The sequence below is a fragment of the Streptomyces sp. NPDC006384 genome, from assembly GCF_042870695.1.
GTDB lineage: Bacteria > Actinomycetota > Actinomycetes > Streptomycetales > Streptomycetaceae > Streptomyces.
Genome location: NZ_JBIAHR010000010.1, coordinates 234178 through 288933, shown reverse-complemented (window position 1 = coordinate 288933; position 54756 = coordinate 234178). Strand labels below are relative to the sequence as shown.

General features: G+C 74.5%; 55 protein-coding genes and 1 riboswitch (1 of these 56 only partly in view). Of the genes, 38 read left to right on the top strand and 17 right to left on the bottom strand.

The window, feature by feature from the left end:
- A protein-coding gene (locus tag ACFYOJ_RS16755) for a peptidoglycan bridge formation glycyltransferase FemA/FemB family protein (RefSeq protein ID WP_356557951.1) crosses the window boundary here: on the top strand, positions 1-554 show its final stretch. 568 nt of this gene lie to the left of the window's left edge; 554 of the gene's 1122 nt are visible here — the last part of the coding sequence; its start codon lies beyond the left edge, outside the window; its stop codon occupies positions 552-554.
- Positions 555-620: 66 nt separating this feature from the next.
- Here the strand turns inward: ACFYOJ_RS16755 and ACFYOJ_RS16750 are convergent, their stop codons facing one another.
- The gene (locus tag ACFYOJ_RS16750) at positions 621-2072 is read right to left on the bottom strand and encodes a cytosine permease (RefSeq protein WP_356557952.1); all 1452 of its coding nucleotides are present in this window, start codon (positions 2070-2072) and stop codon (positions 621-623) included.
- 176 nt (positions 2073-2248) lie between these two features.
- Between ACFYOJ_RS16750 and ACFYOJ_RS16745 the strand changes: the two genes are divergently transcribed.
- The 4 genes from ACFYOJ_RS16745 (at position 2249) to ACFYOJ_RS16730 (ending at position 6777) form a co-directional block, all read left to right on the top strand.
- Positions 2249-3874: an amidohydrolase gene (locus tag ACFYOJ_RS16745; protein ID WP_356557953.1), complete on the top strand. Its 1626-nt coding sequence runs from the start codon at positions 2249-2251 to the stop codon at positions 3872-3874.
- Positions 3875-3995: 121 nt separating this feature from the next.
- A complete protein-coding gene (locus tag ACFYOJ_RS16740) occupies positions 3996-4565 on the top strand; it encodes a DUF488 domain-containing protein (RefSeq protein ID WP_356557954.1) in 570 nt (189 codons plus the stop codon).
- Between the two features lie 459 nt (positions 4566-5024).
- Positions 5025-5846, top strand: a complete 822-nt coding sequence (locus ACFYOJ_RS16735; RefSeq protein ID WP_356557955.1) for a hypothetical protein — start codon at positions 5025-5027, stop codon at positions 5844-5846.
- A gap of 67 nt (positions 5847-5913) precedes the next feature.
- Positions 5914-6777: a DMT family transporter gene (locus tag ACFYOJ_RS16730; protein ID WP_356557956.1), complete on the top strand. Its 864-nt coding sequence runs from the start codon at positions 5914-5916 to the stop codon at positions 6775-6777.
- A 28-nt stretch (positions 6778-6805) separates the two neighbouring features.
- Here the strand turns inward: ACFYOJ_RS16730 and ACFYOJ_RS16725 are convergent, their stop codons facing one another.
- The gene (locus ACFYOJ_RS16725; protein ID WP_356557957.1) at positions 6806-7090 is read right to left on the bottom strand and encodes a hypothetical protein; all 285 of its coding nucleotides are present in this window, start codon (positions 7088-7090) and stop codon (positions 6806-6808) included.
- Between the two features lie 272 nt (positions 7091-7362).
- On the opposite strand from ACFYOJ_RS16725, the gene ACFYOJ_RS16720 reads away from it, so the two are divergent.
- A complete protein-coding gene (locus tag ACFYOJ_RS16720) occupies positions 7363-7818 on the top strand; it encodes a hypothetical protein (protein WP_356557958.1) in 456 nt (151 codons plus the stop codon).
- Positions 7819-7854: 36 nt separating this feature from the next.
- Here ACFYOJ_RS16720 and ACFYOJ_RS16715 read toward each other — a convergent pair whose 3' ends face one another.
- Positions 7855-10248 carry a glycosyl hydrolase family 65 protein gene (locus tag ACFYOJ_RS16715; protein ID WP_356557959.1) on the bottom strand — a complete coding sequence of 798 codons (2394 nt, stop codon included), beginning with the start codon at positions 10246-10248 and terminating at the stop codon, positions 7855-7857.
- Positions 10249-10284: 36 nt separating this feature from the next.
- Positions 10285-12669, bottom strand: coding sequence for a phosphoketolase family protein (locus ACFYOJ_RS16710; protein ID WP_356557960.1), 2385 nt, complete (start codon positions 12667-12669; stop codon positions 10285-10287).
- Between the two features lie 537 nt (positions 12670-13206).
- On the opposite strand from ACFYOJ_RS16710, the gene ACFYOJ_RS16705 reads away from it, so the two are divergent.
- Both ACFYOJ_RS16705 and ACFYOJ_RS16700 read left to right on the top strand, forming a co-directional pair.
- Positions 13207-13878 (top strand): helix-turn-helix domain-containing protein, encoded by a 672-nt coding sequence (locus ACFYOJ_RS16705; protein ID WP_356557961.1) that lies wholly within the window; start codon positions 13207-13209, stop codon positions 13876-13878.
- A gap of 95 nt (positions 13879-13973) precedes the next feature.
- Complete coding sequence (locus ACFYOJ_RS16700) at positions 13974-15548, top strand: MDR family MFS transporter (protein WP_356558002.1); 1575 nt, start codon at positions 13974-13976, stop codon at positions 15546-15548.
- A gap of 4 nt (positions 15549-15552) precedes the next feature.
- Here the strand turns inward: ACFYOJ_RS16700 and ACFYOJ_RS16695 are convergent, their stop codons facing one another.
- Genes ACFYOJ_RS16695 through ACFYOJ_RS16685 form a run of 3 tightly spaced genes read right to left on the bottom strand, consistent with a single transcriptional unit; the run spans position 15553 to position 18508 of the window.
- The gene (locus tag ACFYOJ_RS16695; protein ID WP_356557962.1) at positions 15553-16410 is read right to left on the bottom strand and encodes an ABC transporter ATP-binding protein; all 858 of its coding nucleotides are present in this window, start codon (positions 16408-16410) and stop codon (positions 15553-15555) included.
- Positions 16407-17444: a FecCD family ABC transporter permease gene (locus tag ACFYOJ_RS16690; protein WP_388597130.1), complete on the bottom strand. Its 1038-nt coding sequence runs from the start codon at positions 17442-17444 to the stop codon at positions 16407-16409. The genes ACFYOJ_RS16695 and ACFYOJ_RS16690 overlap by 4 nt, the downstream gene beginning before the upstream one ends.
- Positions 17441-18508, bottom strand: coding sequence for an ABC transporter substrate-binding protein (locus ACFYOJ_RS16685; protein ID WP_388597127.1), 1068 nt, complete (start codon positions 18506-18508; stop codon positions 17441-17443). The genes ACFYOJ_RS16690 and ACFYOJ_RS16685 overlap by 4 nt, the downstream gene beginning before the upstream one ends.
- Positions 18509-18572: 64 nt before the next feature.
- Positions 18573-18757, bottom strand: a riboswitch (cobalamin riboswitch).
- A gap of 218 nt (positions 18758-18975) precedes the next feature.
- On the opposite strand from ACFYOJ_RS16685, the gene ACFYOJ_RS16680 reads away from it, so the two are divergent.
- Positions 18976-20271: a phytase gene (locus ACFYOJ_RS16680; protein WP_356557963.1), complete on the top strand. Its 1296-nt coding sequence runs from the start codon at positions 18976-18978 to the stop codon at positions 20269-20271.
- Between the two features lie 133 nt (positions 20272-20404).
- Here ACFYOJ_RS16680 and ACFYOJ_RS16675 read toward each other — a convergent pair whose 3' ends face one another.
- Positions 20405-21418, bottom strand: coding sequence for a zinc-binding dehydrogenase (locus ACFYOJ_RS16675; protein ID WP_356557964.1), 1014 nt, complete (start codon positions 21416-21418; stop codon positions 20405-20407).
- A 209-nt stretch (positions 21419-21627) separates the two neighbouring features.
- Here ACFYOJ_RS16675 and ACFYOJ_RS16670 point away from each other — a divergent pair, with 209 nt between their 5' ends.
- The 21 genes from ACFYOJ_RS16670 to ACFYOJ_RS16570 all read left to right on the top strand — a co-directional run bounded on the left by ACFYOJ_RS16670 (position 21628) and on the right by ACFYOJ_RS16570 (position 39042).
- On the top strand, positions 21628-22167 hold the full coding sequence (locus tag ACFYOJ_RS16670) for a TetR/AcrR family transcriptional regulator (RefSeq protein ID WP_356558005.1): 540 nt from the start codon (positions 21628-21630) through the stop codon (positions 22165-22167).
- A gap of 105 nt (positions 22168-22272) precedes the next feature.
- Positions 22273-22725, top strand: coding sequence for a hypothetical protein (locus ACFYOJ_RS16665; protein WP_356557965.1), 453 nt, complete (start codon positions 22273-22275; stop codon positions 22723-22725).
- 68 nt (positions 22726-22793) lie between these two features.
- Complete coding sequence (locus tag ACFYOJ_RS16660; protein WP_356557966.1) at positions 22794-23486, top strand: methyltransferase domain-containing protein; 693 nt, start codon at positions 22794-22796, stop codon at positions 23484-23486.
- Between the two features lie 86 nt (positions 23487-23572).
- On the top strand, positions 23573-23890 hold the full coding sequence (locus ACFYOJ_RS16655) for a gas vesicle protein (protein WP_356557967.1): 318 nt from the start codon (positions 23573-23575) through the stop codon (positions 23888-23890).
- A gap of 36 nt (positions 23891-23926) precedes the next feature.
- A complete protein-coding gene (locus ACFYOJ_RS16650; RefSeq protein WP_356557968.1) occupies positions 23927-24460 on the top strand; it encodes a gas vesicle structural protein GvpA in 534 nt (177 codons plus the stop codon).
- A complete protein-coding gene (locus ACFYOJ_RS16645) occupies positions 24457-25245 on the top strand; it encodes a GvpL/GvpF family gas vesicle protein (RefSeq protein ID WP_356557969.1) in 789 nt (262 codons plus the stop codon). The genes ACFYOJ_RS16650 and ACFYOJ_RS16645 overlap by 4 nt, the downstream gene beginning before the upstream one ends.
- Positions 25246-25251: 6 nt before the next feature.
- A complete protein-coding gene (locus tag ACFYOJ_RS16640) occupies positions 25252-25530 on the top strand; it encodes a gas vesicle protein GvpG (protein ID WP_356557970.1) in 279 nt (92 codons plus the stop codon).
- Positions 25527-26102: a hypothetical protein gene (locus ACFYOJ_RS16635; RefSeq protein WP_356557971.1), complete on the top strand. Its 576-nt coding sequence runs from the start codon at positions 25527-25529 to the stop codon at positions 26100-26102. The genes ACFYOJ_RS16640 and ACFYOJ_RS16635 overlap by 4 nt, the downstream gene beginning before the upstream one ends.
- Positions 26099-26986 (top strand): SRPBCC family protein, encoded by an 888-nt coding sequence (locus ACFYOJ_RS16630; protein ID WP_356557972.1) that lies wholly within the window; start codon positions 26099-26101, stop codon positions 26984-26986. Before ACFYOJ_RS16635 ends, ACFYOJ_RS16630 begins: the two co-directional genes overlap by 4 nt.
- 18 nt (positions 26987-27004) lie before the next feature.
- Positions 27005-27349, top strand: a complete 345-nt coding sequence (locus ACFYOJ_RS16625; RefSeq protein ID WP_356557973.1) for a gas vesicle protein — start codon at positions 27005-27007, stop codon at positions 27347-27349.
- Positions 27346-28224, top strand: coding sequence for a GvpL/GvpF family gas vesicle protein (locus tag ACFYOJ_RS16620; protein WP_356557974.1), 879 nt, complete (start codon positions 27346-27348; stop codon positions 28222-28224). The genes ACFYOJ_RS16625 and ACFYOJ_RS16620 overlap by 4 nt, the downstream gene beginning before the upstream one ends.
- The gene (locus tag ACFYOJ_RS16615) at positions 28221-28469 is read left to right on the top strand and encodes a gas vesicle protein (protein ID WP_356557975.1); all 249 of its coding nucleotides are present in this window, start codon (positions 28221-28223) and stop codon (positions 28467-28469) included. The genes ACFYOJ_RS16620 and ACFYOJ_RS16615 overlap by 4 nt, the downstream gene beginning before the upstream one ends.
- On the top strand, positions 28466-28759 hold the full coding sequence (locus tag ACFYOJ_RS16610; RefSeq protein WP_356557976.1) for a gas vesicle protein K: 294 nt from the start codon (positions 28466-28468) through the stop codon (positions 28757-28759). The genes ACFYOJ_RS16615 and ACFYOJ_RS16610 overlap by 4 nt, the downstream gene beginning before the upstream one ends.
- Positions 28760-28853: 94 nt before the next feature.
- Positions 28854-29957 carry a substrate-binding domain-containing protein gene (locus ACFYOJ_RS16605; RefSeq protein ID WP_356557977.1) on the top strand — a complete coding sequence of 368 codons (1104 nt, stop codon included), beginning with the start codon at positions 28854-28856 and terminating at the stop codon, positions 29955-29957.
- 126 nt (positions 29958-30083) lie between these two features.
- Positions 30084-31415, top strand: a complete 1332-nt coding sequence (locus ACFYOJ_RS16600; RefSeq protein WP_356557978.1) for a sugar ABC transporter substrate-binding protein — start codon at positions 30084-30086, stop codon at positions 31413-31415.
- Positions 31416-31440: 25 nt separating this feature from the next.
- Entirely contained in the window at positions 31441-32430 is a 990-nt protein-coding gene (locus ACFYOJ_RS16595) for a sugar ABC transporter permease (RefSeq protein WP_356557979.1), read from the top strand.
- Positions 32427-33290 (top strand): carbohydrate ABC transporter permease, encoded by an 864-nt coding sequence (locus ACFYOJ_RS16590; protein WP_356557980.1) that lies wholly within the window; start codon positions 32427-32429, stop codon positions 33288-33290. Before ACFYOJ_RS16595 ends, ACFYOJ_RS16590 begins: the two co-directional genes overlap by 4 nt.
- 59 nt (positions 33291-33349) lie before the next feature.
- A complete protein-coding gene (locus tag ACFYOJ_RS16585; RefSeq protein ID WP_356557981.1) occupies positions 33350-34330 on the top strand; it encodes a hydroxyacid dehydrogenase in 981 nt (326 codons plus the stop codon).
- Positions 34327-36216, top strand: coding sequence for a DUF2264 domain-containing protein (locus ACFYOJ_RS16580; protein ID WP_356557982.1), 1890 nt, complete (start codon positions 34327-34329; stop codon positions 36214-36216). The genes ACFYOJ_RS16585 and ACFYOJ_RS16580 overlap by 4 nt, the downstream gene beginning before the upstream one ends.
- Positions 36217-36343: 127 nt before the next feature.
- Positions 36344-36604, top strand: coding sequence for a hypothetical protein (locus tag ACFYOJ_RS16575; RefSeq protein ID WP_356557983.1), 261 nt, complete (start codon positions 36344-36346; stop codon positions 36602-36604).
- A gap of 158 nt (positions 36605-36762) precedes the next feature.
- A complete protein-coding gene (locus tag ACFYOJ_RS16570; protein WP_356557984.1) occupies positions 36763-39042 on the top strand; it encodes a catalase in 2280 nt (759 codons plus the stop codon).
- Positions 39043-39117: 75 nt separating this feature from the next.
- Here the strand turns inward: ACFYOJ_RS16570 and ACFYOJ_RS16565 are convergent, their stop codons facing one another.
- Both ACFYOJ_RS16565 and ACFYOJ_RS16560 read right to left on the bottom strand, forming a co-directional pair.
- A complete protein-coding gene (locus ACFYOJ_RS16565) occupies positions 39118-39999 on the bottom strand; it encodes a YegS/Rv2252/BmrU family lipid kinase (protein WP_356557985.1) in 882 nt (293 codons plus the stop codon).
- 132 nt (positions 40000-40131) lie between these two features.
- Positions 40132-41730: an FAD-binding oxidoreductase gene (locus ACFYOJ_RS16560; protein WP_356557986.1), complete on the bottom strand. Its 1599-nt coding sequence runs from the start codon at positions 41728-41730 to the stop codon at positions 40132-40134.
- 70 nt (positions 41731-41800) lie between these two features.
- Here ACFYOJ_RS16560 and ACFYOJ_RS16555 point away from each other — a divergent pair, with 70 nt between their 5' ends.
- Together ACFYOJ_RS16555 and ACFYOJ_RS16550 are read left to right on the top strand one after the other, a co-directional pair.
- Positions 41801-42418 carry a TetR/AcrR family transcriptional regulator gene (locus tag ACFYOJ_RS16555; RefSeq protein WP_356557987.1) on the top strand — a complete coding sequence of 206 codons (618 nt, stop codon included), beginning with the start codon at positions 41801-41803 and terminating at the stop codon, positions 42416-42418.
- Positions 42415-44010, top strand: coding sequence for a glycerol-3-phosphate dehydrogenase/oxidase (locus tag ACFYOJ_RS16550; RefSeq protein WP_356557988.1), 1596 nt, complete (start codon positions 42415-42417; stop codon positions 44008-44010). Before ACFYOJ_RS16555 ends, ACFYOJ_RS16550 begins: the two co-directional genes overlap by 4 nt.
- A 104-nt stretch (positions 44011-44114) precedes the next feature.
- On the opposite strand, the gene ACFYOJ_RS16545 is transcribed toward ACFYOJ_RS16550, so the two are convergent.
- Positions 44115-44360, bottom strand: coding sequence for a hypothetical protein (locus ACFYOJ_RS16545; RefSeq protein WP_356557989.1), 246 nt, complete (start codon positions 44358-44360; stop codon positions 44115-44117).
- Positions 44361-44545: 185 nt separating this feature from the next.
- On the opposite strand from ACFYOJ_RS16545, the gene ACFYOJ_RS16540 reads away from it, so the two are divergent.
- Complete coding sequence (locus ACFYOJ_RS16540; protein ID WP_356557990.1) at positions 44546-44911, top strand: STAS domain-containing protein; 366 nt, start codon at positions 44546-44548, stop codon at positions 44909-44911.
- A 30-nt stretch (positions 44912-44941) separates the two neighbouring features.
- Here ACFYOJ_RS16540 and ACFYOJ_RS16535 read toward each other — a convergent pair whose 3' ends face one another.
- A complete protein-coding gene (locus ACFYOJ_RS16535; protein WP_356557991.1) occupies positions 44942-45370 on the bottom strand; it encodes an ATP-binding protein in 429 nt (142 codons plus the stop codon).
- A 268-nt stretch (positions 45371-45638) separates the two neighbouring features.
- Between ACFYOJ_RS16535 and ACFYOJ_RS16530 the strand changes: the two genes are divergently transcribed.
- Positions 45639-48389 carry a SpoIIE family protein phosphatase gene (locus ACFYOJ_RS16530; RefSeq protein ID WP_388597115.1) on the top strand — a complete coding sequence of 917 codons (2751 nt, stop codon included), beginning with the start codon at positions 45639-45641 and terminating at the stop codon, positions 48387-48389.
- A gap of 216 nt (positions 48390-48605) precedes the next feature.
- Here ACFYOJ_RS16530 and ACFYOJ_RS16525 read toward each other — a convergent pair whose 3' ends face one another.
- The gene (locus tag ACFYOJ_RS16525; protein WP_356557993.1) at positions 48606-48779 is read right to left on the bottom strand and encodes a CsbD family protein; all 174 of its coding nucleotides are present in this window, start codon (positions 48777-48779) and stop codon (positions 48606-48608) included.
- A gap of 153 nt (positions 48780-48932) precedes the next feature.
- Between ACFYOJ_RS16525 and ACFYOJ_RS16520 the strand changes: the two genes are divergently transcribed.
- On the top strand, positions 48933-49079 hold the full coding sequence (locus ACFYOJ_RS16520; protein WP_356557994.1) for a hypothetical protein: 147 nt from the start codon (positions 48933-48935) through the stop codon (positions 49077-49079).
- Positions 49080-49322: 243 nt separating this feature from the next.
- Positions 49323-50687 carry an FAD-dependent oxidoreductase gene (locus ACFYOJ_RS16515; protein ID WP_356557995.1) on the top strand — a complete coding sequence of 455 codons (1365 nt, stop codon included), beginning with the start codon at positions 49323-49325 and terminating at the stop codon, positions 50685-50687.
- 84 nt (positions 50688-50771) lie between these two features.
- Here the strand turns inward: ACFYOJ_RS16515 and ACFYOJ_RS16510 are convergent, their stop codons facing one another.
- The 4 genes from ACFYOJ_RS16510 to ACFYOJ_RS16495 are packed head-to-tail and all read right to left on the bottom strand — an operon-like array spanning position 50772 to position 52939.
- Positions 50772-51146 (bottom strand): hypothetical protein, encoded by a 375-nt coding sequence (locus tag ACFYOJ_RS16510; protein WP_356557996.1) that lies wholly within the window; start codon positions 51144-51146, stop codon positions 50772-50774.
- A 43-nt stretch (positions 51147-51189) separates the two neighbouring features.
- Positions 51190-51720 carry a roadblock/LC7 domain-containing protein gene (locus ACFYOJ_RS16505; RefSeq protein WP_356557997.1) on the bottom strand — a complete coding sequence of 177 codons (531 nt, stop codon included), beginning with the start codon at positions 51718-51720 and terminating at the stop codon, positions 51190-51192.
- A 41-nt stretch (positions 51721-51761) separates the two neighbouring features.
- Positions 51762-52547, bottom strand: coding sequence for a hypothetical protein (locus ACFYOJ_RS16500; RefSeq protein WP_356557998.1), 786 nt, complete (start codon positions 52545-52547; stop codon positions 51762-51764).
- Positions 52544-52939: a hypothetical protein gene (locus tag ACFYOJ_RS16495; protein WP_356557999.1), complete on the bottom strand. Its 396-nt coding sequence runs from the start codon at positions 52937-52939 to the stop codon at positions 52544-52546. Before ACFYOJ_RS16495 ends, ACFYOJ_RS16500 begins: the two co-directional genes overlap by 4 nt.
- A 219-nt stretch (positions 52940-53158) precedes the next feature.
- Here ACFYOJ_RS16495 and ACFYOJ_RS16490 point away from each other — a divergent pair, with 219 nt between their 5' ends.
- Positions 53159-54226 (top strand): YihY/virulence factor BrkB family protein, encoded by a 1068-nt coding sequence (locus ACFYOJ_RS16490; RefSeq protein WP_356558000.1) that lies wholly within the window; start codon positions 53159-53161, stop codon positions 54224-54226.
- A 38-nt stretch (positions 54227-54264) separates the two neighbouring features.
- Complete coding sequence (locus tag ACFYOJ_RS16485) at positions 54265-54636, top strand: hypothetical protein (RefSeq protein ID WP_356558001.1); 372 nt, start codon at positions 54265-54267, stop codon at positions 54634-54636.
- Positions 54637-54756 lie beyond the last annotated feature (120 nt).

The following is a 54756-nucleotide window of genomic DNA, read 5'->3' as shown; positions in this document are numbered from 1 at the left end:
AGAACGGCCTCAACCAGCAGTGGCGCCGCAACATCAAGAAGGCGGAGAAGGCCGGCGTCAAGGTCGTCCAGGGCGACTACGACGATCTGCGGGCCTTCCACGAGCTGTACACCGAGACCGCCGAGCGGGACCGGTTCGTGCCGCGCCCGCTGGACTACTTCCAGCGCATGTGGACCGCGCTGACGGCCGAGGACCCGGACCGGATGCGTCTCTACCTCGCCCACCACGACGGCGAGGTGCTCGCCGCGGCCGTCATGCTGACGGTCGGCGACCACGTCTGGTACTCGTACGGCGCCTCCACCGCCCGCAAACGCGAGGTGCAGCCCAGCACCGCTCTCCAGTGGCGCATGATGTGCGACGCCCACGAACGCGGCGCACGCGTCTACGACTTCCGGGGCATCACCGACACGCTGGAGGAGGACGACCACCTGCTGGGACTGCTCCGGTTCAAGGTCGGGGCCGGCGGTGAGGCCGTGGAGTACCTCGGGGAGTGGGACCGCCCGCTGAACACGGTGCTGTACAAGGCGTTCCGGCTGTATCTGGCACGGCGCTGACCGGAACCGGCACGGCGCCGGCCGGGGCGGCCGGGCCGGGACCGGCCGCCGGGTCCGGGGGCCCGGTCAGGCCGCGGACGCCTGTGGTTCTCCGCCGCGGGTCAGGAGGGCGTAGAGCAGCGCGGCGACGACGAGGCCCACGGGCAGGGAGAGGTCGACGCCGTCGAGGGCCCGGGCGACCGGGCCGGTGTAGAGGGTGTTGACGCACAGGGCGGACGCGGCGACGCCTCCCGCCAGGGCCAGTGCGCCCGCCGGGCGGAACCCGGCGGTGAACCAGTAGGGGCCGCCGGCCGACTCGTCCATCAGCGCGGAGCCGTCGTAGCGGTTGCGGCGCAGCAGGATGTCCGTGGCGTAGACGGCCATGGCGGGGCCGAGGAGGACGACGGTGAGCTGGAGGACGTTGCTGACGGTGTCCAGGAAGTCGGAGATCAGGAGTCCGTACAGGGTGAGGGCGACGGCGGCCGTGCCGTCCGCGAGGACGCTGCGGGCGCGGGGGATGCGCAGGCCGACGGCCTGGAGGGCGAGGCCCGCGCTGTAGGCGGTCAGGGCGTTGATGGCGATGGTGCCGAGGACGAGGGCGAGCAGGAAGACCGGCTCGAACCAGCCGGGCAGGAGGAGGGCGAGTCCGGCCTGGGGGTCGGTCATGTCGACGGCGGTCGCGGCGAAGGCGCCGATGGAGCAGACGACGGCGCCGGGCAGGATGCCGCCGAGCGCGGTCCAGCCGACGACCGCTTTGGCGGACGTCGTGCGGGGCAGGTAGCGGGAGAAGTCGGCGCTGGTGGTGTAGGAGAGCGGGCCGGCGCCGACGAGGGTGACCCCGGCGATGAGCACGGCCCACAGGTCGACGCCGGTGAGCGGCTCGGCCGGGGCGTAGGAGAAGTCGGTGTCCCCGGCCACGTAGAAGGCGACGACGGCGAACACGGCGGTGAGCGCCAGCGTGATGGGGAGGTACAGCTTCATGATCATGGCGTGGCCGTAGACGCCGATGACCAGGGTGAGTGCCGCGATGACGACGATGACGGCGGCCTTGACGCCGGTGCCGGCCGTGACGCCGGCCTTCTCCACGAGGGCGAAGGCGGCGGTCGCGGCGGCGGCCAGGTTGAGGGCGAAGTAGCAGACGGAGACCAGCCAGCCGACGACGGCGTTGTTCACGCGGTTGCCGCGCACCCCGTACATCGCCCGGGTGATCACCTCGCTCGGCGCGCCGGCGGCCGGGCCGGATATCGACAGCAGGCCGGTGAGGAACCAGAACAGGCTGCCCGCCACGATGACCGCCAGGGCCTGCCACAGGGTCAGGCCCATGAGGATCAGGGCGCCGCCGACCACGAGGCTCAGGTAGTTGACGTTCGCCGCCGCCCAGACGAAGAACAGCTGCCGCGGGTGGCCGTGGCGTTCCTCGTCGGGGATGTGGTCGATGCCGTGGGCCTCGATGCGGACGGCCCGCTCCGGTTCGGACGTCCCTTCCTTCTTCCGTGGGGCCGGGGCTCCGTGCTGCGGGTCGGGGATCGTGGACGCCATGGGGCTCCTCCGGATGCTGGTACCCACCTGCTTGTTTGTTGGGCGCACACTCAATAGCATCGTTTTCATGCCGTCAAGCGTTCCGGACAAACGAATCCGCAAGAGTCCAGCGGTCAGACATACGGAAATCGTTGCCGCAGCCGCCGACACCGACTGACCCGCCCCAAGGAGCCTTCGTGCGCACCTCCCTCATCCTGCTCTCGGCCCGTCTGCTGGACCCGGTCACCGGCGGGTTCCTGCCGCAGACCGCGCTGGCCGCCGCCGGCGGACGCATCACCGCCCTCGGCGACGACCGGGAGATCCGCGCCCTGGCGGACGCCTCGACCACGGTGATCGACCTCGGGGGCGCCGTGGTGACGCCCGGTCTGGTCGACGGGCACACCCATCCCGTCTCCGGCGCCGAACTGACCCACGGCCTCGACCTGTCGGGCTGCACCGGCCTGGAGCAGGTGCGCGAGGCGCTGGCCGGCGCGGTGCGGGACCTCGCCCCCGGCGCGTGGCTGCAGGCCTGGGGTCTGGACCCCAACGTCTTCGCGGACCGCCCCGTGGAGACGGCCCCCTTCGACGCCGTGCTCGACGGCGTGCCTGCGTTCCTGCTGCTCTTCGACGCGCACTCCGCGCTGGCCAGCCGGCGCGCGCTGGAGCTCGCCGGGGTGGACGGGCCGCGCGCCTTCGCGCAGGCCACCGCCGAGGTGGTGTGCGACGCCGACGGCAGGCCCACCGGGCTGCTGCTGGAGGACGCCGCCTGCGAGCTGGTGGAACGGGTGATGCCGCAGCCCACGCGCGAGGAGCGCCGCGAGCGCCTCGCCGCCGCGCTGGGTGCCATGGCCGCCGCCGGTCTGACCGGCGGGCACGTCATGGACGCGAACGGCGACAGTCTCGCCTTCTACTCCGAGCTCGACGCGGCCGGACGGCTTCCGGTACGGCTGCGGGTGGCGCCCTGGTGCCAGCCCGGCACCGACGCCGACGGCGTGCGGGCGCTCATCGAGCAGCAGGGCACGGGCGGCAGGCTCTGGCGGACCGCGGGTGTCAAGATCTTCATGGACGGCACCGTGGACAACGGCACCGCCTGGCTGGAGCAGCCGGACTGCCACGGCGAGTCCCGGCACGCCTTCTGGCCGGATCCCGAGGAGTACACGCGCGTCGTCGGCGAGCTGCACCGGGCCGGTGTGCCCACGGCCACGCACGCCATCGGCGACGCGGCGGTACGTCATGTCCTCGACGCGGTGGAGAAGGCCCGGGCGGGCGGCGGGCACGGCGTACGCCACCGGGTGGAGCACATCGAGACGGTGCCCGACGACACCGTGCGCCGGTTCGCCGGGCTCGGGGTGGCCGCTTCCATGCAGCCCACCCACTGCTGCGACTTCACCCGGGCCGACCACACCGACAACTGGTCGCGCCGCCTGGGCGAGGAGCGTGCCTCGCGTGCGTGGCGCTGCCGTGACCTGCACGACGCCGGTGCCGTCGTGGTCCTCGGCTCCGACTGGCCCATCGCGCCCTACCCGCCGCTGGGTGTGATGGCCGGCGCCCGCCACCGCAGGCCCACCCGTGACCTGACCGGGGCCCCGCACGGCCCGGAGCAGGCGCTCACGGCGCTGGAGGCGCTGCGGGGCATGACCGTCAACGCGGCCTGGGCGGCGGGCGAGGAGCACGAGGCCGGCCGGATCGCCGTCGGCCACCGCGCCGACCTGACCGTCCTGGCCGCCGATCCGCTGGCCGTCGCGGCCACCGAACTGGCCGATGTCCCGGTGCTGTTGACCGTGCTGGACGGCGAACCGACCCATCGCGCCGCGAGTCTGTAGACACGGGCGGGGCCGGCACCCGGCCGGGCGCGGGCGGGTGCCGGCGTGCGCTGCGCGCCCGGCGCGCCCGGGCCGTCGGGGCAGGAGGCATGAGCGTGGGCGGCGTGGGGACTCCGAGGGCATGTCCCAGCCTCCTCTGGTCACGTTCGGGCACGGCACCGCGGGCCGGGCGGCGCTGGCCGCACTGCTGCGGGACGCCGGCGTCGCCTCCGTCGTCGACGTCAGGACGGCCCCCGGCAGCCGCCGCGTCCCCGATCTGCTGCGCGAGCGGCTCGAGCGGTGGCTGCCCGAGGAGGGCCTCGCCTACCGGTGGGAGCGCGACCTGGGCGGATTCCGCAGGCCGGCCCCCGACTCGCCGGACGTCGTGTGGCGCAACGCCTCCTTCCGCGGGTACGCCGGACACACGCGCAGCCCCGAGTTCGTCGCCGCGATGGACGCGCTCCTGGAGCAGGCGGCGCGGGAACGGACCGCGGTGATGTGCAGCGAGGCGGTGTGGTGGCGGTGCCACCGCCGGCTCGTCGCCGACTTCGCCGTCCTGGCCCGCGCCACCCCCGTCGAACACCTCATGCACGACGGCCGCCTGACCCCCCACTCCCCCACCCCGGGTGCCCGGCTGCGGGCCGACGGGCTCCTCGTCTACGACGACGAGGACGCCGCGGGACCGGCCCCGGCAAAGCCGCGACAGCCGTAGCCGTACAGGCGGGGTCCCGGGAACGGGGGGGGCATGGCCGCGCGGGGTACGGGCGGCGGCAACCGTGTTGCTGCTGTGGGGGGTTCGAGCGGCTCGGGAGGAAGAACGAGGGCCGTCCGGCCGCCGGTGAGGCGGTCGCGGCGAGCGGGGCGTCTGGTGTCTGTGGGCCGAACACCCGCCCGACGAACCGGTGCCGGGCATGACTCGCAAGAGTCACCGGCGCCTCGTCGTACCGGCGGCGCGTACCACCGTGGCGGCCACCCGTGGTATACCGGCCCGGCAGCGAACAGAGGAACACCGGGGTCGCCCGTCCGTACCGTCAGTGGGCCGGCACGGGCGGCGCCGGGCGCCGGGTCGTCGCTGCCCGGTGCCGACGGGACGTGGTCCGCATGTCCCGCGACTCGTGTCCCACCGCCCCTCCCGTGCCTTCACGGCCGCGAACCGAGGAGAGTCAACACCATGCCCGAGAGCAGTACGCAGGCCGCAACCGAACTGGCTTCGCAGTACAGCGTCCAGGTGACCGCCGACCTGGAGCGCAACATCAAGGAGCAGGAACGAATCAGCGGGGAGATCGCCGACCTGCAGCGGCAGCTCGCCGCGCTGCAGCACGACCACGCCCTGCTGGTGAACATGCAGCAGGCGCTCGGCATCACCACGCCGTCGGCCGGCTCCCCGGCCGAGGCCCGGCCGGCCGCGTCGGACACGGTGCCGGTGCCCGCCCCCCGCGACAGCGCCGCGACGAGGGCGGCCGCCCCGGGCGGCCGGAAGCGGAGCGCGAAGGCCGGCACCTCCGCCAAGCGCGCCGCGGCCTCGAAGCCCGCGTCCGGACGGACGTCGAAGGCGTCCTCGAAGCCGGCGTCCGCGTCCGCCTCTCCCGCCGAGTCCGCGTCCAAGTCCGTGTCCACGTCGGCGTCCGAGCCCGCGTCCGGGCCGGCCGCGAAGGCCGCCGGGAAGCCTTCGGCGAAGAAGGCGGCGGTGAAGGCCGCCCAGCCCACGCTGGTCGAACTCGTCCGCGGTCACCTGGCCGAGCAGCAGGAGCCGCGCTCCGCCGCCGAGGTCGCCGCCGCGCTCGCCGAGGCCCACACCGGGCGCACCGTCAAGACCACGGTCGTGCGCACCACGCTCGAGGGACTCGTCGCCAGGAACCAGGCCCAGCGCACCAAGCAGGGCACGTCCGTCTACTACTCCGCGCCCGACGCGCCGGAGCCGGAGCAGTCGAAGCAGCCGGAGCAGAAGCAGGAGGCCGGCAGCGGCTCTTCCACCGGCGGGGCCACCGGCTGACGGGGGATCCCGCACCCGGTGCCCCCGCCGACGGGCGGCCGGGGCGGATGGGGGTGAGGATCGGTGGATGGGTGTTGTCCTGCCGGTGCTCTTCGCACTCGTCGCCGCGTTCAGCAATGCGCTGGCCACCGTGCTGCAACGGCGGGCCGCGCTGAGTGTGCCGCAGTCCCCGGGTTTCCGTCCGGGTCTCGTCCTCGACCTGCTGCAGCGGCCGGTCTGGCTCGGCGGCATGCTGGCCGTCGTCGTCGCCGGGGTGGGGCAGGCGGCCGCCCTGGCGACCGGGCCGATGTCGCTCGTCCAGCCGCTGTTCGTGCTGGAGCTGCCGCTGGCGTTGCTGCTGGCCTCGCTGACGACCGGCCGGCGCATGCCGGACGCGATGTGGCTCGCCGTGGGCGGTGTGGTCGTCGGGCTCGGTCTGGCGCTGGTCTCGGCCGCGCCCGGCGGCGGTATCGAGGACGTCCCCCTGGACCGCTGGGCGCCGGCGCTCGGGGCCTGTGCCGGGGCCGCCGTCCTGCTGGCCGCGGCCGGGCTGAAGCGGCCCGTCGGCAAGGCCCGCGCGGCCTGCCTCGGCGCGGCCACCGCGGTCTGCTACGCCCTGACCGCCGGGCTGATGAAGGACTCCATGCGCGTCCTGGACACGGACGGCCTGACCGGTTTCCTGACCGTGTGGCAGACGTACGCGTTCGCCGCGGCCGGGGTGAGCGCCGTGCTCCTGCTGGAACACGCCATGCAGGGCGGCCCGCTGGTCGCCTCGCAGCCGGCCCTCACCCTCGGGGACGCGGCGGTGAGCCTGCTGCTCGGCGTCGTCCTGTACCGGGAGGACGTACGCACCGGCTGGTGGGTGCTGCCCCAGCTGGCCGGTGTCGCCCTGATCGTCGCCGGTGTCCTCACGCTGGCCCGGCGCGGGGTGGATCTGCGCACCGGCCGGTGAGCGGCGGCCCGGCAGCGGCGTCCACGGCTCACCGGCAGAAACCGTAGGCCTGTTCCAGCCAGCGGCGCAGCGCCACGTGCACACTGCCGGGGAGTTCGCTGAGCTGTTCGATGGCCGCCCGGTCCCCGGCGGAGGGCGCGATGCCCGCCGCGGTCAGGAGGGCGAGCAGGTCCAGGCGGCGCAGGTCGACGGGGTCGATGCGGCAGGGCACGCGTTCGGCGGGGTTCGGCGGCCGGAGCAGGAAGTCGCCCTCGGTCTCGTCGGGGTGCGGGCGCGTCAGGTCGGCGGCAGCCGGGGCGGTCATCGTGTGCATACCGCGGTCCTCCTCGTGACGGGGCGCCCCGGTGGGGCGCCGTTCTCGACGGCATGAGACACCCGGGCGGCGACGCCGGTTGCGGGCCGCCGTGACGACCACACGGAGGATGCAATCGGCACCTTGTCGCACGAACCGGCCCGGCGCGGACGCCGGCCGGCGGCGGGGCGCGCGGGCGCTGCTCCGTACGAGTGGTGCGTTCGCGGACTCGGTCGTACCGTCGGTACGGGGAAGAGCGGAGGCAAGCGACCCCGAGACGGCCGGGAGCAGACATGGGCAGACACCCGATGAGGGCAGCGGTCACACTCTGTGCCGCCGCCGCGCTCGCAGTACCCCTCGGCATCGCTTCCGCCGCGCCGTCGGCGGGGCAGGCCGGGAAGCAGCAGGTCCAGGACCCGGTGCTGGTCGGCTGCTCGATGCAGGGCGAGATCGGCCCCGCGGAGTACGTGCTCGCCTGCGGTGACGGCAACAGCCGCCTCACCTCGCTGTCCTGGACCCGCTGGGACGCGACCGCGGCGGTCGGGCAGGGCTACAACGCGGTCAACGACTGCGACCCCTACTGCGCGGCGGGCACGTTCCGCTCGTACCCCGTGACCGTGCGGCTCGACCAGCCGCGCGCCTCCGAGAAGGACCCGGGGCAGCGGTACTACACCCGGATGACGCTCGTCTACACCGACGGCCGGCCGGACGGAGCGCCGCGCGTGGTGACCTATCCCTTGCAGGGCTGAGCCGGAACGGGGGCGGGAGGAGCGGCGCCGGGGCGGTCACCGTCCCGGCGCCGGCCCGTCCGGCAGGACGAGGCGGCAGGTGTCGCCCGGCCGGAGCCGGACGCGGCGGTCGGGCAGCCGGACGTCGATCGGCGACAGGTCGGACGCCGGCACCGCGATCTCCAGGCGCCCGTGCTCCAGCCGGATGCGTACGCCCCAGTGGCCCTGGTACCGGATGGAGAAGCCGTACGACGACAGCTCCGGCACCGGCACCGGGTCCAGCCACAGCGCGCCGGACCGGGTCTCCAGTCCGGTCAGGCCGCGCTGCACCAGGTCCAGGGTGCCCGCCATGGCACCGAGGTGGATGCCCTCGCCGGTGGTGCCGCCCTGCAGGTCGGCGACGTCGCCCTTGAGGGCCTCCTGGCAGTAGGCCCACGCGTCGGCGCGGCGGGCGCGGGCCAGGACCCAGCCGTGGACCAGTCCGCTGAGGGTGGAGCCGTGGCTGGTGCGGGCCAGGTAGTGGTCGACGGTGCGCCGCCAGGTGCCGTCGTCCAGGTCGTAGCCCAGCCGGCCGAAGAGCGCGCGGAGTTCGGCCGGGGAGAAGAGATAGCCGAGCATCAGCACGTCGGCCTGTTTGGACGCCCGGTAGTTGTTGACGCTGTCTCCCTCGGCCTCCAGGATCCGGTCCAGGCGCCGGATGTCGCCGTAGCGCCGCCGGTAGCCCTCCCAGTCGAGTTCGGCGAGGTCGCCGTAGCCCTCGAACTGGCTGATGACGCCCTCGTGGAAGGGCACGTGCAGGGTGCGGGAGACGTTCTCCCACTGTTCGAGTTCGCCGGCGTCCAGGGCGGTGCGCTCCACGAGTTCGCGCCGGCGCGGTTCGGGCAGGGAGCGCAGCACCTCCAGCGTGCGGGTGAGGACCCAGGCGGCGGTGACGTTGGTGTAGGCGTTGTCGTCGAGGCCCGGTTCGGTGGCCCCGGGGTAGGCGTCGTGGTACTCGTCGGGGCCGACGACGCCCCGGATGCGGTGCCGTCCGAGACGCTCGTCCCAGGTGGCGGCGTCCGCCCAGAAACGCGCGATCTGCAGCAGCATCTCGGCGCCCTCGGTGTGCAGGAAGTCGGCGTCGCCGCCGGCCTCGCAGTACTGCCACACGTTGTAGGCGATGGCCGAACCGACGTGCCACTGCAGGTGCGAGTGGTCGGGCAGCCAGCGGCCCGAGCGGGGGTTGAGGTGCAGCCGCTGGGTCTCCTCGCGGCCGTCGCTGCCGCTCTGCCACGGGTACAGGGCGCCCTTTCTGCCGATCGCGCGGGCCGCGGCGCGGGCCCTCTCCAGGCGGCGGTAGCGGTAGTGCAGCAGGGCCCGGGAGACCTCGGGGAAGTGGAGGTCGAGGTAGGGCAGGACGAACAGCTCGTCCCAGAAGACGTGTCCCCGGTAGGCCTCGCCGTGCAGTCCCCGGGCCGGTACGCCCACGTCGAGGTCGGCGGTGTGCGGGGAGAGGGTCTGCAGGACGTGGAAGAGGTGCAGGCGCAGGATGGCGCCCGCCTCGCCGGGGACCTCCAGTTCGGCGCGGCGCCACAGCTGGCCCCAGGCCGTCCGGTGGGTGACCAGCAGGCCGTCGAAGCCGGGGGCGTCGGCGACCCGGTCCACGGCGGCCTGCAGCGGGTCGCTGATCGCGGGGTCGTGCGAGGTGTGCAGGGCGACGACCTTGTCGACGGTCGCGGTGCGGCCCGGCTCCAGCCCGAGGGTCGTGCGCTGGACGGCCCGCAGGCGGTCCCGGACCGGGACGACCGGTGCGCCGGCGGTCGTCCGGGCGGCCATGCCGATCCGGATGTCGGAGGTGCGGGTGCGGCAGCGCAGCCACACCGTGCCGTCGCCCGCGGTGCCGGTGTGCACGTGGGTCAGGTGGCGGCCCGCCAGGTCGCGGTAGCGCGGTACGCCCGCGTTGGTGACGTCGCCGTCGAGAGCCGCCTCCACGTCGAGGACCGCGCCGGCGCCCTCCACGGTGAACTCCGTGCGCAGGGCGGCGAGGTGGGGGTCGGCCATGTGCACCAGGCGCAGCTGGCGGACGGTCAGCACGCGTGTGCCGTCCAGCTCGAAGCGGGTGCGGCGTTCCAGCACCCCGGAGTCCAGGTGCACGGTCTGCCGGTGGTCCTGCACCGGCGCGGTGTCCGGGGTGAGCCAGTCCCCTCCCTCGGTCCGGAAGCGCAGCGGGAGCCAGTTGGGGAGGTTGACCAGGTCCTCGTTCTCCACCTCGTGCCCGGCGACGTGGGAAGTGAGCCGGTTGTAGCAGCCGGCCACGTAGGTTCCCGGGTAGTGGACGTCGTCCGCGGTGCACTCGGGCAGTGCGCCGCGGGTGGCGAAGTAGCCGTTGCCCAGGGTGCACAGGGACTCGCGCAGCCGTTCCCCGGCGGGGTCGTAGCGGTCGTAGTCCCAGGTCGTGGCGGTGGCGGTCACGGGGTTTCCCTTCGCGGGGGCTGCGGCGCGGGCGGGTCAGGCTTCCCAGGACCAGTCGGCGACCTCGGGCAGGTCGACGCCGTGCTCGCGGACCCAGTCGTGGTGGCGCAGCCGGACGTCCTCCATGCGCTGCCGTACGGCAGCGGCGCGCACGGCGAGGCCGGGCACCCGGTCGATGACGTCCATGACCAGGCGGTAGCGGTCCATGTCGTTGGCGACGACCATGTCGAAGGGCGTGGTGGTGGTGCCGATCTCCTTGTAGCCGCGCACGTGCAGGTGGGCGTGGCCGGTGCGGCGGTAGGCGAGGCGGTGGATGAGCCACGGGTAGCCGTGGTACGCGAAGACGACCGGCTTGTCGGCGGTGAACAGGCCGTCGTACTCGAAGTCGCTCATGCCGTGCGGGTGTTCCCCGCTGGGCATGAGCCGGGCGATGTCGACGACGTTGACGACGCGCACGGCGAGGCCGGGCAGGTGGCGGCGGAGGAGCTGGGCGGCGGCGAGGACCTCCTGGGTGGGCACGTCGCCGGCGCAGGCGAGGACCACGTCGGGTTCGCGGGTGCCGTCCTCGGTGCCGGCCCAGTCCCAGACGCCGGCGCCGCGGGCGCAGTGGACGCGGGCCTGCTCCATGGTCAGCCAGTCGAAGCAGGGCTGTTTGCCGGCGACGATGACGTTGACGTAGTCGCGGCTGCGCAGGGCGTGGTCGGCGACGGAGAGCAGGGTGTTGGCGTCCGGCGGCAGGTAGACCCGTACGGCCTCGGGGCTCTTGTTGAGGATGTGGTCGACGAAGCCGGGGTCCTGGTGGGAGAAGCCGTTGTGGTCCTGGCGCCACACGTGGGAGGTGAGCAGGTAGTTGAGGGAGGCGATGGGGGCGCGCCAGGGCAGGCGGCGGGTGACGCGCAGCCATTTGACGTGCTGGTTGACCATCGAGTCGACGATGTGGACGAACGCCTCGTAGCAGGAGAAGAGTCCGTGGCGGCCGGTGAGGAGGTAGCCCTCCAGCCAGCCCTGGCAGGTGTGTTCGGAGAGGATCTCCATGACGCGGCCGTGCCGGTCGAGGTCCTCGTCGACGGGCAGGGTGCGTTCCTGCCAGGCCTTGCCGCTGGCGGTGTAGACGGCCTGGAGGCGGTTGGAGGCGGTCTCGTCGGGGCCGACGAGGCGGAAGTCGCGCCGGTCGGCGGTGGCGGCCATGACGTCCGCGAGCAGGTCGCCGAGGACCCGGGTGGGTTCGTGCGTGCTCGCGCCGGGCCTGTCGACGGTGACGGCGTACTTCTCCAGGGGCGGCAGGGGCAGTTCGCGCAGCAGCAGGCCGCCGTTGGCGAAGGGGCTCGCGCCCAGGCGGCGCGGGCCCTCGGGGACGGCGGCGAGCACGGCGGGGCGCGGGGCGCCGTCCTCGTCGAACAGTTCCTCCGGCCGGTAGGAGCGCAGCCACTCCTCCAGCTGCCGCAGGTGCTCCGGGTTCGTCCGGACGGCGGCGAGCGGGACCTGGTGGGCGCGCCAGGTGTTCTCCACGGGCAGTCCGTCGACCTCGGCCGGGCCGGTCCAGCCCTTGGGGGTGCGCAGCACGATCATCGGCCAGCGGGGGCGGTCGGCGACGCCGTCCTCGCGGGCGGCGCGCTGGAGGGCGGCGATGCGGTCGAGGCAGGTGTCCATGGCGTGGGCCATCGCGCGGTGGACGGTGGCCGGGTCGTCGCCGGTGACGTGGATCGGGTCGTGGCCGTAGCCGCGCAGGAGTTCGTCGAGCTCGGCCTCGGGGAGGCGGGCGAGGACCGTCGGGTTGGCGATCTTGTAGCCGTTGAGGTGGAGGATCGGCAGGACGGCGCCGTCGTGCACCGGGTCGAGGAACTTGTCCGAGTGCCAGGAGGCCGCCAGCGGGCCCGTCTCCGCCTCGCCGTCGCCGATGACGCAGGCGACCAGGAGGCCGGGATGGTCGAAGGCGGCGCCGTAGGCGTGCGAGAGCGAGTAGCCGAGTTCGCCGCCCTCGTGGATGGAGCCGGGCGTCTCGGGGGCGACGTGGCTCGGGACGCCGCCGGGAAAGGAGAACTGCTTGAACAGGCGGGCCATCCCCCGCGCGTCCCGGGTGACGTCCGGATAGGTCTCGCTGTACGAGCCGTCCAGCCAGGAGTTGGCGAGGACGGCGGGGCCGCCGTGGCCCGGGCCCCAGACGCACAGGGCGTCCAGGCCGCGGGCCCTGATCACCCGGTTGAGGTGGGTGTGGACGAGGTTGAGACCGGGTGAGGTGCCCCAGTGGCCGAGCAGGCGCGGCTTGACGTGCTCCGGGCGCAGCGGCTCGGTCAGCAGCGGGTTGGCCATGAGGTAGATCTGGCCGACGGAGAGGTAGTTCGCGGCGCGCCAGTGGGCGTCCAGGACGGCCAGCTCCTCGTCCGGGAGTCCGGGGGGTGCCTGCTGCGTGTCGGCGGACATTCGGGGCCTTTCCGGGTCGGGACGGCGATCGGGCCGGGGCGGGGCCGGGCGGGGTGCCCGTCCACATCCCAACCCCGCGCGGACCGGCCGGGTACCCCACAGGACCGTTCGGGTCACGCCGGTCCCCGAACGGGGCGGGTCACCGCGGGCGCCGCGAGCGGCGGGCCGCGAGCGGCGAGCGGCGAGCGGCGAGCGGCGGGCGGCGAGCGGCGAGCGGCGGGCGGCGGGCGGCGAGCGGCGAGCGGCGAGCGGCGAGCGGCGGGCGGCGGGCGGCGGAACGAAGGGGCAGGGCGTGGCGAGCGGGCCGGACGCGGTGCGGGACAGGGGCACGGTGCACGGGCCGGGAGGGCAGGGCGCGGCGTGCGGGACGAGGCGCGGGCCGGCCCGGGTACGGGGCGCGGGGGTGGTGCGGTACGGCCGCCACCGGCGCCGACCCCGGTGCCGGCCGTACCGGCGCAGCGTGTACCCCGGCTCCGCGGCCGCACGCCGGCGTCGGCACCGGAAAAGAATTTTGCAGGCTGTGCATCTTTGCATACCATGCAACTTATGTCGGAGAAGGGTGCCGCCCCGGGCGGTCTGCGGGAGCGGAAGAAGCGGGCCACCCGCACCGCCCTCGCCGAGGCCGCGGTGCGGCTCGCCGCGGAGCACGGGGCGGAGAAGGTCACCGTCGAGGCGATCAGCGCGGCGGCCGGCGTGTCCGTGCGGACGTTCTTCAACTACTTCGACACGCGCGAGGACGCCTTCGTCGTCCTCGACGAGGACGCCGGCGCGCGGATGCGGCGCGCCGTTCTCGAGGCGCCGGCCTCTCTCAGTCCGCTGCACGCCGTACGCGAGGCGATGGCCGCGGAACTCGCCGAGGCGGAGCAGCAGCACGAACTGTGGCGGCTGCACGCCGAGGTGCTGCACGCCTCACCGTACCTGCTGGCCCGCAGCGTCGGGGCGCACATGGCGGCGGAGGCCGCTCTGGCCGCCGCCATCGCCGTACGTCTCGGCCGCTCCGGCGCCGGCGGCGCGGAAGACACCGAAGACACCGGTGAGCCGCCCGCGGAACCCGGTCTCTACCCGCGGCTGCTCGCCTCGGTGGCGACCGCCGCGGTGCGGACCAGCGTGGACCACTGGTCGGCCCACCAGCAGGAGGCCGCCTTCCTGGACGTGTTCCACGAGGCGTTCTCCCTCCTCGCCGCCGGCCTTCCCGCCCCTCCCGCGTGACCACGCGCACGACGCTCACGTCACCCACCCCACCATCACCCGAAAGAGATGCCGTGACCGCAGCTCAGGCGCCCGCAGAGGCGCCTCCCACCTCCATGACCCACCGGCAGATACTCCAGGCCATGTCCGGCCTCATGGCCGGTATGTTCGTCGCGATCCTGGCCGGCACCGTCGTCTCCAACGCCCTGCCGACGATCATCGCCGACCTGAACGCCAGCCAGTCCTCGTACACCTGGGTCGTCACGGCGGAGCTGCTGGCCATGACGGCGACGGTGCCGCTGTGGGGCAAGCTGTCGGACCTGTTCAACAAGAAACTGCTCCTGCAGCTCTCGCTGCTCATGTTCGTCATCGGCTCGCTGCTGGCCGGTTTCTCCCACGGAGTCGGCCTGCTGATCTTCAGCCGGATCGTGCAGGGCATCGGCGCGGGCGGTCTGACGGCCCTCGCGCAGGTCGTGATGGCCTCCGTCATCCCGCCCCGCCAGCTGGGCAAGTACGCCGGCATCTTCGGTGCCGTCTTCGCCGTGGGCACCGTGGCCGGACCGCTGATCGGCGGTGTGCTGGTCGACACCTCGTGGCTGGGCTGGCGCTGGTGCTTCTTCATCGGCGTGCCGTTCGCGCTGCTCGCCATCGTCCTCCTGCAGCGCACGCTGCGGCTGCCGACCACGCGGCGCGAGGTACGGATCGACTGGCTCGGCGCCTTCCTGATCGTCGCCGGTGTCTGCGCGCTGCTCATCTGGGTGTCGCTGGCCGGCAACCAGTTCGACTGGGCGTCCTGGCAGTCCTACGCCCTCGTGGGCGGCGGCGTCCTGCTGCTGGTCGCCGCGGTCTTCGTGGAGAGCCGTACCGCCGAGCCGGTCATCCCGCTCGGCATCTTCCGCAACCGCACGGTGACCCTGACCACGGTCGCCAGCCTCTTCGTCGGTGTCGCCATGTTCGGCGGGACCGTCTTCCTCTCGCAGTACTTCCAGGTCTCCCTCGGCAAGTCGCCGACCGTCGCCGGTCTGATGAGCCTGCCGATGATCCTCGGCCTGCTGGTGTCGTCGACCGTCGCCGGCCAGGTGATCAGCCGGACCGGCAGGTGGAAGCGGTACCTGGTCGCGGGCGCCGTCATCATGACCGCCGGACTCGCGCTGCTGGCCACGATCGACGCCGGCACGCACTTCGCCCTGCTCAGCCTCTACATGGCGGTCCTGGGTGTCGGCGTCGGCATGCTGATGCAGAACCTGGTGCTGGCCGCGCAGAACGACGTGCCCGCCGCCGATCTGGGCGCCGCGACCTCCGTGCTGTCCTTCTTCCGCAGCATGGGCGGCACCATCGGCGTCAGCGTCCTCGGCGCGATCCTCGCCAACCGGGTCACCAGCGAGATGACCGACGGGCTCCGGAAGGCGGGCATCACCGCCCCGGCCGGCGAGGGCTCGGGCGAGGGCAGTGTGCCGGACATGTCCACGCTGCCCGAGCCGATGCGGGCGATCGTCGAGCACGCCTACGGTGTCGCCACGGCGGACCTGTTCCTCATCGCCACGCCGTTCGCCCTGTTCGCCCTGATCGCCGTGGTGTTCCTGAAGGAGAAGCCGCTGAAGACCACCAGCGGCATGGAGCGCCTCGCCGAGGAGTCCGGTGACGCCGCCGCGGCGCCCGCCGGGAAGGGACCGGCGGCGCCGGTCGGCTGAGCCGTCACCGGCACCGCCACACCGATACACAGGCACACGGAGCCGCCTGCCCGGCCGGGCAGGCGGCTCCGTCGCGACCGGGGCGGGGCTGTCCCGTCAGGGTGCCCAGGTACCGGACGTGCGGGCGGCCGTCCGGCCCGGTGCCGGTGACCTCGGCGCGGACCCGGTACACCTCGGCGACCAGGTCCGCGGTCAGCACCTCCCCCGGTTCCCCCGCCGCCACCACGCGGCCCTGCGACAGCACCACGAGGTGGTCGCAGTACATCGCCGCGAGGTTGAGGTCGTGCAGGGCGACGACGCTGGTCACCGGCAGCGCGGCGACGAGCGCGAGGACGTCGAGCTGGTGCTGGACGTCGAGGTGGTTGGTCGGTTCGTCCAGCAGGAGTTCGCGGGGCTGCTGGGCGAGGGCGCGGGCGATCTGGACGCGCTGGCGCTCACCGCCCGACAGGGTGTGCCACAGCCGGTCCGCCTGCGCCGTCAGGCCGGTGCGCTCCAGGGCGCCGGTGACCGCCTCCTCGTCGGCGGCCGACGCCGGCGTCCAGGCGCGGCGGTGCGGGATCCGGCCGAGCCGGACGACGTCCCGGACGGTCAGCTCCACCTGCGTGTCCGCCTGCTGTTCGACCACGGCGACGCGCCGGGCCACCTCCCGCCGGCCCAGCTCCGCCAGCGGGCGTCCGTCCAGGGTGACGACCCCGCCGGCCGGCGCCAGCACGCCGGCGAGCAGCCGCAGCAGGGTGGACTTGCCGGAGCCGTTGGGGCCGAGCAGACCGGTCATGGCGCCGGGCCGGGGACTGATGCCGACGCCGTCCAGGATCAGCCGGCCGCCCGCGCTGCGGGAGACCCGTTCGGCCGCAAGGGTCATCGGGCCCTCCGGGTGCGGTACAGCACGAGGACGAAGGCGGGCACGCCGATCAGCGAGGTCACCACGCCCACGGGCACCTCCTGGGGTTCGAGGACGGTACGGGCCAGGGTGTCGACCCACACCAGGAACACCGCCCCGGCCAGCGCGCACACCGGCAGCAGCCGGGCATGGCCGGGGCCGGTCAGGGCCCGTACCGCGTGCGGGAGCACCAGGCCGACGAAGCCGATGGCGCCCGCCGAGGCGACCAGGGCGGCGGTGAGCAGGGCGGTGGCGCACAGCAGCACCAGCCGGGTGCGGGCCACGTGGACGCCGAGGGCGGCGGCCGCTTCCTGCCCGAAGGCGAAGGCGTCCAGCGTCCTGGCGTGACCGAGGCAGACGGCCAGGACCGCGAGGAGCACGGCGGCGCCGGTCCACACGTCCGTCCAGCCGGCCCCGCCGAGCGAGCCGAGCAGCCAGAACAGCACGCCGCGGGTGGTCTCGGCGTCGGCGGCGGTCATCACGACGAACGAGGTGAGCGCGGAGAACAGCTGCATCGCGGCGACGCCCGCCAGCACCACCCGGTCGGGGGTGCCGCCGAGGCTGTGGCTGAGCAGCAGCACCAGCGCGAACGAGCACACGGCCCCCGCGAAGGCGCCGCCCGGCACCGACACGGCGCCGCCGCCCACGCCGAGCACCACGACCAGGACGGCGCCGGTGGAGGCGCCCGAGGAGACGCCGAGCACGAAGGGGTCGGCGAGCGGGTTGCGCAGCAGGGACTGGAGCACGGCGCCGCACACGGCGAGTCCCGCGCCGCACACCGCCGCGAGGAGGGTGCGGGGCAGCCGCAGGTTCCAGACGATGCCGTCGCGGATCGGCGTGACGTCCGCGGCGCCGGCGCGTCCGCCGAGGTGGGCGGCGACCACGGACCACACCTCGCGGACGCCGATGTCGGCGGGGCCGACGGTGACGGCGGCGGCGACGGAGGCGCACAGGGCGAGGACCCCGGCCGCGGTCCACACCAGGTGGCCGCGTCCGGCGCGTATGCCGGGGGTCACTTCGCGGGTCCGGACGCGCGCAGTGCCGCCGCGACCCGCTCGATGCCCTCGACGGTGCGGATGGTGGGGTTCATGGCCTGGCCGCTCAGGAGCACGTAGCGCTTCTCCCGTACCGCGGTCATGTTCCTGGTGACCGGGTCGGACTCCAGGAACTCGATCTTCTTCGCGGCGGTCTCCGCGGTCTGCTGCCTGCGGGTGAGGTCGCCGACGACCAGGACGTCGGGGTCGCGGTCGGCGACGGTCTCCCAGCCGACCTGCGGCCACTCCTCGTGGGTGTCGTCCATGGCGTTGCGCGCGCCGACGGCGCGGGTGATGACGCCGGGGGCGCCGCAGCAGCCCGCCATGTAGGGCGAGGCGGAGTTGGCGAACCAGTACATGAGGGTGACGCCGGAGGCGTCGACGCCGGCGGTGGCCCTCGCCACCCGGGACTCGAGGTCCGCGACGAGTTTCTCGCCGCGTTCCTCGACGCCGAACACCCGGGCGAGGTCGCGGACTTCGCCGTAGACGGTGTCCATGGTGAGCGGTTCGGCGCGGACGCCGTCGCCGTCGCCGCTGTTGTCCTTGCCCGCGCAGTCGGACGGGGACAGGTAGGCCGGTACGCCGAGTTCGGCGAACCGCTCCCGGCCGACGACGCCGCCGCGGCCGAGCGTGGAGGCGAAGGAGGCGGCGACGAAGTCGGGTTCGGCGTCCAGGACGGTCTCGAAGGACGGCATGTCGTCGGCGAGCCGGGGCACTTGGGCGTTCGCCTTCTCCAGGCCCTTCATGACGGGGTCGGTCCAGGTGGCGGTGCCCGCCATGCGGTCGGCCAGGCCGAGCGCGAGGAGGATCTCCGTGGTGCCCTGGTTGAGGGAGACCGCGCGCCGGGGCGGCGCGGTGATCCGTATCTGGTGCCCGCAGTTGTCGACGGTGCGCGGATAGCCGGCGGCCCCGGCCGGCGCGGCGGAGCCGGTGGCGGAGGGGCCGGATCCGCAGCCGGACGCCAGCAGGGCGCCGGCGAGCAGCGGGGCGGAGAACCTGAGGAGGCGGGGGGTGCGGGGGCCGCGTGCGGCGCGCGCTGCTGGCAAGGGTGATCCTCTGGCGTCGAGGGCTCATGCGCGAAGCCCGTCCGTACGGTGTGTCCCGCGTCCCGTGGGGGGGCGCGGTGCCAGCAGGTCTTCGGACTCGGGATCGACCGGACGGAACGCCTTCCCGGACGGCTCCTGCCGTCCAGTGGCCCTTGTTCCGCCCGTCCCCCTCACCGCTGCGCGTCAGTTCCGGATTCGCACCGGATTCCCTGACCCAAGGTGGGTTCGACTGGCCTCGGCAAGCTACCACAGGGCCGGTGCGCCGGCGGGGGCGGGCACCGCACGGATCCCGTACTCCCTGAGGCGCGCCTGCACGCTCCGGCCCCCTCGCACCGAAACGGGCCGTTCCCCGGCCGTACGTCTGCCTGTCACGGGACGGACTCCGCGGCGACGGAAACCACGATCACGATCACCCGGTGTCCGTTGTTGTCATGTATTCGCCTTGATCCTTTTTAAGGAGTACCGGTATGACCAGGTTCCCCCTCGGCCGGCCGGCCGCCTGCGCCTTCGCCGCGGCCGTCGTCCTCCTGCCCGCGTCGCCGGCCTCGGCCGGCGACGGCGCGCTGCCGACCGTACGGCCCAAGGCCGAGACGGCGCCCCTGTACGACGACGAGGCCGGCGGGAACGCCGACGCCGACGACCCGGCCATCTGGCGCAACCCGGCCGACCCCGACCGCAGCCTCGTCGTCGCGACGGCCAAGGAGGGCGGGCTGCGCGTCTACGACCTCGACGCCCGCCTGGTGCAGTCGGTGGCCGCCCCCGCGGCCCCGGGCGCCGACGACGCGCCCGGCCGCTTCAACAACGTCGACCTGGTGCACGGGATGCGGCTGAGCACCGGCAAGGCGGACCTCGCGGTCACCTCCGACCGGGGCAGCGACCGCCTGCGCGTGTACCGCATCGACCCGAACAGGCCGGACCGTCCCCTGACGGACGTCACCGACCCGGCCGCCGCGCCGGTCTTCTCCTCCGGCCAGGAGGAGATCAACGACCAGCGCACCGCGTACGGGCTGGCCACCTGGACCGACCAGAAGACCGGCCGCTCCTACGCGCTGGTCAGCCAGCGCGAGCGCACCAGGATCGCCCTGCTGGAGCTGGTCCCGAACGCGTCCGGCGGCGTCGGCTACCGCGAGGTGCGCACGCTGGACCTGCCCGACTCCTTCCGGCTGCCGAACGGCAAGACCTGGAAGCCCTGCGGCGAGCCCGGCGAACTGCCCCAGGTGGAGGGCATGGTCGTCGACCCGGCCGACGGCACCCTGTACGCCGGGCAGGAGGACGTCGGCATCTGGCGCATGCGCGCCGACCTCACCGACACGCCCCGGCTGATCGACAAGGTGCGCGAGTACGGCGTCCCGGCGACCTACGACGAGCCCTCCGACGAGTGCGTCGCCGGCACCGACCCCGGCTACGGCGGCGACCTGCTCACCGCCGACGTGGAGGGGCTGACGCTCCTTCAGGAGTCCGACGGCGACGGGTACCTGCTGGCGTCCAGCCAGGGTGACGACACCTTCGTCGCCTACGACCGGGAGAAGGACGAGGACAACGAGCACGAGGGCGGCTTCCGCGTCGCCGCGGCCTCGTCCCGGCTGGACGGCTCCGAGGAGTGCGACGGGGCGGCGGTGCTGAACCAGCCGCTGGGCAGCCGCTACCCCGAGGGTCTGCTCGTCGTGCAGGACGGCCACGACGCCCCGGGCGACGGCGACCGGGACGCCACCAACTTCAAGTTCGTCGACCTGGGCGACGTCAAGGACGTGCTCGAGGACTGATCCCTCCGTCCGTCGTCCGGCACGGGACGCCCCCGGTTCCTCGCGGAGCCGGGGGCGTCTCCCGTCGGACCGCTCCGGGCGTGCCCGGCGGTCCCTCGCCTCACGGGCGCCTCACGGGCATCTCACGGGCGCCTCACGGGCGCAGGATCAGCCGGATCGGGTTGCCCTCCTTCTTCTCCAGCCGTGCGACCGCCTCGGCGGCCCCGGCCAGCGGCAGCTCCCCGCTGATGGAGCCGGAGAAGTCCAGGCGTCCGCCCTGGAGGAGCCGCAGCAGCTGGGGCAGGGCCACGGGCATGTCGGAGCCGTAGTGGCCGAGGATCCGCTGCTGGAGGTAGCTGAAGCGGGTGCCCTCCGTGACGCTGAGCGGCTTGTCGGTCAGGCCCACCAGGACCAGCCGTCCCTTGCGGCCGAGGACGGAGAGCGCCTGCTCGCGCACGGCCGGCACGCCCGCGAAGTCGAAGGCGGCGGCGAGTCCCACGCCCCCGGTCACCGCGGCGACGGCCTCGCGCAGGCCCGGGTCGGCGGAGTCCAGGGCGAGGTCGGCGCCGGCGGCCAGGGCCCGCTCGCGCGCCACCGGGTTGGGGTCGACGGCGACCACCGGGCAGGCACCCACGGCGCGCAGCAGCTGCACGGCGTGCACGCCGAGCCCGCCGACGCCCCAGACGCCGACCGCCTCGGCGGGGCGCACCTGTCCGGTCTCGGTGATCGCGCCCCACGGCGTGGACACCGCGTCGGGGATGATCGCGCCCTGGTCGAAGGGGACGGCGTCGGGCAGGGGGATGAGGGCGTCCGCGGCGGACAGGGCGTACTCGGCCCAGCCGCCGTCGTAGTCGACGCCCCGGGTGTAGGTGACGCCGTCGCGGACCTCACCGGCGTACAGCACGGCCCGCTGCCCGGGTGTCCAGGCGGTGACCCCCTCGCCGACCTCGGCGATCGTGCCGGAGACCTCGTGGCCGAGGGTGACGGTGTCGCCCTGCAGGAGCCTCGGGGTGAGCGTGCCGTCGATGAGGTGGACGTCGGACAGGCACACTCCGGCGGCCTCGACCCTGACCAGGACCTCGCCCGGTCCGGGCTGCGGCCGGGGCACCTCCTCCAGCCGCAGGGTGCGGCTCGGGACGTGCAGGCGGGCGGCGAGCATCTGCGCCATGACAGGACCTCCTCGGTGCGGTGGCGATCCCCGACGGGCCTCACCGGCCCATCGCAGGTCGACTTGCGTTAACCGTACACCCAACGCAAGACGTACTGCTTTAGGCTGGCCCGATGAGTCCGACGAGCCCCACGGGGCCGACAAGTCCGACGAGTCCGGCGACGCCTCCGCAGCCCGCCGCTCCGCCCCTGCGCCGCCGGGGCGAGCGGATGCGCCGGGCCGTGCTCGCCGCCGTGATGGAGCTGCTGACCGCCCAGGGCCTGGCGGGGACGACCGTCGGGGCGGTCGCCCGGGCGGCCGGGGTGCACGAGACGTCGGTCTACCGGCGGTGGGGCACCCGGGAGAACCTGATCCTCGACGCGCTGACCACCGAGCTGGACTCGGCGCTGCCGGTCCCGGACACCGGGCGGACACGCGACGACCTCCTCGTGTTCTTCTCCGCGCTGGCCCGGCTGCTGGACAGCGCCCAGGGCCGGGCGCTGCTGCGGCTGAGCGCCGAGCACGACGGCACGCCCGACGACCGCCGGCGGTCGTACTGGAGCGACCGGCTGGAGCGTGCCGTCGTCATGGTCCGGCGGGGCGTGGAGCGCGGCGAGATCGCCGCCGGCACCGATCCCGGGCTGCTGATCGAGGCCGTGAGCGGCCCGCTGTTCGTCCGGGCGCTGCTCAGCGCGGCACCGCTGGACGAGACGCTGGTGCGGGGGCTGGTGGAGCTGGCCCTGGAGGGCGCCAGGCCCCGGCCCGCGTGAGGGGGTGCGCGCCCGGCGGGCCTCTGTTAGGCGGCGGCGGGAGGGGAACCCGGGGCCCGTCGTGACCGTCGTGCGCCACCGCGCCCCTACCGAGGGAGTTCCGGGATGCAGTCACTGACGAAGGGCCTGATCGCCGGGGCGGCCGGGACCGTCGCCCTGAACCTCACCACCTACGGCGACATGCTGCTGCGTGGCCGGGGGTCCAGCGACATGCCGGCCGAGGTCGCGGACCGGGTCGCCGACCGGGTCGGGCTGGTGCTCGGCGACGAGGAGACCAAGCCCAACCGCGAGGCGGCCGTCGGTGCCCTGCTCGGCTACGCCACGGGCCTGGGGGTCGGCGCGGTGTACGGGCTGCTGCGGCACGGGCGCGGGCCGCTGCCGGACTGGGTGGCGGGGCCGCTGCTCGGCGCCGCGGCCATGGTGGGCAGCGACGTGCCGGCCGCCGCGCTCGGCGTGACCGACCCGAAGCAGTGGGACGGGACGTCCTGGGTGTCGGACATCGTCCCGCACGTCGTGTACGGATTCACCACGGCCTCGGTGTACCAGGCCCTGCACTGACGGCGACGGCGGGAGGCGCCGCTTCCGCCCAAAGGGCCTCTTGCCGGACGCCCGTCCGCGGTGGAACGATGCCCCGGCACCGGCCCGCCCGCGTGAGGAGCGTCGTGACCGAGGAACCGCAACGGCCGCCGGCCGCCGTCGTGTTCGACGCGCTGGGCGCCGACTACGAGAAGGCGTTCGCCGGTTCGCCGGCGCACCGCCGCTCACTGGCGTGGCTGCTCGGACGGCTCGCACCGGGCAGCCGGGTGCTGGACGTGGGCAGCGGCACGGGACGGCCCACGGCCGAGACCCTCGCGGCCGCCGGTCACCAGGTGGTGGGCGTCGACGTCTCCCCCGTCATGGTGGAGCTCGCGGCCCGGCAGGTGCCGGCCGCCTCCTTCCGGTGCGCCGACATCCGGGACGTACCGCTCCCGGAGGGTTCGTTCGACGCGGTGTGCGTGTACTTCGCGCTGCTCCAGATGGACCGGCGGGAGCAGGCGGATCTCGTCCGGCGCCTCGCGCGGGCGCTGGTCCCGGGGGGCCATCTGGTGCTGGCCACCGTGCCGCTGGACGTGGAGGGTGTCGACGCCGTCTTCATGGGACAGCCCGTGCGGGTGACCGGTTTCCCCGCACCGGGCCTGGTCGCCGTGGCCGAGGAGGCGGGTCTGGAGGTCGTGGAGCGGCGGGAGGCGCTGTTCTCCCCGGACCACCCGGACGCCGTGCCCGAGCCGCACCTCTTCCTGCACTGCCGGCGCCCGGCTCCCGCGTCCTCCGGCGGCTGAGAGCCGGCCGCGCGCATCCCCTCCGGAATGCCCGGATGGGGTAAGCAGACACGCGCGCCGGCGGGCCCGCGGCCACAGTGGGCTGCATGACAGAACCTGGCGAGCGACGGCGCGGCACGGCGTCCGCCCCCACGCGCGAGCGTGCCGTGCGGGGTGCCCGGGACGCCGCCCGGTGTGCGGCGGACGCCCTGTCCGAGCTGATACGGCACCGGCTGGAGGGTGTCTCCGCGGTGCGCCGGAGCGAGGACGACGGCTGGATCGTCGACGTCGACGTGCTGGAGCTGGCGCGCATCCCGGACACCACCAGTCTGCTCGCCACCTACGAGGTCGAGCTGGACGCCTCGGGCGACCTGCTGCAGTACCGCAGGATCGCCCGCTACCGGCGCGGTGCCCAGGACCAGTGACCGGGCCGCGAGGCCCGCCCCCGGAAGGACCACCGCATGATCACCTACGACGACGAGGTCGTCTGCGCGCCCCGTGCCGGAACGCTCTACGACGTCCTGGAACTCATCCTCGACCGCGGCATGGTGATCGACGTCTTCATACGCGTCTCCCTGGTCGGCATCGAGATCCTCAAGGTGGACGTCCGGATCGTGGTCGCGAGCGTCGACACGTACCTGCGGTTCGCGGAGGCCTGCAACCGCCTGGACCTGGAGCACGACGTGCGGTCCAAGACCGTCCCCGAGCTGTTCGGCGGGCCGGCCGCCAGGACCGTGGGCAAGGCGGCCGCCAGACGGACCGGCCGCTCCCTGACCGACAAGGTGCGGGACATCCTCACGCCCGAGGAGCCGGACGAGCCCCAGGGGGACGAGGCGGAGGAGGAGCCCCTCCCCCGCCGCCGGGCCGGCGCCCCCGCCCGCGAGCGTGAGGCGCGGACGCAGCGCCCCCGCAGCCGGCCCTCCGCCCGCCCCCGCGGCGAGGAGGACCGCCCGCGCAGCCGCCCCCGCCGGCGCACGGAGAGCGAGGAGGAATGACCGTGTCCACCGGCACCACCACTGCCGCCGATACCGCCGCTGCCGCCGCCCGGGAGACCGCGGGCGGCCTGTACGTCTACGGCATCGCCCCCGCCGGGGTCCGCGTCCCGCGCTCCCCCGGTGTCGGCGGGGCGCCGGTACGGCTGCTGACCGAGTCCGGCCTGAGTGCGGCGGTCTCGGCCGCACCGGAGCGGCTCCGCCCCCGGCGGCGCGACCTGGCGGCCCATCAGGCGGTGCTCGGCGAACTGGCCGCCCAGGGGCCCCTGCTGCCCATGCGGTTCGCGGTCGTCAGCCCCGGCGAGGACACCCTGACCGCTCAGCTCCGCTCCGACGCGGACCACCTGGCTGCCCAGCTCGACGGCGTCCGGGGGTGCGTCGAACTGAACGTGAAGGGCGTGGTCGTACCCGGATACTTCGCCGAACTGGTGCGACGGGACGAGAAGTTGCGCGCTCTTGCCCTGCGGACGCGGCGCCGGCCCGACTACGAGGCCAACGTGCGGCTCGGCGAGGCGCTCGCCCGGGCCGTGCGCCGCGAGGCGGGCCGTGCGGCACAGGAGGTCCTGGACCACCTGGCCCCGCTCGCCGTGCGCACCGCGCCGGGCCCGACCGACGACGAGCAGGTGCTGAGCACCTCGTTCCTGCTGCGGTCCGCCGACGAGCGGCGGTTCCGGCAGGCGGTGGACGCCCGTGCCCGGGCCGTGGGCGACCGGCTGGCGCTCAGCGTGACCGGGCCCCTGCCCTGCTACAGCTTCGTCGAGCCGCGGCCCGCACCGGCCGGGCGGTGACGGGCGGTGGGACTCGTGAGCGGTCTTCTGCTGCTGCCCCTGGCCCCCGTGCGGGGCACGGTGTGGGTCGCCGACCGCCTGCTCGAGGAGGCGCGGCGCCAGACCCACGACCCGCGCGCCGTCCAGGCCCGGCTGGCGGCGCTCAACCGGGCCCTGGACGAGGGGGCCATCGACGAGGCGGCCTTCGAACGGGAGGAGGAGCGCCTGCTCGCCCTCCTCGAACGCCCGGCCCGGGCCTCCGGCCGCACGACCACCACGGACCCAGCACGGAGAAGGCGCGCATGAACGACAACCGGGCCGCCCTGGCGGCGGCCGTCGCGGGCGGATACCTCCTCGGCCGTACGCGGAAGGCCAAACTGGCCCTCGCGGTCGGCTCCTACCTGGCGGGCCGGCGCCTCGGCCTCTCCCCCGGCCGGGTGCTGTCCCAGGGGCTGGGGCAGCTCCCGCTCACACCGCAGTTCCAGGAGCTGTCGGACCAGGTGCGCGGCGAGCTGCTGACCGCCGGGCGCGCGGCCGTCACCGCCGCGGCCGGCCGCAAGCTCACCGGCCTCGCGGACGCGCTGCGCGACCGCACCGACGCGCTCACCGGCGCGGGCCCGCGCGAGGACGGGGCCGGTGACCCGGACGGGCCGTACGACGGCGCACCGGACGGCGTACCGTACGACGACGAGCCGGACGACGACGAGCCGGACGAGGAAGTGCCGGACGAGGACGAGTACTTCGACGAGGAGGAGAGCGAGGAGGACCGCGCGCCCGCCCCCGCACCGCCGCGGAGGGCGACGGGGAGAGCGACGGGGAAGGCACCCCGGCGCAAGGCCGCGCCGGCGAGGGCGTCGCGAAGGGGTGGCCGCGGATGACACCCACCGGGCAGGGCGACGGCGCGCCGTCCCCGCTGGGCGATCTGAAGGACGCTCTCGGCGGTTATCTCTCCGCCGCGGGGCACAGCCTCGCGGGCAGGGCCGGGGAACGGATCGGCGGTCTCACCGACCGGCTGACCGCGTCCGCCGAGGGAGACGGGGGCGGGGGCGGAGGTCCGGGCGGGCGCGGCAAGGGGCAGCGCGGGTCGCGGGCCGGCAGCGTCAAGGCGACGAACATCGTGGAGAGCATCGACATCGGTGTTCCCCTGCGCACCGTCTACGACCACTGGACCCGGTTCGAGGACTTCAGCTCCTTCACCAAGGGCGTCCGCAGTGTCAGCGCCGAGGACGAGGTCACCTCCGACTGGAACGTGAAGGTCGGCCCCTCCAGCCGCAGCTGGAAGGCGACGGTGCGGGAACAGGTCCCCGACGAACGGATCGTGTGGACCTCCGAGGGCGCCAAGGGCAGCACCCGCGGCGTGGTCAGCTTCCACGAGCTGGCGCCCCGGCTGACCCGGGTCGTGGTGGTCGTCGAGTACTACCCGGCGGGTTTCTTCGAGAAGACCGGCAACCTCTGGCGCGCCCAGGGGCGCCGGCTGCGTCTGGACCTCAAGCACTTCGCGCGGCACGTGACCCTGCTGGGCGACGAGGAGGTGGAGGGCCGGCGCGGCGAGATCCGCGACGGCGAGGTCGTCCTCGGCCACGAGGAGGCGCTGGAGGAGGAGAACGCCGACGGCGAGTACGAAGACGACGAGGACGAGGACGAGGACACGGACGGCGAGTACGAAGAGGGCGAAGAGGACGACGAGGCGGGCGAGTACGACGACGACGCATACGAGGACGCACCCGATGAGGACGACGAACACCCCCGCCCGCATCGCTGACGTGCCGGGAGGTGTGCGGTGACCGACCTGGACCACCGGTACCCGAGCCCCGAGACGCAGCCCTACGCCCCCGTCACCGGCAATCTCGCGGACCTGCTCGAACGGGTCCTGGACAAGGGCATCGTCATCGCCGGCGACATCAAGATCGACCTGCTCGACATCGAGCTGCTCACCATCCGGCTGCGGCTGTTCATCGCCTCGGTGGACACCGCGAAGAAGGCGGGCATCGACTGGTGGGAGACCGACCCGGCGCTGTCCTCCCGGGCCGCGCGGGACGCGCTCGCCGAGGAGAACGAGCGGCTGCGGGCCCGGCTGGACGCCCTGGAGGAGGCGGCCGGCGAGCCCGCGGAGGCCGCCCGGTGAGCGCGGTCACGACCGGCCGGGCCGGGGCCGGCCTCGTCTGCGCGTTCGCCGTCACCCGTACGCCCGCCGACGAGGCCGTGCTCGCCGCGACGACCGGGCACGAGGAGGGCGGCCCGCTGCGCGTGCTGCACGCGGCCGGCCTGTGTCTGCTGGTCCAGGACGTCCCCGCGGCGCTGTTCGACGAGGCGGCGCTGGCTGAGCGGCTCGACAGGCCCGACGAACTGGAGCGCTGCGCGCGGGCCCATCACCGGGGCGTCGTGGCCGCGGGCGACGGCCGGGGTCCCGTCGTTCCGCTGCCGATGGCGACGCTGTACCGCAGCGACCGGACGGCGCGGGAGGCCGTCGCCTCCCGGGCGGCGGTGCTGGACGCGCTGCTCGACCGGCTCCGGGACCGTACGGAATGGGCGGTGAAGGTGCACTGCGCCGAGCCCGGGCCGGCGCCCGGGACCGGGCCCGCCGCCGAGGCCCCGGCGGGCGGCGCCGGCGGCCGTGCCTATCTGAGCCGGGTCAGCGCGCGGCGGCGTGACCGGCAGGAGGCGCACGCACGGGCGCTGGCCGAGGCGGAGGCGGTCGACGCGGAACTGCGCAGGTACGCCGCAGCCGCGACGCGGCACCGCCCGCAGAGCGAACGGCTGACGGGGCGGCGGGAACCCCAACTGCTCAACCTGGCCTTTCTGGTGGACGACGCGCGGCGCGACGCGTTCACCGGCGCGCTGGCCCGGATCACCGCCGAGGGCGCGCTGCCGGCCGTGCGGGTCACCGCGTCGGGTCCCTGGGTCCCGTACTCCTTCGCCCGGTGGGACGAGGAACAGGCGCACGGGGACGGGGCCCGGGCCGGTACGGGCGTGCGCGCCGGGCAGGAGGCGGGCACATGACCGTCGCGGATCCCCGTACGCCGGGCCCGGCGCCCGTCCCCTGGGACGGCCCGGAGCCGTACGCGCCGGTCGGGGTGCCCCTGGTCGACCTCCTCGACCGGGTGCTGGCGACCGGGGTCGTCGTCAGCGGGGACCTGGTCCTGGCCGTCGCCGACGTGCCGCTGGTGCGGATCTCCCTGCACGCGCTGCTGTCCTCGGTGAACGAACGGGTGCCCGCGCCCTGGCCGGACAGCGGGCCGCTGTGAGCGCGGCCGGCGACCGGAGGGTCGACCTGGATCCCGAGCGGGTCACCGACGACCTGGCGGCCCTGGTGCTCACCGTGGTCGAGCTGCTGCGGCAGCTCATGGAGCGCCAGGCCGTGCGCCGTTTCGACGAGGGCACGCTCAGCGCCGAGCAGGAGGACCGGCTCGGCACGGCGCTCATGCTGCTCGACCGGCGCATGGACGAGCTGTGCGCGCGGCACGGGCTGAGCCGCGGCGACCTCAACCTCGATCTGGGCCCGCTCGGCCCGCTGCTCGCGGACCCCGATCCGTGACCCCGGCACTCCACGAGGCACCTGCACCCGCACCGGGCGATCGTTATGATGACGCGAAATCGCTCAAACGAACATTCTCGGGTGGGGAGTCTCGATGCGGGAGCCGGTCGATGTCAGGCGGCAGCGGATCCTGGCGGCGGTCCGGGCGCGCGGTACCGCGCGGGTGCGGGACCTCGCCGACGAGCTGCAGGTCTCGGTGGTCACGGTCCGCCGGGACGTGGAGGAGCTGACGCGGGAGGGCAGGCTGCGCCGCGGCCACGGCGTCGTCCGCTCGACGCTGCCCGCCCCCGAGGTGCCGGCCGGCACCCTCGCCGACGGCGACCGGGTGGCCGTGGTGGTGCCGGAGCGGCACTCGTACCTGACGGAGACGCTGCACGGTGCCCGCACGGTGCTGGAGGAGGCGGGTGTGCGCCTCGCGCTGCACATCGCGCCGCAGGCCGCCGGCGCCGAACGCCCGCTGGCCGAGCGGGCGCTGGAGGACGGTGCCCGGGGGCTGCTGCTCGCGCCGCGGTGGAGCAGCCTGGCCGCCGAGGAGGCCGACCACGGGTGGCTGGCCGCGCTGGAGGTGCCGACGGTGCTGATGGAACGGCGGCCGCGGCGCGGCAGTGCGCCGCACGTGCTGGACTCGGTCTGCTCGGACCACTGGTACGGCGCGCACCTGGCCGTGGAGCATCTGGTGGGGCTCGGTCACCGGCGCATCGTGTTCGCGACCCGGGACGACAGTCCGACGGCGCGCACGCTGCGGGCGGCGTTCGCCGGGATCGCGGCCGCGCATCCGCTGGTGGAGCGGTGGGCGTGGGCGCTGAGCACCCCGGAGTCGGGGCCGGAGGGGCCGTACACCGAGGACGAGACGGCCGAACTGCCGGTGCTGCTGCGCAGGACGGGCGCGACCGCGGCCGTGCTCCACGGCGACGTGGACGCGCTGATGATCGTGCAGCGGCTGGCGGACGAGGGGGTGCGGGTGCCGGAGGACTGCTCGGTCGTGGCGTACGACGACGTGGTCGCGGGTCTCGCCGCGCCTCCGCTGACGGCCGTGGCCCCGCCCCGGGCGGAGGTCGGGCGGGTGGCCGCCGAGCTGCTGCTCGAGCGTCTGCGGGAGCCCGGGGGCCGGGCCGCGCGCCGTGTCGAGCTGCTGCCCCGGCTGATGGTGCGCGGCTCGACCCGGCGGGTGGACGGGGAGGACGGCGAACAGGACTGAGCGTTTGAGCGTTTTATTTTCTTCTGATCGGTCTATTGACCGTTTCTGCCGGGCGGTTCAGGATTCCGGGTGTCCCGACCAGTCGTGTCCGCGGGGCGCGGGCACGCAGGAGCCGCGGGAGGCCCCATGCCCGGACGACCCAGCCGTCGCTCCGTGCTCGCCGCGATGGCCGCCGTACCCCTGACAGGAGCCGTGAGCGCCTGCAGCGGGGGGAACGGGGCCTCGCCGGCCCGCACGGGCACCACCACGCGCATCACCTTCTGGTCCGCCCTGCGCGGCAGCCAGGAGGTGGTCGACGCCTTCAACCGCACGCACCGCACCGTCCAGGTGGAGTTCCAGCAGATCCCCTCCGGCGGGCAGGGCGGCTACGCCAAGCTGAGCAACGCCGCCCGGGCCGGCAACGCGCCCGACGTCGCCACCCTCGAGTATCCGCAGGTCCCGGGGTACGCCATCGACGGCGTGGCCCGGGACATCACCGATCTGGTGAGCGACGGCCTGCGCCGCAGGCTGCTGCCGCAGGCCCTCGCTCTGACCACCTTCGAGGGCCGGGTGTTCAGCGTGCCGCTGGACGTCGAGCCCATGGTGATGCACTACCGGCAGGACCTGTTCGAGCAGTACGGCCTCCGGGTCGCGCGCACCTGGGACGAGTTCGCCGAGCAGGCCGCGGCCGTGCGCCGCAAGGCCCCGGACCGGCGGCTGGTGCTGTTCCCGACCGACGGCATGACCCAGTTCGCCGCGTACGCGTGGCAGGCGGGCGCCCGGTGGTTCGACACCTCCGAGGGCGCCTGGAACGTCTCCCTCGCCGACGCCCCGTCCCGGCGGGTCGCGGACTACTGGCAGCGGCTGATCGACCGGGACGACGTCTTCGTGAACGCCGTCGAGAGCAGACAGGCCGACGCGCAGATCGGCAACGGCCTGGTGCTCACCCGGCTCACCGGTGCCTGGGACGCCGGCGCGCAGATGAACGCGCGGCCGGGCCAGAAGGGTCAGTGGCGGATCGCGCCGCTGCCGCAGTGGGACCCCGGCAGCCCCTCCGTCGGCACGCACGGCGGCTCGACCTTCGCGATCACCGAGGACAGCCGCCACCCCGAGGCGGCCATGGAGTTCATCGAGTGGCAGGTCTCCCATCCCGACGCCCTGCGCGCCCGCCTGTCCAGCGGCACCAGCAGCCAGTACCCGGCCGCGCCCGGCCTGGTCGCCGTGGGCCGCGAGGCGTTCGACCGGTCGTACTACGGCGGGCAGGACATCTACGGCCTGTTCGCGCAGGAGGCCGAGCGGATCGGCGAGAACTGGCTGTGGGGTCCGCGGATGAGCGCCACCCAGAAGGTCATGCAGGACTCCTTCGCCCGCGTCGGCGCCGGCCAGGGCTCCCTGGTCGAGTCCCTGCGCGCGGCGCAGGAGGGCACCATGCCCGATCTCAGGGCCCTCGGCCTGTCCACCACCCAGCACAGCACCTGAGCCGACGAAAGGCAGGTGACACCCCATGACCGCGACCACCACGCCACGGGTGCCGGCCGGCACCGCGCACGCCGCCGCGCCGACGGCCTCCCCCGCCGCTCTGCGGGCCCGCAGAGCGGCGAAGCGCCGGCAACTGGCCGCCTGCGGCGTCCTGATGACGCCGTTCTTCGCCCTGCTGATCACCGTCTTCCTGATCCCCGTCGGCACGGCCCTCTACCTCAGCTTCTTCAGCGACGACCAGCCCGGCCTCGGTTTCGGCCCCGAGCGCACCGTCTTCGTCGGGCTGCGCTCCTACGCGGCCGTGCTCACCGACCCGACCTTCCTCGGCGGCCTCGCCACCGTCGCGCTGTACTGCCTGATCTACATCCCGCTCATGGTCGCCGGCGCGCTCGCCCTCGCCCTGCTGCTGGACTCGGGCGTGGTGCGGCTGCGCGCCTTCGCCCAGATGGGCCTGTTCCTGCCGCACGCCGTGCCCGGCATCATCGCCGCCCTGATCTGGCTGTACCTGTACACGCCGGGCATCAGCCCGGTGATCGAACTGTTCGCCCGCGCCGACGTCACCATCGACTTCCTCGGCGTCCACACGGTGATCCCGTCCATCGTGAACATCGCCCTGTGGAGCAACCTCGGCTACAACATGGTGGTCTTCTACGCCGCCCTGCAGGCCGTGCCGCGCGAGGTGATCGAGGCGTCGGTCGTCGACGGCGCCGGACCGGTGCGCACCGCGCTCCAGGTCAAGACGCCGCTGGTGCGCGCCTCCATCGTCATGGTCGCCATCTTCACCCTGATCTGGGCGCTGCAGCTGTTCACCGAGCCGATGCTGCTCAGCCAGTCCTCCCCGATGATCAGCTCCCGGTTCTCGCCGAGCATGTACATCTACGACGCGGCCTTCACCCGCAACAACTACGGCCTCGCGGCGGCGGCCTCGGTCGTCCTGCTCGTCTGCACCATCGCCCTGTCCTACGGCGTCACCCGCTTCACCAGCCGCGCCGACGCCGCCGAGGAGGCCCGATGAGCGCCACCGACAGCTCCCCGCTCCGCCCGAGGCTGCTGGGCCGGGCCACGGTCAACGTGGTCGTCGCCGTCTCCGTCCTCTACACGCTGCTGCCCGTGGCCTGGCTGGTGCTGGCCTCCACCAAGAACCGGGACGCGCTGTTCCGCAGCGACCTGCTCTCCCTGGGCGACTTCTCCTTCGGGCGGAACCTCCGGGACCTGTTCACCATGGACGGCGGGCTGTACGGCCGCTGGTACGCCAACAGCCTGCTGTACGCGGTGCTCGGCGCGGCCCTCGGCGCGCTGCTGAGCGTGGCCTGCGGCTACGCCTTCGACAAGTACCGCTTCCGGCACAAGGAGAAGCTGTTCGGCCTGGTGCTGGCGGCGGTCATGGTGCCGCAGACGGTCCTCGCGCTGCCGCTGTACCTGATGGCGTCCGAGGCCGGCCTGGTCAACACCTTCTGGGCGGTGTTCGTCCCGGTGCTGTTCAACCCGTTCGGCGTCTATCTCGGCCGCATCTTCAGCCGGGGCTACGTGCCCGACGAGGTGCTGGAGGCGGCCCGGGTGGACGGGGCGGGCGAACTGACCACGTACGTGCGCGTGTCGCTCAGGATGCTCGGGCCCGGACTGGTCACCGTCTTCCTCTTCCAGCTCACCGCGATCTGGAACAACTTCTTCCTGCCCATGGTGATGCTGTCCGACCAGGACCTTTATCCCGTCAGCCTCGGCCTCTACCAGTGGAACAGCGCGGCGTCCGTCTCGCCCGAGTACTACCCGGTGGTGATCATGGGGTCGCTGCTCGCCGTACTGCCGCTCGTCCTCGCCTTCGTGCTGCTCCAGCGTTTCTGGCGCAGCGGCCTGACCGCCGGAGCCGTCAAGTGACCCGCCCGCACACCCCCCGCACCCCCGGTCCCGGGTTCCGGCCCCGTGCCGTCGTGGCCATGTCCCGGGACGCCGCCGCGGCCGTCCTCGACCCCCACTCGCTCGGCGCCTTCCGCGAGGTCTGCGACCTGGCCCCGCCGCCCGCGCTGGACGACCTGTCCACACCGCGCGCCCGGTCGCTGCTGGCCGACGCCGACCTGCTGATCACCGGCTGGGGCTGCCCGCCGCTGGACGCCGGGGTGCTGCGGGCGGCGCCGCGGCTGCGGGCCGTGGTGCACACCGCGGGCACCGTCCGCGGGCATGTCACCGACGCCTGCTGGGAGCGCGGCATCGAGGTGTCCTCGGCCGCCGCCGCCAACGCCCTGCCCGTGGCCGAGTACACCCTCGGCATGATCCTGCTCACCGGCAAACGGGTCCTGGAACGGGCCCGCGACTACCGGCTGTCCCGCGCCCGCGGCAACTGGCTGCACACCCCCCGCTCCGTCGGCAACTACCGCCGCACGGTCGGCATCCTGTCGGCGTCGCTGATCGGCCGCCGGGTCGTCGAACTGCTGCGCCCGCACGACATCGAGGTCCTGCTGCACGACCCGTACGTCGGCGACGCGGACGCCGCGGAGCTCGGTGTCGAACGGGTGGGGCTGGCGGAGCTGTTCGCACGCGCGGACACCGTCAGCGTGCACACGCCGCTGCTGCCCGAGACCCGGGGCCTGGTCGGCCGTGCCCTCATCGACTCCATGCCGGCCGGGGGAGTGCTGATCAACACCGCGCGCGGCGCGGTCGTCGACCAGGACGCGCTCACCGACGCCGTCGTCGCGGGCCGGATCCGGGCCGTGCTGGACGTCACCGACCCGGAGGTGCTGCCGCCGGACCACCCGCTGTGGGAGTGCGAGAACGCGCTGATCACCCCGCACCTCGCCGGTTCCGAGGGCAACGAGTGGCGCCGTCTGGCCGACCTCGCCCTCGCCGAGACGGCCCGCTGGGCGTCCGGCGCCGGTTTCCTCCATCCCGTACGACGCGAAAGGCTGGCGTTCCTGGCATGAGCATCCCGTTCGAACTGCCCGGCGAGGACCGGGCGCTGAGCCCGTACACCGGGTACACCCGCGCCCACTGGGAGGCCGTCACGGACGGGCTGCTGCGGGCGGCGTGGCGCTGGAGCACCCCGGGCTGCGCGCTGCTCGACCTGCCGGGCCGGCCCTCCCGCTCGGGCGTGCGCTCGGACGGGCTGGAGGGCTTCGCGCGGACGTTCCTCGCCGCCGCCTTCCGGGTCGCGGGCGCGGGCGGCGACGATCCGCACGGCTGGCTGGAGCGCTACGCGCGCGGCCTCGCCGCGGGCACCCTGACGCCCGGCCGCGAGGACACCGAGTCCTGGCCGCTGATCCTCGACCACGACGTGCAGGGCCAGCCGATGGTCGAGTCGGCGTCGGTCGCGCTCGGGCTGAGGCTGACCGCGCCCTGGCTGTGGAAGAACCTCGGCGCCGGCGTGCAGGACCGGGTGGAGGAGTGGCTGCGCGGGGCGCTGCGGCACGTCCCGGCGCCGAACAACTGGTACCTGTTCCCGTACACGGTCGCCGGGTTCCTGGAGTCCGTCGGCCGCGGCGACGCGGAGACGGCGGCGGCCCGGCGGCGGGCGCTGGAGCTGCTGGAGGGCTGGTACCGGGGCGAGGGCTGGTACGCCGACGGCGACGGCCGCGCCTTCGACCACTACAACGGCTGGGCGCTGCACCTGTACCCGGTGCTCGACGCCCACCTCGGCGGCGACGGCGGCCTCGCCGCGCGGTACGGCGAGCGGCTGCGCGCGCACCTGGAGGGTTTCGGTCTGATGTTCGGCGCGGACGGGGCGCCGCTGCACTTCGGCAGGTCGCTGACGTACCGCTTCGCCGCCTCCTCCGCCGTGGGCCTCGGCGCGCTGACCGGGCACACGCCGCTGTCGCCGGGCGCCTCGCGGCGGCTGGCCAGCGGCAGCCTGCGGTACTTCCTGGAGCGCGGGGCGCTGACCGGCGACGGACTGCTGAGCCCGGGCTGGCACGGGCCGCACGAGGCGACGCTGCAGCACTACTCGGGTCCCGCCTCCCCGTACTGGGCGTCCAAGGCGTTCGTGGCGCTCCTCGCGCCCGCCGGACATCCGCTGTGGACGGCCGGCGAGGAGGCCGCGCCGGTGGAGGAGGCCGACCGGGTGCTGGCCCTGTCCGCGCCCGGGCTGCTGCTGCAGTCGACGCGCGGCGACGGGATCGTACGGCTGCACAATCACGGCAGCGACCATGTGCGGCCGCACGAGGGCGAGTCGGCCGCCGAGGACGACCCGCACTACGGCCGCCAGGCGTACTCGACGCGGACCGGCCCGACGGCGCTCGGCAACGTCGCGGACAACCACCTGTCGGTGGAGGTGAACGGCCGCCGCAGCGTGCGCCGCCGCATCCACCCGCTCGGCGCGGGGCACGGCGACGGCTGGGGCTGGGCGGCGTCCTGGCACCGGCCCGTCTTCGCCGGCGGCCCCCCGATGGTGCCGGGGCTGCGGGTGGAGAGCGTGACCGTGGCGCGGGGGCCGTACGAGCTGCGGGTGCACCGGGTGGCGGGCGCCCCGGCGGGGACGCGGCTGACGCACACGGGGTGGGCCGTCGGCCCCGAGGAGCCGCTGGTCTCGGCGCTGCACGGCCTGCACGGCTGGGACGCCGGGCCGGAGACGGTCCGCGCCCCGCAGGGCACCGCCTGCACGCCGTGGGCCGAGGTGCCCCGGCTGTCCGGTGCGGCGGGCGGCACCTCGCTGCACGTCTGCCTGGCCGCGCTCACCGGCGCGCCGGGCCCCGGGCCGCTGGCGGAGGCGGTCACCGAGGTCGTGGCCGAGGGGGACGCCGTCGAGGTGGTATGGGCGGACGGGGGTGCGCGCACCCGGGTCGCGTTCGGTCCGGTGCGGGTCACGCACGCGTGAGGCGGGAGCGACCGGGGCCCCCGGCCGGCGTCGTCCGGCCTGGGGTCTCGCTCGTGCGCGTGTCTCCGGTGGCGCGGGACATCGGGGGCGGTGAGGCTGGTACGGCCACCGGCGAGAAGGAGTCCCCATGCGCAGGTCGTCGTGTGCCGTGCTCGTGGCCCTGGCCGTGTCCGTGCTGTGCGCCGCACCGGCGGACGCCGCCGGCACCCGGGCCGCGCGGCTCCCGGCCGAGGTGACGGCGGCCGAGTGCGTCGAGGGCGGCGGGGTGATCGTCGTCTCGGCGGACGGTGAGGGGACGGGTTCCTTCACGGCGCGCTGCCAGGGCGGGACGCACGACGGGGAGGCCGTCACACGGGCGGCCCGCCCCGTGCCGGGCCCCGGCCGGTAGCCCGTCGTCCCGGCCGGCTCCGCCCGGCGGACCGCCGCGCACATCGCGCATGCCTCGACTCCCGCTGTCCGGGTACGCGGTCACGGCCCACCACGGCAGTCGGTACCCGAACACGACCGGCCGCGTGCAGCGGCCCGCCCAGAACGGAGACAAGGCTGATGAGCGATGCCAACCCACTCAAGCGGGTAGCCCACAAGGTCACCGACACCCTGCGGGGAGAGGGCGGCGGCCCGGCGGGCGGGGTGCCCGGCAAGCCCGGACCCGAGTCGCCCACGGTCGCCGAACCCACCGAGCCCAGGGACCCCCTTCCGCCGAAGCCCGACCAGAGCGGCCCGGACACCGTGTCGCCGACCGGTCAGCCGACCGGCGCCGACCAGGCCCGGTTCGCCCAGTCCGGGCGCTATCTGACGAACGCGCAGGGCACCCGCCTGTACGACACGGACCACTCGCTGAAGGCCGGCCCGCGCGGGCCGGTGCTGCTGCAGGACCACCACCTGCGCGAGAAGGTCATGCACTTCGACCACGAGCGCATCCCGGAGCGCGTGGTGCACGCCCGGGGCGCGGGCGCGCACGGCGTCTTCCAGAGCTACGGCACGGCCGCCTCCGTGACCAAGGCCGGGTTCCTCGCCGCGGACGTGGAGACGCCGGTGTTCACGCGGTTCTCCACGGTGGTCGGCTCCCGGGGGTCGTCGGACACCGTGCGCGACACCCGCGGTTTCGCGACGAAGTTCTACACCAGCGAGGGCATCTTCGACCTGGTCGGCAACAACATCCCGGTCTTCTTCATCCAGGACGCCATCAAGTTCCCGGACGTCGTGCACGCCGCGAAGCCGCACCCGGACCGGGAGATCCCGCAGGCGCAGAGCGCGCACGACACCTTCTGGGACTTCGTGTCGCTGCACACCGAGGCGACCCACCACACCATCTTCTTCATGGGCGACCGGGGCATCCCGCGCTCGTACCGGATGATGGAGGGCTTCGGCGTCCACACCTTCCGGCTGGTCAACGCGGCCGGTGAGACGACGCTGGCGAAGTTCCACTGGAAGCCCAGGCTGGGTGTGCACTCCCTGGTGTGGGACGAGGCCCAGATGATCAACGGCATCGACCCGGACTTCCACCGCCGGGACCTCGCCGACGCCATCGAGGCGGGCGCGTACCCGCAGTGGGAGCTGGGCATCCAGACGTTCCCGGACACCCCGGAGCAGACCTTCGAGGGCATCGACCTGCTGGACCCGACGAACCTCGTGCCCGAGGAGCTCGCGCCGGTGCAGCCGGTCGGGCTGCTGACGCTGAACCGGAACCCGTCCAACTTCTTCGCGGAGACGGAGCAGGTCGCCTTCCACGTCGGTCATCTGGTGCCGGGCATCGACATCACCGACGACCCGCTGCTGGCGGGCCGGCTGTTCTCGTACCTGGACACGCAGATCACGCGCCTGGGCGGCCCCAACTTCCCCCAGTTGCCGATCAACCGCCCGCAGGCGCCGGTCAACGACATGCTGCGCGACGGCATGCACCAGACGGCGGTGCACCGGGGCGTGGCGCCCTACCGTCCCAACTCCCTGGACGGCGGCTGCCCGTTCACCGCGGGCGCGGACATGAGCGCGTACGTCGAGGCGCCGGTCAGGATCCCCGAGGCGTCGAAGGTGCGCGAGGCGCCGGAGTCGTTCGCGGACCACTTCAGCCAGCCGCGCCGGTTCTGGCTGAGCATGAGCCCGGTGGAGCGCGAGCACATCATCGGCGCCTACACCTTCGAGCTGGGCAAGTGCTACGAGCAGGCCGTCCGGGAGCGGACGCTGCAGGTGCTGGCCAACATCGACCCCGAGCTGTGCGCGGGCGTCGCCGAGGGCCTCGGCCTGCCCGCGCCCGGCCCCACCGTGCCGCTGGCCGACGTGGAGCCGAGCCCGGCGCTGTCCCAGGTCGGGAAGGTGTGGCCGGTGGAGGGCCGGACGATCGGCATCGTGACCAGCGGGGCCGACCTGGAGGGTGTGAACGCCGTACGGGAGGCGGTGCTGGACGCCGGGATGGTGCCGCTCGTGGTGGCGCCGACCGGCGGCACCCTCGGCTCGGGCGACGCGGCGCTGACGGTGCAGCGCAGCTATGTCACCGCGCGGTCCGTGGAGTTCGACGCCGTCCTGGTGGCGGGGACGCCCGCGATGGGCGGCGACGCGTACACGCCGCGGGACTACAAGGCGGCGCCGGCGCCCACGGGTCCGGGGTCGATCGACCCGCGGGTGAGCCTGATGCTGTCGGAGGCGTTCCGGCACGGCAAGGCGATCGGTGTCTGGGCCGGCGGCGAGGCCGCGCTCGACGCGTCGGGCGTGCCGGCCGACGCCGCCGGTGTGGTCGTCGCCGAGTCCGGGACGGCGGCGCTGGAGCAGGTGACGCGGCTGCTGGGCTCCCACCGGGTGTGGGAACGCTTCACCACGCCGCGGGGCTGATCCGCGCGGCCGAGGGGCCGGTCGCCGGGTGCCGGCGGCCGGCCCCTCGGCGTGTCCGGCGCGGGACGCGCGTGTTCAGCGCAGGACGCGCAGCGCTCCGGGGAGCACCCTGGCCGTGACGGGGACGGCGGCCTCCACCTCGCCGTCGGCGCCGTAGGGCACGGCCCGGTCGGCCTCGATGCGGACCTCCTTCCCGCGCAGGACGCGCACCTGGGGGCGGTGGACGTGGGCGCCGGTGGCGAGTTCGTTCATCAGGGCGAAGAACAGCCGCCGCGGCGCGTGACGGATCATCACGACCTCCAGCAGGCCGTCGTCGACCCGGGCGGCGGGGGCGATGAGGCGGTTGGAGCCGTAGTAGCCGGAGTTGGCGGCCACCACGGTGTAGCCGGTGAAGGCGTGCTCCTGCCCGTCGACGGTGACCCGGTAGCGCGCCGGGCGCCAGGTGCTGATGGCGCGCAGCGCGCCCACGTAGTAGGAGGCGGTGCCGCGCAGCAGGCGCGCGTGGTTGGCGTGGCGGTTGGCGAGGGCGTCGACCCCGGCGTAGACGCTGCCGAGGACGACGGTGCGGTCGTGGACGGCGGAGGTGACCTCGATGGTGTCGACGGGGCGCGGCTCGCCGCGCAGCAGCAGTTCGGCGAGGGCGGCCGGCTCCGTGGGAAGTTCCAGGGCGCGGGCGAAGTCGTTGCCGCGGCCGGCCGGGACGAGGCCCAGTACGGCGCCGGTGCCGCTGAGGGCGCCGCCCATGCCGCCGGCCATGCCGTCCCCGCCGACGGCGAGCACCACCCGGCCCCGCCGCCCGGCCTCGCGGGCGATGTCCCGGGCGTGCGCGAGGCTGCGGCTGTACTCGGTCTCCAGTCCGGCGCCCGCCTCCCGCAGCAGCCGGGCCACCCCGAGCAGCGCGGCGGCGGAACCGGCGCCGCCCGCGGTGGGGTTGACGACGGCGGTGAACTGTCGCATCGATGTGCCTCCGGGCTGACGGGTGGTGCCGGACAGGTGTCTCACGGGGCGTGCCCCACGGGCCGGGTGGCGGCGGACGGATCCGTCGGCGGGCCCGGCCGACCGGGGCCCGTAGGCCGTGCCCGGCCGGGCTCAGCCGGCGGGCAGCAGGACGCCAGGGCTGAGCAGCCCGGCGGGGTCCAGGCGCCGCTTGACGGCGCGCAGCGCCTCGATGCCGAGGGGGCCGGCCTCCCGCACGTACCAGTCGCGGTGGTCGGTGCCGACGGCGTGGTGGTGGGTGATGGTGCCGCCGGCGGCGAGGATCGCCTCGTTGGCGGCGTGCTTGGCGCGGGTCCAGTGCGCCACCGGGTCGTCGCCCTGGGCCGAGACGACGGTGAAGTACAGGGAGGCGCCGTTCTCGTAGACGTGCGAGATGTGGCACATGACCAGCGGCGGGGTGCCGGCCTCGGTGAGCGTCGCGGTGAGCGCGTCGCGGACGGCCGTGTACAGCCCGGGGAGCCGGGACCAGTAGGCCGCCGTCTCCAGGGTCTCGGCGAAGGCCCCGGCGTCGAGCAGGGAGTCGCGCAGGTAGGGCGCGGAGTAGCGGCCGTGGGCCCACCGCTCCCCCGGTCCGTCGCCGGCGAACGTGCCGCCGCACCCGGCGAGTACGGCCGCCGCGGCCTCCCGGCGGTACGCGGTGTCCTGCTCCGTGCCCTCGAAGCCGGCGATCGCGAGGCATCCGGCGCCCTGTTCGGAGAGGGAGGCGCCGATGGCGTCGGGCTGGGCGAGGCCGATCAGGGTCTCGGTCTCGTCGGACAGCCGCAGCACCGTCGGGCGCGGGCCGTCCTGGGCGAGCCGGCGCAGGGCGGCGGTGCCCTCCTCGAAGGAGGGGAAGCGCCAGCCCTCGTAGCGGCGGACCTCCGGCACCGGCCGGATCCGCACGGTCACAGAGGTGATGACGCCGAAGGCGCCCTCCGAGCCCAGCACCAGCTGGCGCAGGTCGGGGCCGGCCGCCGAGCGGGGGGCGCGGCCCGTGTCGAGGGTGCCCTCGGGGGTGGCGAGGGTCAGGCCCAGCACCATGTCGTCGAAGCGTCCGTACCCGGCGGAGGCCTGTCCGCTGGAGCGGGTCGCGGCGAAGCCGCCGATGGTGGCCCACTCGTAGGACTGGGGGAAGTGGCCGAGGGTGTGGCCGTGTTCCGCGAGCAGGGCCTCGGCCTCGGGGGCGCGCAGGCCGGGCTGGAGGGTGGCGGTGCGGGAGACCGGGTCGAGGTCGAGCAGGCGGTTCAGGTGCCGCAGGTCGAGGGCGACGAAGGGTACCGGCCGGCCGGGGGCGAGACCGCCGACGACGGAGGTGCCGCCGCCGAACGGGACGAGCGCCAGGCCGTGGCCGGCACAGGCGCGCAGGACCGCGAGGACCTCGTCGTGGCTGCCGGGCAGGACGACGGCGGCGGGGACGTCGCGGGTGTCGCCGCCGCGCATGCGCAGCAGGTCGGGCGTGGACTTGCCGCGGGTGTGCCGGAGGCGGGACCCGGCGTCCGTGCGCACGCGGTCGGCACGGTCGCCGACGGCGGCGAGCAGCGCGCGGCGGGCCGGCCCGTCCACGGGGGAGGCGGGGACCTCGATCTCCTCCAGGCGGACGGGGGCGGTGCCGGGCTCCTTCACACCGAGCAGATCGCGCAGCAGTCCGGTCACCGTGCCGGGCAGCGGCGTCGCCCTGGCCGGATCGCCCCAGCCGTTCCACAGCATGTCCATCGCCTGTCGTCCTCACCGGTCGATGCGGGGATGCCGCCCGCGCGGCCTCACTGGCGTTACACTGTGACACATGACGCCCAATCGTCACAAGCATTCGAGCCGGCCGAGCTCCTCGGACAACGACGCGGTGCTCGACGCCGTGCGCGACTGCGTCCTCGCCGTCGGTGTGCGCCGCACGACCATGACCGACGTGGCCCGCCGCGCCGGTGTCTCCCGGATGACGCTGTACCGGCGCTGGCCGGACGTGCGGTCCCTGGTCGGCGACCTGATGACCCGGGAGTGGATCGCCGTCGCCACGGGCGCCGTCCCCGAGCCGGGGTCCGGCGCGGACACCCGCTCGCGCATCGTCGAGGGGCTGGTGACGGGGGTGGAGGCGTTCCGCGCCCATCCGCTCTTCCGCAAGATCGTCGACGTCGATCCCGAGCTGCTGCTCCCCTACGTGCTGGACCGGCGCGGGGCGAGCCAGGACGCCCTGCTGGAGCTGCTGGCCGCCGCGCTGCGCGAGGGGCACGCCGACGGCTCGGTGCGCGCGGCGCCCCCCGGGCGGCAGGCGCGGTCCGTGCTGCTGGTCGTGCAGTCCTACGCCCTGTCCCTGCGGACCATGACCGACGAGGACGACCCCGACCTGACCGCCGCGGCCCTCCTCGCGGAGCTGCGGACCATCCTGGAGAGGACCCTCGCCCCATGAGTCCCACCAGCAGTCCCGCCGGCGGCCCCGCCGCCGGTTCCGCCCTGTCCGCCGCCCGGCGCTCGCGGGAACTGGCCGACACCGTCGGCGGCCCGGTCGTCGACGTCCTCGTCGTCGGCCTCGGCGCGACCGGCGCCGGCGCGGCCCTGGACGCCGCGGCCCGGGGTCTGAGCGTCGTCGCCGTGGACGCCCACGACCTGGCCTTCGGCACCTCCCGGTGGAGCTCCAAGCTGATCCACGGCGGCCTGCGCTACCTCGCCTCCGCCCAGCTCGACGTCGCCCACGAGAGCGCGGTGGAGCGCGGGGTGCTCATGGAGCGCACCGCTCCCCATCTGGTGCGGGCCCAGCCGTTCGTGCTGCCGCTGACGCCCCTGGTCTCCCGCGGCCAGGCCGCGCTGGCCCGGGCCGGGTTCCGGGCCGGCGACGCGCTGCGGCTGGCGGCGCGCACCGCCAGGGCCACACTGCCCGCGCCGCGCCGGCTGTCCGCCGTGGAGACCCGGCACCTGGCGCCGGCGCTGCGCCCCGCCGGCCTGCGCGGCGGCCTGCTGTCCTGGGACGGCCGGCTCACCGACGACGCCCGGCTGGTGACCGCCCTCGCCCGCACCGCCGCCGCGCACGGCGCCCGCGTCCTGACCCGGGTCCGGGCACTGGAGCTCACCGCGTCCGGCGCCCGGGTGCGCGACGAGGTCACCGGCGAGACGGGCGGGATCCGCGCCCGCGCGGTGATCAACGCCTCCGGGGTGTGGGCCGGCGGCCTCGTGGACGGCATCCGGATCCGCCCCTCCCGCGGCACCCACCTCGTCCTGCGCCCGGACCGCCTCGGGCCGCTGCCCGCCGGTCTGCACGTCCCCGTCCCCGGGGAGACCAACCGCTTCGTCCTCGTCCTGCCCCAGGACGACGGCCGGGTCTACGTCGGGCTGACCGACGAGCCCGTGGACGGCCCCGTCCCCGACGTCCCCGAGGTCCCGGAGACCGACATCGGCTTCCTGCTGGACGTGCTCGGCTCCGTGCTGGACGTGCCGGTGCGCCGCGAGGACGTGGCGGGCGCCTTCGCGGGTCTGCGCCCCCTGCTGGACACCACCCCGCGGGACCGGCCCGGCGCCGGGCCCCGCACCGCCGACGTCTCCCGCCGGCACTCCGTGCTCACCTCTTGCGAGGGCGTGGTCACCGTGGTCGGCGGCAAGCTCACCACGTACCGGCGCATGGCCGAGGACGCCGTGGACGCCGCCGTCGCCGCGCGGCGCCTGGCCGCCGGACCGTCCCCCACCGCCGCGCTGCCGCTGGTCGGCGCCGCCGCGCCGCACGTCCTCGCCGGACTGCGGGCACCGCGCCGCCTGGTGCGGCTCTACGGCACGGAGGCACCGGCCGTGCAGGCCCTCGCCGACCAGGACCCCCGGCTCGGCGAGCGCGTGCTGCCGGACCACCCCGTGACGGGGGCGGAGCTGGTGTGGGCGCTGCGGCACGAGGGCGCCCTGGACGAGGCCGACCTGCTGGACCGGCGTACCCGCATCGGTCTGGTCCCCGCGGACCGGGCCGCGGCGCTGGACGCCGTACGCGACCTGGTGGGAGAGGTCGCGGCGGGACGGGGCTGACGCCTCCGGCCGCCGTTGCCGGACCCGAGCCGATCCGGTCCGGGTTCCGGGCCGACCCGGCCACGGGGCCCGGGTGGACGGTCCGGGCCCCGCCGGGTCCGTGCTCAGCCGTCCTGGACGGCCTTGCGGACCTTGGCCTCGAGCTTGTGCCGGGACTGACCACCCTCCTCCTTGACGTACTCCGTCATCGCGGTCTGCGCGTCCCTGTCCAGGTCGCGCCATGCCCGCACGGCGGTCTCGTAGGTGCGCGACTGCCGCGGGGTCCACTGTTGCTGCGTAGGAGGCCCGTACGAGTCGCGCAGCTCCTCGACCCGGTGATGTGCCTGGTCCGCCGCGCGGCGTTTCTGCACGAGCTCTTCGAATGTATGAGCCACCACACTTCGACCGTAGCCACCGGACGCCGGACGCGCGCGTCGAGCCGCCGGATCCGGGACCGGGGCCCTCCGGTCCGCACAACCGGCCCACACGGGCGGCGAAGAGTTCTAACATCATCCCACCGGCGACGGCCGGGCATGGGCGAGAAGTGAGGGGAAGCGTGGCGGACACTGAGGGAGCGGCAGTACCCGAGCGGCTGCTGATCACCCGTACCACCACGGGCGGCGGCGCCAGCGTCGTCACTCTCGCCGGAGAGGTCGACCTCGACGGGAGCAGTCAGCTCAGCGACGTCCTGCTGTCCTGTGTGCGGACGGCCCCGATGACGGTGGTCGACTTCTCGGAGGTGGCCTTCCTGGACTCCAGCGGCATCAACGTGCTCATCTCCGCGCACCAGGCCGCCGCGTCGCGCGGTGTCTCCTTCCGGCTCGCCGCACCGCGGGAGGCCGTGCTGCGGGTGCTGCGGCTGGTGGGCGTCGACGCGCTCATCCCCTGTCACCCCACGGTCGAGCAGGCCCTGGCCGGCTGAGACCCCGCCCCCGCTCCCCCCGGGGGCGGGTCACCGCAGGGGCAGACGCGCGTAGACCGTCTTGCCCGTCGCGTGCGGCTTGGTGATGACCTCGTCGCACAGCCGCGTCACGATCTCCAGACCGTGCCGGCCGACGCGCAGGGGGTCGCGCGGCAGGAAGGCGGGAAAGCCCTCCCCCGTGTCCGACACCGCGATCTCCACGCCGTCCTCCACCAGCGTCAGCATCAGCCGGCAGGGGCCGGGCGCATGACGGAACGCGTTGGTCACCAGTTCCCCGGTGACCAGACGGGCCGAGTCCGGGAAGGTGTCGGCCATGTCGACGCCGGCCTCGCCGAGCCGTGCGACGAAACCCCGCACGACGTCCCGGGAGGCGGGGATCATCGCCGATCCGCCCGCGAACTCCACCACGGTGGACACGGCAGGGGCGTTGCGGGCGTCGGGGCTGTGCGCCTGGGTCATACGAGGGCCTCACCGTCCGGTCCGGGGCCGAGAGGGGTGAGCGAAGGCCCACGGTCACTCATGACAACCGCCCACGATACGCATCGAACCGGCCCCGTCCCCTCCCTTCGCCCCGACTTCCGCCCCCTGCGCCCCGGTTCCGCCGTTCCCCGGGCCGCGGCACGGCGGCGGTACGGCAAAAGGCGCGGCCGTTCCGGTCCGGGCACGGGGCCGCCACCGCGCCGGGCGTCTCTCGCCTCCGGCGGCCGGGCAGTGTAGACATGGGCACATGGTCCGACTGATGGGTCGATCGGGAGAGCGGCCGCCCCGTCGCCCCAGCGGTTCGCTCGCCCGGCAGCAGGAGGCGGACCGGTCACGACGGGCGGCGGCCGCGGGACGGCGGGGCCGGGCCGCCGCGCTGCGGTCGGCTCTGTCCGGACGCAGCGTCGCCGGCCAGGTCTTCCTGCTGAACGTGGTCATCGTGCTGCTGCTCGTGGTGGCGGCGGCGGTGTCGCTGCTGCTCCAGGTGCGGCACGACGGCACGGTCGAGGCCCGCAACCGGTCGGTCGCCGTCGCCGCGACGTTCGCCGACTCCCCCGGCGTCCGCGAGGCACTGCGCGCCCCCGACCCCACGGCGGTGCTCCAGCCGCGGGCCGAGGCGGTGCGCGAGGCCACGGGCGTCGACTTCGTCGTCGTCATGAACACCGACGGGATCCGCTACACCCATCCGAAGGCCGACCGGATCGGCAAGAAGTTCGTGGGGAACATCGCGCCCGCGCTGGCCGGGCGGACGGTGACCGAGGAGGTCGACGGCACCATCGGACGGCTGGTGCAGGCGGTGGTGCCCGTCGAGGCGCCGGACGGCCGGGTCGTGGGCCTGGTGGCGGCCGGCATCACGACGGAGAACGCGAGCGGTGTCGCCGACCGGCAGCTGCCGCTGGTGCTGATCGCCGCCGGCGTGGGGCTCGCCCTGGCCACGGCGGGCACCGCCCTGGTCAGCCGGCGGCTGCGGCGGCAGACGCACGGCCTGGGACCGCGCGAGATGACCCGGATGTACGAACATCACGACGCGGTTCTGCACTCCGTCCGCGAAGGGGTGCTCATCGTCGACGGCGGGGGCAGGCTGCTGCTCGCCAACGACGAGGCGCACCGCCTGCTCGACCTGCCCTCCGACGCCGAGGGCCGGCACGTCCTCGACCTCGGTCTGCCCGCCGACACGGCGCGGCTGCTGGAGTCGGGGCGGGTCGCGACCGACGAGGTGCACCGGGTCAAGGACCGGCTGCTGGCGGTCAACCTGCGCCCCACGGACGAGCGGGGCGGGCCGCCCGGCAGCGTCGCCACCCTGCGCGACTCCACGGAGCTGCGCGCCCTGTCCGGCCGCGCCGAGACCGCCCGGGAACGGCTGGACCTGCTGTACGACGCCGGGGTGGGCATCGGCACCAGCCTGGACGTGACCCGGACCGCCGAGGAGCTGGCGCGGCTGGCCGCGCCCCGGTTCGCGGACTACGTCACCGTGGACCTCTTCGAGTCCGTGCTGAGCGGCGGCCAGCCCGAGGCGGTCACGCCGCTGTCGCGCGCCGCGATCAGCGGCGTCGACGAGGACGCGCCGCTGTACCCGGTGGGCCGGCGGATCCGCTTCGTGGCCTCCGCCCCGCAGGGCCGCACCCTCGCCTCGGGCCGCCCGGTCCTGGAACCGGACCTCCGCCGGGCCCCGGGCTGGCAGGCACAGGACCCCGAACGCTGTGCGCAGATCCTGGAGTACGGCATCCACTCGCTGATCACCGTGCCGCTGCGCGCGGGCGCCCTGGTGCTCGGGGTGGTCAGCTTCTGGCGTTCCCGGCGGCCCGGGCCGTTCGACGAGGACGAGCTGGCTCTCGCCGAGGAGCTCGTCGCGCGCGCCGCCGTCTCCATCGACAACGCCCGCCGCTACACCCGCGAGCACGGCATGGCGGTGACCCTCCAGCAGAGCCTGCTCCCCCGCAGGATGCCCGAGCAGAACGCCCTGGACGTCGCCCACCGGTACCTGCCCGCGCAGGCGGGGGTGGGCGGGGACTGGTTCGACGTGCTGCCGCTGTCCGGGGCCCGGGTGGCGCTGGTCGTCGGGGACGTCGTCGGGCACGGACTGCACGCCGCCGCGACCATGGGCCGGCTGCGGACGGCGGTGCACAACTTCTCCGCGCTGGACCTGCCGCCCGACGAACTGCTCACCCTGCTGGACGAGCTGGTCGCCCGCATCGACCAGGACGAGGCCGGCGACGACAGCGCCGCCCCGGTCACCGGCGCGACCTGCCTGTACGCGGTCTACGACCCGGTGGGCGGCACCTGTCTGATCGCCCGGGCCGGTCATCCGCCGCCGGCCCTGGTCGGCCCGGACGGGAGCGTGGAGTTCCCCGAGGTGCCCGCCGGTCCCCCGCTGGGCCTGGGCGGTCTGCCGTTCGAGACTGTCGAGCTGCGGCCGGCGGAGGGCAGCCGGCTGGTGCTGTACACCGACGGGCTCGTGGAGGACCGGCGGCACGACATCGACGTCGGCCTGGAGCAGCTGCGCAGGGCCCTGGAGATCTCCGGCCCGTCCCCCGAGGAGACCTGCCGGGCCGTGCTCGACGCCCGGCTGCCGGACCGGCCGGGCGACGACATCGCCCTGCTCGTCGCCCGGACCCGCGTACTGGGTCCCGACCGGGTAGCCCAGTGGCCGGTGCCGAACGATCCGGCGGCGGTCGGCGAGGTGCGTACCGAGGTCACCCGGCGGCTGACCCGTTGGGGGCTGGAGGAGCTGGCCTTCACCACGGAGCTGATCCTGAGCGAGCTCGTCACCAACGCGATCCGGTACGGCGGCGAGAGCGTCCACGTCCGGGTGCTGCACGACCGCAGCCTGATCTGCGAGGTGTTCGACAGCAGCAGCACCTCGCCGCATCTGCGGTACGCGGCGATGACGGACGAGGGCGGACGCGGACTGTTCCTCGTGGCACAGCTCGCCGAACGCTGGGGGACCCGGTACACACCGGAGGGCAAGATCATCTGGGCGGAGCAGCCGGTGCCCTGACGGCCGGGCCGCGTCCCCGGTCCCCCGTCCTTCCGGGGCCCTGCGGGATGCGGCGGGAGGAGACGCACGGCGGCTCCGGCAGGGCCGGCACGGCGCGGCGCGCCTTCCCGCGCACGGGCGGGCCCCGGCGGACGGCGATCTCCGACGGCGCGGGCCGCGGCGCCCGGTGTGTGCCGGGTGCCGCGGCCCGCGGGGTGCCGCTCGGTCGTACCGGTGTCAGTGCCGGAACGCGTCCTTGCCCTTCTCCTTGGCCTGCCGTGCGTCGCCCTTCGTCTGCTCGGCGCGGCCCTCGGCCGTCATCCGCTCGTTGCCGACGGCACGGCCGGCCGCCTCCTTGGCCTTCCCCTTGGCCTGCTCCATCTTGGCCTTGGACTTCTGATTGCCGGCCACTGATGCTCACCTCACGGCGTTCGCTTGTGTGGACTGTCGTGTCCTGCGGGTCGCCCGCGACGGCGGTCCCAAACCCGGTGACGGTCCACGGGCTGAGCGGGGGCGGGCGGGGTAGGAGGACGGCAGGCAGAGCCGTCGACCAGGAGGAGCGTCATGCCCGGAATGCTGGACCGGATCAAGCAGTTCGCGCGCAGCCCGCAGGGGCGGCGGGCGGCGGAGCAGGTGCGCCGCGCCGCCTCGGACCCCCGCCGCCGCGCGCAGGCGCAGGAGATGCTGCGGAAGTTCGGCAAGCGCCGCTGAGCGGGGCGGGGCGGGTTCCGCGCAGGCCGGGGCCGGACCTGCGCGGCCGCGGCCGGCCGGGGCGCGGCCGGCGGACACGGCGACCGATGGTGACCGCCGGCGGCCGGGGGCCGCAAAGCCGGACCATGAGAGCCCATAAGCGGCCCTTATGGGTCCATAGACCGGACCCGCGTACCGACTTAGGCTTGCCTTAGCTTAGGCTTCCCCCGAGTCGATCTGTCACCGCTCGAAGGGAACCTGAACATGCCCCGCCCTCTGCGGGTCGCCATCGTCGGATCCGGCCCGGCCGGTATCTACGCCGCCGACGCCCTGCTCAAGTCCGAAGTGGCCGCCGGCCCCGGTGTGTCCATCGACATCTTCGAGCGCATGCCCGCCCCGTTCGGGCTCATCCGCTACGGCGTCGCTCCCGACCACCCGCGGATCAAGGGCATCATCACCGCCCTGCACCAGGTGCTCGACAAGCCGCAGATCCGTCTCTTCGGCAATGTGGACTACGGCACCGACATCGGCCTGGACGACCTGCGCGCCTTCTACGACGGCGTGATCTTCGCCACCGGCGCCATGGCCGACCGCGCGCTGCCGATCCCCGGCATCGACCTCGACGGCTCCTACGGCGCCGCCGACTTCGTCTCCTGGTACGACGGCCACCCGGACGTGCCGCGCACCTGGCCGCTGGAGGCGGAGAAGGTCGCCGTCCTCGGCGTCGGCAACGTCGCCCTCGACGTGGCCCGCATCCTGGCCAAGACGGCCGACGAGCTGCTGCCCACCGAGATCCCGCCGAACGTCTACGAGGGTCTGAAGGCCAACAAGGCGCTGGAGATCCACGTCTTCGGCCGCCGCGGCCCGGCGCAGGCGAAGTTCTCCCCGATGGAGCTGCGGGAGCTGGACCACTCCCCCAACATCGAGGTCATCGTCGACCCCGAGGACATCGACTACGACGAGGGGTCGATCGCCACCCGGCGCGGCAACAAGCAGGCCGACATGGTCGCCAAGACCCTGGAGAACTGGGCGATCCGCGACGTCGGCGACCGGCCGCACAAGCTGTACCTGCACTTCTTCGAGTCGCCCGCCGAGATCCTCGGCGAGGACGGCAGGGTCGTCGGCCTGCGCACCGAGCGCACCGCGCTGGACGGCACCGGCAACGTCAAGGGCACCGGCGAGTTCAAGGACTGGGACGTCCAGGCCGTCTACCGGGCCGTCGGCTATCTGTCCGACCAGCTGCCCAAGCTGCCCTGGGACATCGACTCGGGCACGGTCCCGGACGAGGGCGGCCGGGTGATCCAGGAGTCCGGCGAGCACCTGCCGTCGACGTACGTGACCGGCTGGATCCGGCGCGGGCCGATCGGTCTGATCGGCCACACCAAGGGCGACGCCAACGAGACGGTGGCCAACCTGCTGGACGACTACGCGAACGGCCGGCTGCTCACGCCCGCCTCGCCGGCCCCGGAGGCCGTGGACGCCTTCCTGGCCGAGCGGGAGATCCGCTTCACCACGTGGGACGGCTGGTACAGGCTGGACGCCGCGGAGAAGGCGCTGGGCGAGCCGCAGGGCCGCGAGCGTGTGAAGATCGTCGAGCGTGAGGACATGCTCCGGGAGAGCGGCGCCTGAGCCACGGCGCGACGGCACGGTGTACGGGTGCGGCCCGGCGGAATGTCCCGCCGGGCCGCACCCGTCATGTGCTCCGGACTCCGGTCAGACCTCCAGATCCCCTTCGATGCGGCGCAGCTGGTGCCGGGCCATCGCCAGGTTGGCGCGGTTGCCGTCGAGCACGAGGTAGAGGAACAGCCCGTTGCCGCCGCGGCCCTTGAGCAGGCGGATCAGGTGGTACTGGGTGTTCAGGGTGATCAGGATGTCCTCGATCTCCTCCTTCAGACCGAGCAGTTCCATCGTGCGCAGCTTGGCCCGTACGACGTCCGTGTTGCCGGCGGCGGCGACCTCCAGGTTGAAGTCCTTGGTCCCGCCCAGCGTGCCGAGTGCCATGCCGCTGGTGTAGTCGACCAGTGCGGCGGCGGTGGCTCCGTCGATCGTGCTCAGGCATTCCTTGAGCGAGGTCTCCAGGTTGGCCATGGGGTTTTCCTTCCGTACGTGATCGGTGGACACCTGACGGGGGTCAGGTGGGCCGGCGGTGGCCGCCGGCCTGGGGGCGCGGGGGGTGTGCGGGCCGTTGCGGGGTGCGCACCGGCAGGGTGCCGATCGGACGCGCCGGGCCGGCGGGCGCCGTCGCGGCGTGCTCGTCCGCGGCCGGGCGGTCGCCGGCGCGGTCGTGGTCGAGGTGGGCGGCGACCAGTTCGCCGATGCGGGCGCCGCTGCGGCGGCCCTCCAGGTGGAGCCGGCCCACGTTGACGCGGTCCTCGGCGAGCAGGGTGAGGACGGCGGCCGGGCCGGCCGCGTAGGTGGCGACGTAGCCGCCGGCGCCGCGCAGCAGCAGTTCGCGGAAGCCGCCGCGCGCGGTGGCCTCGGTCATGCGGTGGGCGACGCCGAGCGCGGCGGCGGTGAGCGCGGCCAGGCCCTCGGGTTCGGTGCCGGGCGCGTCGTGGGCCAGTACGAGGCCGTCGACGGTGGCCGCGAGCGAGCCGGTCAGCTGGGGCACGCGGTTGCGCAGGCGGTGCAGTTCGTCCAGGACGTCGCTCTCGACGGCCATGATGAGCAGTCTCCTTTCGGCACGCCGGCGGCGCGCGCGGATCACAGGGCCTCCAGGGCGTCTCGGAGCCGTCGCAGCAGTGCCGTGTCCGGGTCGTCCCAGGCGGCCGGGTACGCCTCCCGGCCCGCCGTGTCCGGCGCGGCGGGGCGCGGGGCGGTGGTGACGAGCCCGTCGGCGGCCAGGCGGCGCAGTTCGACGAGGGTGTGGTACGTGCGGCAGGCGAGGGAGGCGGCGATCTCCGCGGCGGTGCGGACGCCGTCGACCTGGGTCAGGGTCCGGCCGCGCCGGGCCGGCAGGTCACCGGTGTCGGCGTCGGGCACGCGGGTGAGCGGTACGACGTCGATGTCGGGGTCGGGCCAGATGCGTTCCAGGAGGTCGCGGCGGCGTCTCGACTCGCGGACGACGGTGTCCACGGACACGGAGCGCACCGCGCCGAGCCAGTGCGCGGCCCCGGGCCGGAAGCGCTGCGCGCGGGTGTCGTGGGCGAGGACGAAGTACGCGGCGTCGAACAGGGCGCCCAGGTGGCACAGTTCCAGGGCGCCGGCGGCGAGCCGGCCGCCGGTCACCAGACGGTGACCGACCCGGTGCTGTGTGCCGCCCTCGTCGACCGCCTCCCACCAGCCGTCCGGCGGGACGGCCCCGCTGCGGGTGAGCAGGGTGCCGATGTCGGGGGTGAAGGCCGACTCCACGTGCACGACGCGGCCGGCGCGGAGGTAGACGATGCCGCGTTCGCCCGACAGGGCACCGGTGGCGCCCTCGGCGGCCAGGGCGCCGAGGGCCTCCGTCGTCGTGCCGCACGCGGCCCGGTCCGTGGTCACCGCGGTCATCCGAGCACCAGGCGGTCGGCCGTCTCGGCCAGCCGTATGCGGGCGAGGGCGAGGTTCCCGTCGTTGCGGTCGAGCCAGAGGTGGAGGAAGACGGTGCTGTCGAAGGGCGTGCTGACGAACCTGATCAGGTGGTAGGAGTCCGCCGTCGTGACGATCAGGTCCTCGACCGCCGGTTCCTTCTCCGGCCCGGCGGACCCGGCCGGTGCCAGGGTGCCGTTCTCGGCGACGTGGCGGGCGAGTTCGGCGGTCTCCGCCGCCGTCGCCTCCGCGTCGCCGCCCGGGGCGTCGCCCACCGTGCCGAGGGCGAGACCGCTGATCCAGTCGACCAGCGAAGCGCCCCGTGCGCCGGGCAGCCGCATGGCTTCCAGCAGACTCTCGTCGATTCCGGGCACGCCCGATCCCCTCCCCCTGCACGGCTGTACCGCGAACGTGACGCCGACACTACGGAAGGTGCACGCATCCGGTGAGCGCTTTGGCATTTTCCAGAGGAACGTGCGCGCGGTGCGGCATACTGCGATGTTTCACTCCCGCGAGGGCGGCCCGCGCCGGGACCGCGGGCGGCGCGGCGGGCGTACAGGCGTGAGGTCGGCGGGACGGGCTACCCGGGGGCCATGTCCGAACAGCCCCCCTCCCACGACGGCAGGCACGCACCGGAACCGGACCGCACGGCGGACGGGACGGCGGCCGAGGAATACGGTCCCGGTGCCGCGACCGAGCGTGCCGCCCCCGACTCCCCCACCCAACTGCCCAAGCGCTCGTGGGGCGCGCTGCTGCGGCGCGTGATGTCCGAGTTCAAGGACGACGAGCTCACCGACCGCGCCGCCGCCCTGACGTACTACGGGATCCTGGCGCTGTTCCCGGCCCTGCTGGTGCTGGTGTCGCTGCTGGGGATCGCCGGCCCCTCCGCCACCCAGGAGGTGCTGGACAACATCCGGAAACTCGCGCCGGGGTCCGCGCGCGACGTCCTCACCGACGCGGTGAAGCAGCTGCAGTCCAAGGCCGGCCTGGGTTCCGTCCTGGCGGTCGTCGGTGTGCTCGGCGCCGTGTGGTCGGCGTCCGGCTACGTGGCGGCGTTCATCCGCGCGGCGAACGCCGTCTACGACGTGCCGGAGGGCCGGCCGGTGTGGAAGGTGCTGCCGCTGCGGGTGGTCCTGACCGTGGTGCTGCTGGTGCTCGCCGTGGTCAGCGCGCTCATCGTCGTCTTCACCGGCAGCCTGGCCCGGCAGGCGGGCACCGCGCTCGGCATGGGCGACACCGCGATGACGGCGTGGTCGATCGCCAAGTGGCCGGTGCTGGTCCTGCTCGTCACGATCATGATCGCGATCCTGTACCGGGCCGCCCCGAACGCCAAGGTGCGGGGCTTCAGGTGGGTCACCCCGGGCAGCCTCGTCGCCCTGCTGATCTGGATGGTGGCCTCCGCCGGCTTCGCCTTCTACGTGGCGAACTTCGGCTCGTACAACAAGACGTACGGCACCCTGGCGGGCGTCATCATCTTCCTGGTCTGGCTCTGGGTGACGAACCTGGCCATCCTGCTCGGCCTGGAGTTCGACGCCGAGATGGCCCGGCAGCGCGTCATCGACGCCGGCCATCCGCCCGGGGACGAGCCGTACGTCGAACCGCGCTCCACCCGGACCTGGGACGAGGCGGACCGGCGGCGCGCGGCGTCACCGGACGAGTGAGGTCACATGGGCGGTCCCCGCACGGGTACGCGGACGCCATGACCGACGACAGGACTCCAGAACCCCAGGACACCCAGGGCCCTCGGGACCCCCAGACTTCCCAGGACAAGGGCCGGCCGGAGCGGAGCGAGGAGGAGCGCGCCGCGGCCCGCCCCTTCGACTATCCGTACCCGGAGCGGCACGCGGGCGTGCGCGCCACCCGGCACATCAGCCGCGAGGAGGCCGACGCGGACAGCGTCCCCGGCGTGCCGGGCGGCTACGGCACCACGAGCGGCGGACAGACCGGCGGACGCGGCACGCCCCGCCGGCACGAGGACACCTCCGACGAGTCCGGTGTCACCGACATCGCCGGCGGACGCGAGCCGCACCCCGACCGCCCGAACCGCAGTGGCGGCGCCGACCGGGGGTGACGCCCTCCCGGAGGCCTCCCGTGCCAGGCCCGGCCCGCCCGGGGGGCGGCGGCCCGGGGGGGGGCGGGGTAAACCACACCGCCGGCCCCCCGACCCCCCTAGGGGGGGCCCGGGGCAACC

Excerpts from the sequence above, each read along its gene's own strand:
- ACFYOJ_RS16750 (WP_356557952.1), bottom strand. The coding sequence starts at position 2,072 with ATGGCGTCCACGATCCCCGACCCGCAGCACGGAGCCCCGGCCCCACGG.
- ACFYOJ_RS16740 (WP_356557954.1), top strand. The coding sequence starts at position 3,996 with ATGTCCCAGCCTCCTCTGGTCACGTTCGGGCACGGCACCGCGGGCCGG.
- ACFYOJ_RS16735 (WP_356557955.1), top strand. The coding sequence starts at position 5,025 with ATGCCCGAGAGCAGTACGCAGGCCGCAACCGAACTGGCTTCGCAGTAC.
- ACFYOJ_RS16730 (WP_356557956.1), top strand. The coding sequence starts at position 5,914 with ATGGGTGTTGTCCTGCCGGTGCTCTTCGCACTCGTCGCCGCGTTCAGC.
- ACFYOJ_RS16725 (WP_356557957.1), bottom strand. The coding sequence starts at position 7,090 with ATGCACACGATGACCGCCCCGGCTGCCGCCGACCTGACGCGCCCGCAC.
- ACFYOJ_RS16720 (WP_356557958.1), top strand. The coding sequence starts at position 7,363 with ATGGGCAGACACCCGATGAGGGCAGCGGTCACACTCTGTGCCGCCGCC.
- ACFYOJ_RS16710 (WP_356557960.1), bottom strand. The coding sequence starts at position 12,669 with ATGTCCGCCGACACGCAGCAGGCACCCCCCGGACTCCCGGACGAGGAG.
- ACFYOJ_RS16705 (WP_356557961.1), top strand. The coding sequence starts at position 13,207 with ATGCAACTTATGTCGGAGAAGGGTGCCGCCCCGGGCGGTCTGCGGGAG.
- ACFYOJ_RS16700 (WP_356558002.1), top strand. The coding sequence starts at position 13,974 with ATGACCCACCGGCAGATACTCCAGGCCATGTCCGGCCTCATGGCCGGT.
- ACFYOJ_RS16695 (WP_356557962.1), bottom strand. The coding sequence starts at position 16,410 with ATGACCCTTGCGGCCGAACGGGTCTCCCGCAGCGCGGGCGGCCGGCTG.
- ACFYOJ_RS16680 (WP_356557963.1), top strand. The coding sequence starts at position 18,976 with ATGACCAGGTTCCCCCTCGGCCGGCCGGCCGCCTGCGCCTTCGCCGCG.
- ACFYOJ_RS16675 (WP_356557964.1), bottom strand. The coding sequence starts at position 21,418 with ATGGCGCAGATGCTCGCCGCCCGCCTGCACGTCCCGAGCCGCACCCTG.
- ACFYOJ_RS16670 (WP_356558005.1), top strand. The coding sequence starts at position 21,628 with ATGCGCCGGGCCGTGCTCGCCGCCGTGATGGAGCTGCTGACCGCCCAG.
- ACFYOJ_RS16665 (WP_356557965.1), top strand. The coding sequence starts at position 22,273 with ATGCAGTCACTGACGAAGGGCCTGATCGCCGGGGCGGCCGGGACCGTC.
- ACFYOJ_RS16660 (WP_356557966.1), top strand. The coding sequence starts at position 22,794 with ATGCCCCGGCACCGGCCCGCCCGCGTGAGGAGCGTCGTGACCGAGGAA.
- ACFYOJ_RS16655 (WP_356557967.1), top strand. The coding sequence starts at position 23,573 with ATGACAGAACCTGGCGAGCGACGGCGCGGCACGGCGTCCGCCCCCACG.
- ACFYOJ_RS16650 (WP_356557968.1), top strand. The coding sequence starts at position 23,927 with ATGATCACCTACGACGACGAGGTCGTCTGCGCGCCCCGTGCCGGAACG.
- ACFYOJ_RS16645 (WP_356557969.1), top strand. The coding sequence starts at position 24,457 with ATGACCGTGTCCACCGGCACCACCACTGCCGCCGATACCGCCGCTGCC.
- ACFYOJ_RS16635 (WP_356557971.1), top strand. The coding sequence starts at position 25,527 with ATGAACGACAACCGGGCCGCCCTGGCGGCGGCCGTCGCGGGCGGATAC.
- ACFYOJ_RS16630 (WP_356557972.1), top strand. The coding sequence starts at position 26,099 with ATGACACCCACCGGGCAGGGCGACGGCGCGCCGTCCCCGCTGGGCGAT.
- ACFYOJ_RS16615 (WP_356557975.1), top strand. The coding sequence starts at position 28,221 with ATGACCGTCGCGGATCCCCGTACGCCGGGCCCGGCGCCCGTCCCCTGG.
- ACFYOJ_RS16605 (WP_356557977.1), top strand. The coding sequence starts at position 28,854 with ATGCGGGAGCCGGTCGATGTCAGGCGGCAGCGGATCCTGGCGGCGGTC.
- ACFYOJ_RS16600 (WP_356557978.1), top strand. The coding sequence starts at position 30,084 with ATGCCCGGACGACCCAGCCGTCGCTCCGTGCTCGCCGCGATGGCCGCC.
- ACFYOJ_RS16595 (WP_356557979.1), top strand. The coding sequence starts at position 31,441 with ATGACCGCGACCACCACGCCACGGGTGCCGGCCGGCACCGCGCACGCC.
- ACFYOJ_RS16590 (WP_356557980.1), top strand. The coding sequence starts at position 32,427 with ATGAGCGCCACCGACAGCTCCCCGCTCCGCCCGAGGCTGCTGGGCCGG.
- ACFYOJ_RS16585 (WP_356557981.1), top strand. The coding sequence starts at position 33,350 with ATGTCCCGGGACGCCGCCGCGGCCGTCCTCGACCCCCACTCGCTCGGC.
- ACFYOJ_RS16580 (WP_356557982.1), top strand. The coding sequence starts at position 34,327 with ATGAGCATCCCGTTCGAACTGCCCGGCGAGGACCGGGCGCTGAGCCCG.
- ACFYOJ_RS16575 (WP_356557983.1), top strand. The coding sequence starts at position 36,344 with ATGCGCAGGTCGTCGTGTGCCGTGCTCGTGGCCCTGGCCGTGTCCGTG.
- ACFYOJ_RS16570 (WP_356557984.1), top strand. The coding sequence starts at position 36,763 with ATGAGCGATGCCAACCCACTCAAGCGGGTAGCCCACAAGGTCACCGAC.
- ACFYOJ_RS16565 (WP_356557985.1), bottom strand. The coding sequence starts at position 39,999 with ATGCGACAGTTCACCGCCGTCGTCAACCCCACCGCGGGCGGCGCCGGT.
- ACFYOJ_RS16560 (WP_356557986.1), bottom strand. The coding sequence starts at position 41,730 with ATGGACATGCTGTGGAACGGCTGGGGCGATCCGGCCAGGGCGACGCCG.
- ACFYOJ_RS16555 (WP_356557987.1), top strand. The coding sequence starts at position 41,801 with ATGACGCCCAATCGTCACAAGCATTCGAGCCGGCCGAGCTCCTCGGAC.
- ACFYOJ_RS16550 (WP_356557988.1), top strand. The coding sequence starts at position 42,415 with ATGAGTCCCACCAGCAGTCCCGCCGGCGGCCCCGCCGCCGGTTCCGCC.
- ACFYOJ_RS16535 (WP_356557991.1), bottom strand. The coding sequence starts at position 45,370 with ATGACCCAGGCGCACAGCCCCGACGCCCGCAACGCCCCTGCCGTGTCC.
- ACFYOJ_RS16530 (WP_388597115.1), top strand. The coding sequence starts at position 45,639 with ATGGTCCGACTGATGGGTCGATCGGGAGAGCGGCCGCCCCGTCGCCCC.
- ACFYOJ_RS16520 (WP_356557994.1), top strand. The coding sequence starts at position 48,933 with ATGCCCGGAATGCTGGACCGGATCAAGCAGTTCGCGCGCAGCCCGCAG.
- ACFYOJ_RS16515 (WP_356557995.1), top strand. The coding sequence starts at position 49,323 with ATGCCCCGCCCTCTGCGGGTCGCCATCGTCGGATCCGGCCCGGCCGGT.
- ACFYOJ_RS16510 (WP_356557996.1), bottom strand. The coding sequence starts at position 51,146 with ATGGCCAACCTGGAGACCTCGCTCAAGGAATGCCTGAGCACGATCGAC.
- ACFYOJ_RS16505 (WP_356557997.1), bottom strand. The coding sequence starts at position 51,720 with ATGGCCGTCGAGAGCGACGTCCTGGACGAACTGCACCGCCTGCGCAAC.
- ACFYOJ_RS16500 (WP_356557998.1), bottom strand. The coding sequence starts at position 52,547 with ATGACCGCGGTGACCACGGACCGGGCCGCGTGCGGCACGACGACGGAG.
- ACFYOJ_RS16490 (WP_356558000.1), top strand. The coding sequence starts at position 53,159 with ATGTCCGAACAGCCCCCCTCCCACGACGGCAGGCACGCACCGGAACCG.
- ACFYOJ_RS16485 (WP_356558001.1), top strand. The coding sequence starts at position 54,265 with ATGACCGACGACAGGACTCCAGAACCCCAGGACACCCAGGGCCCTCGG.